Source organism: Bradyrhizobium sp. Rc2d, assembly GCF_900099855.1.
In the GTDB taxonomy this organism is placed as follows: Bacteria; Pseudomonadota; Alphaproteobacteria; order Rhizobiales; family Xanthobacteraceae; genus Bradyrhizobium.
The window spans coordinates 1-56,317 of record NZ_FNCU01000015.1; the positions used below are offsets into that span (position 1 = coordinate 1).

At 64.4% G+C, this 56,317-nt stretch carries 50 protein-coding genes and 1 tRNA gene; 14 read left to right on the plus strand and 37 right to left on the minus strand.

The annotated features are described in order from the left end of the window. Positions 1–310 precede the first annotated feature (310 nt). From BLV07_RS19410 to BLV07_RS19475, 14 genes are all read right to left on the minus strand, one after another. Positions 311–613: a nucleoside triphosphate pyrophosphohydrolase family protein gene (locus BLV07_RS19410; protein ID WP_176945636.1), complete on the minus strand. Its 303-nt coding sequence runs from the start codon at positions 611–613 to the stop codon at positions 311–313. 27 nt (positions 614–640) lie between these two features. After that, on the minus strand, positions 641–1,168 hold the full coding sequence (locus BLV07_RS19415) for a carboxymuconolactone decarboxylase family protein (protein WP_091888497.1): 528 nt from the start codon (positions 1,166–1,168) through the stop codon (positions 641–643). A 622-nt stretch (positions 1,169–1,790) separates the two neighbouring features. Then, positions 1,791–2,150 carry a Zn-ribbon domain-containing OB-fold protein gene (locus BLV07_RS19420; protein ID WP_091888499.1) on the minus strand — a complete coding sequence of 120 codons (360 nt, stop codon included), beginning with the start codon at positions 2,148–2,150 and terminating at the stop codon, positions 1,791–1,793. Next, a complete protein-coding gene (locus BLV07_RS19425) occupies positions 2,147–3,283 on the minus strand; it encodes a thiolase family protein (protein WP_091888501.1) in 1,137 nt (378 codons plus the stop codon). Before BLV07_RS19425 ends, BLV07_RS19420 begins: the two co-directional genes overlap by 4 nt. A gap of 8 nt (positions 3,284–3,291) precedes the next feature. Then, the gene (locus BLV07_RS19430; RefSeq protein ID WP_091888503.1) at positions 3,292–4,491 is read right to left on the minus strand and encodes a CaiB/BaiF CoA transferase family protein; all 1,200 of its coding nucleotides are present in this window, start codon (positions 4,489–4,491) and stop codon (positions 3,292–3,294) included. 123 nt (positions 4,492–4,614) lie between these two features. Continuing rightward, the gene (locus BLV07_RS19435) at positions 4,615–4,821 is read right to left on the minus strand and encodes a hypothetical protein (protein WP_091888505.1); all 207 of its coding nucleotides are present in this window, start codon (positions 4,819–4,821) and stop codon (positions 4,615–4,617) included. 127 nt (positions 4,822–4,948) lie between these two features. Next, positions 4,949–6,118 (minus strand): acetyl-CoA acetyltransferase, encoded by a 1,170-nt coding sequence (locus tag BLV07_RS19440; protein WP_091888507.1) that lies wholly within the window; start codon positions 6,116–6,118, stop codon positions 4,949–4,951. A 59-nt stretch (positions 6,119–6,177) separates the two neighbouring features. After that, the gene (gene eda / locus BLV07_RS19445) at positions 6,178–6,828 is read right to left on the minus strand and encodes a bifunctional 4-hydroxy-2-oxoglutarate aldolase/2-dehydro-3-deoxy-phosphogluconate aldolase (RefSeq protein ID WP_176945637.1); all 651 of its coding nucleotides are present in this window, start codon (positions 6,826–6,828) and stop codon (positions 6,178–6,180) included. A gap of 16 nt (positions 6,829–6,844) precedes the next feature. Continuing rightward, entirely contained in the window at positions 6,845–7,831 is a 987-nt protein-coding gene (locus BLV07_RS19450) for a sugar kinase (protein ID WP_091888808.1), read from the minus strand. Positions 7,832–7,854: 23 nt separating this feature from the next. Next, entirely contained in the window at positions 7,855–8,841 is a 987-nt protein-coding gene (denD, locus tag BLV07_RS19455; RefSeq protein WP_091888511.1) for a D-erythronate dehydrogenase, read from the minus strand. 64 nt (positions 8,842–8,905) lie between these two features. Further along, positions 8,906–9,832, minus strand: coding sequence for a carbohydrate ABC transporter permease (locus tag BLV07_RS19460; protein WP_091888513.1), 927 nt, complete (start codon positions 9,830–9,832; stop codon positions 8,906–8,908). Then, the gene (locus BLV07_RS19465; protein WP_176945653.1) at positions 9,825–10,742 is read right to left on the minus strand and encodes a carbohydrate ABC transporter permease; all 918 of its coding nucleotides are present in this window, start codon (positions 10,740–10,742) and stop codon (positions 9,825–9,827) included. The genes BLV07_RS19460 and BLV07_RS19465 overlap by 8 nt, the downstream gene beginning before the upstream one ends. A gap of 100 nt (positions 10,743–10,842) precedes the next feature. Next, entirely contained in the window at positions 10,843–12,162 is a 1,320-nt protein-coding gene (locus tag BLV07_RS19470; protein ID WP_091888517.1) for an ABC transporter substrate-binding protein, read from the minus strand. 42 nt (positions 12,163–12,204) lie between these two features. After that, the gene (locus BLV07_RS19475) at positions 12,205–13,272 is read right to left on the minus strand and encodes an ABC transporter ATP-binding protein (RefSeq protein ID WP_091888519.1); all 1,068 of its coding nucleotides are present in this window, start codon (positions 13,270–13,272) and stop codon (positions 12,205–12,207) included. Positions 13,273–13,474: 202 nt separating this feature from the next. Between BLV07_RS19475 and gntR the strand changes: the two genes are divergently transcribed. From gntR to BLV07_RS19510, 7 genes are all read left to right on the plus strand, one after another. After that, positions 13,475–14,575, plus strand: a complete 1,101-nt coding sequence (gntR, locus tag BLV07_RS19480) for an HTH-type transcriptional regulator GntR (protein ID WP_091888521.1) — start codon at positions 13,475–13,477, stop codon at positions 14,573–14,575. A 122-nt stretch (positions 14,576–14,697) separates the two neighbouring features. Then, complete coding sequence (locus BLV07_RS19485; RefSeq protein ID WP_091888523.1) at positions 14,698–16,524, plus strand: IlvD/Edd family dehydratase; 1,827 nt, start codon at positions 14,698–14,700, stop codon at positions 16,522–16,524. A gap of 200 nt (positions 16,525–16,724) precedes the next feature. Continuing rightward, positions 16,725–17,456, plus strand: coding sequence for an SDR family oxidoreductase (locus BLV07_RS19490; RefSeq protein ID WP_091888525.1), 732 nt, complete (start codon positions 16,725–16,727; stop codon positions 17,454–17,456). Between the two features lie 123 nt (positions 17,457–17,579). Next, complete coding sequence (locus BLV07_RS19495; RefSeq protein ID WP_091888527.1) at positions 17,580–18,326, plus strand: SDR family NAD(P)-dependent oxidoreductase; 747 nt, start codon at positions 17,580–17,582, stop codon at positions 18,324–18,326. Positions 18,327–18,333: 7 nt separating this feature from the next. Further along, on the plus strand, positions 18,334–18,723 hold the full coding sequence (locus BLV07_RS19500) for a GFA family protein (protein ID WP_091888529.1): 390 nt from the start codon (positions 18,334–18,336) through the stop codon (positions 18,721–18,723). A gap of 145 nt (positions 18,724–18,868) precedes the next feature. After that, the gene (locus tag BLV07_RS19505) at positions 18,869–19,549 is read left to right on the plus strand and encodes a site-2 protease family protein (protein WP_091888810.1); all 681 of its coding nucleotides are present in this window, start codon (positions 18,869–18,871) and stop codon (positions 19,547–19,549) included. A 64-nt stretch (positions 19,550–19,613) separates the two neighbouring features. Further along, on the plus strand, positions 19,614–20,036 hold the full coding sequence (locus tag BLV07_RS19510; RefSeq protein ID WP_091888812.1) for a type 2 periplasmic-binding domain-containing protein: 423 nt from the start codon (positions 19,614–19,616) through the stop codon (positions 20,034–20,036). Here BLV07_RS19510 and BLV07_RS19515 read toward each other — a convergent pair. From BLV07_RS19515 to BLV07_RS19540, 6 genes are all read right to left on the minus strand, one after another. Continuing rightward, on the minus strand, positions 20,024–20,839 hold the full coding sequence (locus BLV07_RS19515) for an energy transducer TonB (protein ID WP_091888531.1): 816 nt from the start codon (positions 20,837–20,839) through the stop codon (positions 20,024–20,026). The two genes, BLV07_RS19510 and BLV07_RS19515, sit on opposite strands and share 13 nt — an antisense overlap. 9 nt (positions 20,840–20,848) lie before the next feature. Then, positions 20,849–21,307: a TonB system transport protein ExbD gene (exbD, locus tag BLV07_RS19520; RefSeq protein WP_091888533.1), complete on the minus strand. Its 459-nt coding sequence runs from the start codon at positions 21,305–21,307 to the stop codon at positions 20,849–20,851. Between the two features lie 3 nt (positions 21,308–21,310). Next, positions 21,311–22,279 (minus strand): tonB-system energizer ExbB, encoded by a 969-nt coding sequence (exbB, locus tag BLV07_RS19525; protein WP_091888535.1) that lies wholly within the window; start codon positions 22,277–22,279, stop codon positions 21,311–21,313. Continuing rightward, the gene (locus tag BLV07_RS19530; RefSeq protein WP_091888537.1) at positions 22,276–22,965 is read right to left on the minus strand and encodes a Fe2+-dependent dioxygenase; all 690 of its coding nucleotides are present in this window, start codon (positions 22,963–22,965) and stop codon (positions 22,276–22,278) included. The genes exbB and BLV07_RS19530 overlap by 4 nt, the downstream gene beginning before the upstream one ends. Before the next feature lie 19 nt (positions 22,966–22,984). After that, positions 22,985–25,531, minus strand: a complete 2,547-nt coding sequence (locus tag BLV07_RS19535; protein WP_091888539.1) for a TonB-dependent receptor — start codon at positions 25,529–25,531, stop codon at positions 22,985–22,987. 432 nt (positions 25,532–25,963) lie between these two features. After that, complete coding sequence (locus tag BLV07_RS19540; RefSeq protein WP_025035676.1) at positions 25,964–26,203, minus strand: hypothetical protein; 240 nt, start codon at positions 26,201–26,203, stop codon at positions 25,964–25,966. A 373-nt stretch (positions 26,204–26,576) separates the two neighbouring features. On the opposite strand from BLV07_RS19540, the gene BLV07_RS19545 reads away from it, so the two are divergent. From BLV07_RS19545 to BLV07_RS19555, 3 genes are all read left to right on the plus strand, one after another. Further along, positions 26,577–27,749 carry an efflux RND transporter periplasmic adaptor subunit gene (locus BLV07_RS19545; RefSeq protein ID WP_091888541.1) on the plus strand — a complete coding sequence of 391 codons (1,173 nt, stop codon included), beginning with the start codon at positions 26,577–26,579 and terminating at the stop codon, positions 27,747–27,749. Next, the gene (locus BLV07_RS19550; protein ID WP_091888543.1) at positions 27,746–30,892 is read left to right on the plus strand and encodes a multidrug efflux RND transporter permease subunit; all 3,147 of its coding nucleotides are present in this window, start codon (positions 27,746–27,748) and stop codon (positions 30,890–30,892) included. The genes BLV07_RS19545 and BLV07_RS19550 overlap by 4 nt, the downstream gene beginning before the upstream one ends. Before the next feature lie 63 nt (positions 30,893–30,955). Next, positions 30,956–31,525: an invasion associated locus B family protein gene (locus tag BLV07_RS19555; protein ID WP_176945638.1), complete on the plus strand. Its 570-nt coding sequence runs from the start codon at positions 30,956–30,958 to the stop codon at positions 31,523–31,525. 9 nt (positions 31,526–31,534) lie between these two features. On the opposite strand, the gene BLV07_RS19560 is transcribed toward BLV07_RS19555, so the two are convergent. The 8 genes from BLV07_RS19560 to BLV07_RS19595 form a co-directional block, all read right to left on the minus strand. Next, positions 31,535–31,897, minus strand: a complete 363-nt coding sequence (locus tag BLV07_RS19560; RefSeq protein WP_176945639.1) for a DUF1428 domain-containing protein — start codon at positions 31,895–31,897, stop codon at positions 31,535–31,537. A 168-nt stretch (positions 31,898–32,065) separates the two neighbouring features. After that, positions 32,066–32,139, minus strand: a tRNA-Gln gene (locus tag BLV07_RS19565). A gap of 279 nt (positions 32,140–32,418) precedes the next feature. Beyond that, on the minus strand, positions 32,419–33,390 hold the full coding sequence (locus BLV07_RS19570; protein WP_176945640.1) for a Bug family tripartite tricarboxylate transporter substrate binding protein: 972 nt from the start codon (positions 33,388–33,390) through the stop codon (positions 32,419–32,421). Between the two features lie 136 nt (positions 33,391–33,526). Then, a complete protein-coding gene (locus tag BLV07_RS19575; protein WP_210187809.1) occupies positions 33,527–34,657 on the minus strand; it encodes an iron-containing alcohol dehydrogenase in 1,131 nt (376 codons plus the stop codon). Positions 34,658–34,670: 13 nt separating this feature from the next. Further along, positions 34,671–35,708 carry a 4-hydroxythreonine-4-phosphate dehydrogenase PdxA gene (pdxA, locus tag BLV07_RS19580; protein ID WP_091888551.1) on the minus strand — a complete coding sequence of 346 codons (1,038 nt, stop codon included), beginning with the start codon at positions 35,706–35,708 and terminating at the stop codon, positions 34,671–34,673. Beyond that, positions 35,705–36,811 (minus strand): four-carbon acid sugar kinase family protein, encoded by a 1,107-nt coding sequence (locus BLV07_RS19585; protein WP_091888552.1) that lies wholly within the window; start codon positions 36,809–36,811, stop codon positions 35,705–35,707. The genes pdxA and BLV07_RS19585 overlap by 4 nt, the downstream gene beginning before the upstream one ends. Next, positions 36,808–38,253 (minus strand): FAD-binding oxidoreductase, encoded by a 1,446-nt coding sequence (locus tag BLV07_RS19590; RefSeq protein WP_091888554.1) that lies wholly within the window; start codon positions 38,251–38,253, stop codon positions 36,808–36,810. Before BLV07_RS19590 ends, BLV07_RS19585 begins: the two co-directional genes overlap by 4 nt. A gap of 27 nt (positions 38,254–38,280) precedes the next feature. Beyond that, a complete protein-coding gene (locus BLV07_RS19595; protein WP_176945641.1) occupies positions 38,281–39,201 on the minus strand; it encodes a dihydrodipicolinate synthase family protein in 921 nt (306 codons plus the stop codon). Between the two features lie 102 nt (positions 39,202–39,303). Here BLV07_RS19595 and BLV07_RS19600 point away from each other — a divergent pair, with 102 nt between their 5' ends. Then, positions 39,304–40,155 (plus strand): IclR family transcriptional regulator, encoded by an 852-nt coding sequence (locus tag BLV07_RS19600; RefSeq protein WP_244551149.1) that lies wholly within the window; start codon positions 39,304–39,306, stop codon positions 40,153–40,155. A 14-nt stretch (positions 40,156–40,169) separates the two neighbouring features. On the opposite strand, the gene rnz is transcribed toward BLV07_RS19600, so the two are convergent. From rnz to BLV07_RS19620, 4 genes are read right to left on the minus strand one after another with little or no spacing between them, the layout of a single operon-like run. Continuing rightward, positions 40,170–41,072, minus strand: a complete 903-nt coding sequence (gene rnz, locus BLV07_RS19605; protein ID WP_091888818.1) for a ribonuclease Z — start codon at positions 41,070–41,072, stop codon at positions 40,170–40,172. Between the two features lie 29 nt (positions 41,073–41,101). Beyond that, the gene (locus BLV07_RS19610; protein ID WP_091888558.1) at positions 41,102–42,085 is read right to left on the minus strand and encodes an antibiotic biosynthesis monooxygenase; all 984 of its coding nucleotides are present in this window, start codon (positions 42,083–42,085) and stop codon (positions 41,102–41,104) included. Positions 42,086–42,100: 15 nt separating this feature from the next. Further along, positions 42,101–43,498: a guanine deaminase gene (gene guaD, locus BLV07_RS19615; protein WP_091888560.1), complete on the minus strand. Its 1,398-nt coding sequence runs from the start codon at positions 43,496–43,498 to the stop codon at positions 42,101–42,103. A gap of 15 nt (positions 43,499–43,513) precedes the next feature. Further along, positions 43,514–44,728, minus strand: a complete 1,215-nt coding sequence (locus BLV07_RS19620) for a multidrug effflux MFS transporter (protein WP_091888562.1) — start codon at positions 44,726–44,728, stop codon at positions 43,514–43,516. A 522-nt stretch (positions 44,729–45,250) separates the two neighbouring features. Here BLV07_RS19620 and BLV07_RS19625 point away from each other — a divergent pair. Continuing rightward, positions 45,251–46,759, plus strand: coding sequence for an amidase (locus BLV07_RS19625; RefSeq protein ID WP_244551150.1), 1,509 nt, complete (start codon positions 45,251–45,253; stop codon positions 46,757–46,759). 9 nt (positions 46,760–46,768) lie between these two features. Here the strand turns inward: BLV07_RS19625 and BLV07_RS19630 are convergent, their stop codons facing one another. Then, positions 46,769–47,374, minus strand: coding sequence for a TetR/AcrR family transcriptional regulator (locus BLV07_RS19630; protein WP_091888566.1), 606 nt, complete (start codon positions 47,372–47,374; stop codon positions 46,769–46,771). A 201-nt stretch (positions 47,375–47,575) separates the two neighbouring features. Between BLV07_RS19630 and BLV07_RS19635 the strand changes: the two genes are divergently transcribed. Together BLV07_RS19635 and BLV07_RS19640 are read left to right on the plus strand one after the other, a co-directional pair. Further along, a complete protein-coding gene (locus tag BLV07_RS19635; RefSeq protein WP_091888568.1) occupies positions 47,576–48,817 on the plus strand; it encodes an efflux RND transporter periplasmic adaptor subunit in 1,242 nt (413 codons plus the stop codon). Positions 48,818–48,992: 175 nt separating this feature from the next. Continuing rightward, a complete protein-coding gene (locus BLV07_RS19640; protein ID WP_091888570.1) occupies positions 48,993–52,181 on the plus strand; it encodes an efflux RND transporter permease subunit in 3,189 nt (1,062 codons plus the stop codon). Positions 52,182–52,748: 567 nt separating this feature from the next. Here BLV07_RS19640 and BLV07_RS19645 read toward each other — a convergent pair. From BLV07_RS19645 to BLV07_RS19660, 4 genes are all read right to left on the minus strand, one after another. Further along, a complete protein-coding gene (locus BLV07_RS19645) occupies positions 52,749–53,171 on the minus strand; it encodes a hypothetical protein (RefSeq protein WP_091888572.1) in 423 nt (140 codons plus the stop codon). A gap of 12 nt (positions 53,172–53,183) precedes the next feature. Then, the gene (locus tag BLV07_RS19650) at positions 53,184–53,405 is read right to left on the minus strand and encodes a hypothetical protein (protein WP_091888574.1); all 222 of its coding nucleotides are present in this window, start codon (positions 53,403–53,405) and stop codon (positions 53,184–53,186) included. Between the two features lie 110 nt (positions 53,406–53,515). Further along, on the minus strand, positions 53,516–54,334 hold the full coding sequence (locus BLV07_RS19655; protein ID WP_091888576.1) for a lytic murein transglycosylase: 819 nt from the start codon (positions 54,332–54,334) through the stop codon (positions 53,516–53,518). A 39-nt stretch (positions 54,335–54,373) separates the two neighbouring features. Further along, a complete protein-coding gene (locus tag BLV07_RS19660; protein ID WP_091888578.1) occupies positions 54,374–56,227 on the minus strand; it encodes a flavin-containing monooxygenase in 1,854 nt (617 codons plus the stop codon). Positions 56,228–56,317 lie beyond the last annotated feature (90 nt).

The window sequence follows — 56,317 nt, forward strand, 5'->3', positions numbered from 1 at the left end:
ATGCCGCTTAGCCTCAGCCTGAGGAGACCGCCACCGGGTCCGCGCAAAGCGCGGCCCGATGACAGGCTCCGCGGTCGTCTCGAAGGACGAGGCGCGCGCTCAGGCCCCCCAAGTGCCATATGCGATTGCCCTGCCCCGACGGGGAGAGGTCGGATTGCGCTCGGTGATGCGAAGCATCGTCCGGAGCAATCCGGGTGAGGGGCCGCAGCATTTGGTGAGAGCGTAAGCCCTCACCCGGATCGCATCTTTGATGCGATCCGACCTCTCCCTACGGGAGAGGTGAACCGGGGCCTCCGGCTCGCATCCCGCGTCAGCGGCTCGCGGCCTCGCTCAGCCGCCGGTTGATCCTGGCTGCGCTGGTCTTGAGCACTTCGGACGGCTGCTGGCCGGTGGCCGCGCACAGGCACGCCCAGTAGTAGACGACGTCGCCGAGCTCATTGACGAGACCCGCCTGATCCAGCCAGCCGTCGCGGAGCAGCTTCTTGATATGATCGGCGACCTCGCCGGCTTCGCCGGCAAGACCGAGACCGAGATAGGACAGCCGCTCGTTGGACGGATGCTCTTCGACTTTCGCAATGGTCGCGGCCCAGGCCGCATATTCATCGATCGTCATCGGCATCCCTCGCCGCTTCTAATCGGATCAGCCCACTACTTCCGTCACCGGCTGCAGGTCGATCTCGAACGTCTCCAAGAATTTCGAGGTCATGACGTAGAAGCCGACCGAGAGCTGGAGTTCGACCAGCGCGGCTGGCGTCAGCTTCGATGCGATCGCTTTGAAGGTCGCATCCGTCGGCTTGTTCAGTTTCACGATCTCGTCGGTGAAGGCCAGAGCGGCGCGCTGCACCTCGTTGAAGCAGCTCGCCGCCTGCCAGTTTGCGATCGCCTCGTTCTGCTCGTCGGTGACACCGACATTCTTGCCGATGCGCTTGTGCGCGACGATCTCGTAAGGTGCCTCACATAGGATGCCGGTGCGCGTGATCGCAAGCTCGCGTACCACCGGATCGAGCTCGCCCTTGTGGCGGATGGCGCCGCCAAGGCGGCAGTACTGCTCGAAATAGCTCGGCGAGTGCGCCATCATGCGAAAAATATTGGCGTTGCGGTTCTTGTCGAGGATTTCGCGGGTGCGGTCGGAGGCCTTGGACGGGTCGCTGTACTGAATGCGGGCCATGATTTTCCTGAAGTTTTCCCTGAAGTTTGTCTCTAAAGTTTTCTTGGGCTTTTGATGCTTTTTGTCGTTGCCGGTGAGAGTTCCCCGAAACTCTATTCTTGCGCCGACGCAGGAGCAACATCATCGAGTCAAATTGCCGCCGCATTGCTGATCGACCCTGACACAGTCGATATTCGCCGCGTGGGGACAAATTGCGGTGGGTACTCGTGAGTGGGGTGTTCCGAGTAAAACAATTGGCCGTCTTTGCGCTCACCACGCAACGATGAGTCACGCCCAAGTCTAGGGAGAACAAGGCATGAAGGAAGCCACCAAGGGGGCGGCCTCGGGAGCGCTCGCGCATATGCTGGCGGTGACGGCGATGCTCGTCATCGCCAGCATCTTGTTCTACGGGCGTTAGAGCATGATCCGGAAAAGTGTGTAGCGGTTTTCCGAAAAGATCATGCTCAAACAATAACCTAAAGCGCGATGACGATTCATCCTGATCTCGTCGCGCTTGAGTTGGAGTTCTAGAGTTTTCGTCATTCCGGGGTGGCCCTCGCACAGGCCAGGCCCAGAATCCCGTTCCAGGCTCGGTCCTTTGGACCGCCCCCGAATGACGAATCCCTCTCTTCGCCCTTGGCTGCTATTTCTCTTTGGTGAAGAACGGCACGAGCTTGCCGGCAAAGGGTTTGAAGCTCGCGGTGACCGAATCGCCGATGGTAAGCCCGTTCTCGCCATGTGCCATCATGCGAAAACCCTCGGCGCAATCGACCAGCAGGATGTTGTAGGGCACGTGGGCGCGCGTCTCGGGCGTCGCGGCGCGGCAGACCAGCGAGGTCGCATACACCCTGCCTTTGCCGCTGGCGCGCGCTTCCTGCGGATCGGACACGCCGCAGGCGGCGCAGAAGGCGCGGTGGAAATACTGCACATGGCCGCATGCGGCGCAGGTCTGGTAGGTGATGGCCTGCTCGCCCTTGGTCCAGTCGGCCAGACGCTCGCTCATCGCACCCGCTCCAGGAACATGCTGACATGGGACGACAGCACGCCGCCATCGCCGTGCAGGAGCGCGACCGAGGCATCGCGCACCTGCCGATTCGCTGCCCGTCCCGTCATCTGCAAATGCGCCTCGACCAGATGCGCCATGGCGCCGCCGACGCCGCAATGGCCGTAGCTGAGCAGGCCGCCATGGGTGTTCAGCGGCATCGCGCCGTCACGGTTGAAATGGCCTGATCGTATGCGGGCTGCCGCCTCGCCGCGGCCGGCGAGACCGAGGTCCTCCAGCAGCATCGCGAGCGTGATCGTGAAACTGTCGTAGATCGCGGCGTAGCGCACGTCGGAGATCGCAAGGCCCGTGGCCTCCTTGGCGCGCGCGATCGAGATTTCGGCACCGAGTTCGCTGAGGCGGGGTGCGGCCGTGACATGCTGATGGGTATGGGCCTGCGCGCAGCCACGAATGAGCACGCCCGCCTCCCCGGTCCGTTCGCGGCTGACGATGAACGCAGCACCGCCGTCGGACACTGGGCAGCAATCCAGCAGCTTCAGCGGCATCGCCACCGGCTTGGAGGCCATGACGTCGGCAACCGTGATGGGATCGTGGAATTGCGCGCCGGGATGAGTGCAGGCGTGCTTGCGCATCAGCACCGCGAACTCGGCGAGGTCCTCTTCGGTCACACCGTATTCGTGCATGTAGCGGGTGGCGACAAGGCCGTAATAGGCGGGAATGGTCGGGCCGAGCGGCACCTCGTAATCGGGATGGCCGACCTGCGCCAGCGCCTGGATCGAGGCATCGCGGCTCTGGCCCGTCAGGCGGTTCTCGCCGGCAACGACGAGCACGTGACGCGCGACGCCTGCCTCGACGAGATGATGTGCGAGCATCGTCATCGCGAGCCCCGTGGCGCCGCCGACCTGGACGGCGTGGGCGTAAGCAGGGCGGATGCCAAAGTGCTCGGCGAAAACGGTCGCCAGCATGATGTGCGGCGAGACGGTGGAGTAGCCGCAGAGGATGCCGTCGATTTCAGTGCGCTTCAGCCCGGCATCGTCGAGCGCGGCTTGCGCGGCCTTGCTCATCAGGTCGAGCGAGGATGAGCCTTCGTGCTTGCCGTAAGGCGTGAGGCCGACGCCGGTGATGAAGCTCATAATGCCCCCTACTCCGGCGCGGGTCGCGTCACGCCATCGCGGATCATGGTTGCGATCTCGTCGGCGGAATAGCCGATCTCGCCCAGGATCTCCGCGCCATGCTCGTTGAGCCGCGGCGCGAGCCGATCCGGCGCGGCGTCCGTCTCCGACCAGCTCGCGGTCACCTTCATGCTGCGGATCGGGCCTTCCGTCGGATGCTCCACGACCGGGAAGAAATTCGTCGCCTCCAGATGCGGATCGTGCAGGATCGAGGCGAGGTCGTGCATCGGCATGACCGGCACGTCGGCCTTGGTCAAAAGCTCGATCCACCCGGCGGTGGTGCGCGTCTCAAAAATGCGCGCGAGCTCGGCATAGACGACGTCGATATTGGCGGCGCGGCCGGCGAAGGTTGCGAATTTGGGATCGGCGCGCAGATCGTCGCGCCCCGTCGCCTCAAAGAAATTCTCCCATTGCTTGTCGTTGTAGACGATGACGCTGAGATGGCCGTCCGAGGTCTTGTAAGGCCTGCGGTCGCGCGAGAGGTGGCGGGCGTAGCCGCCCTTGTCGAGCGGCGGCTCGTAGGTGAGCCCGCCCATGTGATCGCCCATGACGAAGCCGGCCATGGTCTCGAACATCGGGATGTCGACGCGCTGGCCGCGGCCGGTGCGGTCGCGATGCACGAGGCTGGCGCAAATCGCGCCGACCGCGGTGAGGCCGACGATGCGGTCGACCAGCGCGTTCGGCACATAGCGCGGTACGCCATCGCCGGTCTGCGCCATCAGCGCCGGCAGCGCGGTTGCTCCTTGGATCAGATCGTCATAGGCGGGTTTTGCGGCATAGGGCCCGTCCTGCCCGAAGCCGAACACGCCAGCATAGACGAGACGTGGATTGATCGCGGAAACGACGTCGTAGCCGAGCTGAAGCCGCGCCATCGCCTGCGGACGGACGTTGTAGACGAGCACGTCGGCGTCCCTGAGCAACCGCAGCACGGCATCGCGCCCAGCGGGCTTCTTCAGGTCGAGACAGATCGAGCGCTTGCTGCGGTTGGTGTTGAGGAACACCGGGCCCATGCCGGCGTGCCGCGTCGGGCCGATCAAGCGGGTGACGTCGCCGTCGAGCGATTCCACCTTGATGACGTCGGCGCCGTAATCGCCGAGCATCTGGGTCGCATAAGGCCCCATCAGCACGGTGGTCATGTCGATGACCTTGATGCCCTTCAGCGGCCCCATCGTTCGCTCCCGATTGCGCAGGGCTCAAGCGCCCAGCGATTTCGGTCCAGCTAACGGCAGTGCCGCTGGTCGCGCAAGGGCGACTGGCGTATGGCGGCATGCATCGCGCGGCGATATCGCCCGCTATTTCTTCTGGCGGGATTCGCGGATCTTGATGAGACGGTCGAGCTCGTCGTTCTGCTGATTGATGCGGTCGGCGATCCGCGACTCGTTCTGCTCACCCGAGGCGGCAGCGGCCTGCTCGATGAGCTGGCGGATGTTGTCCTCGAGGATCGCGATGCGATCGTTGAGGGCATCCATCGACAGTGAAGTTTCGTAGTCCTTGCTCATGATGCTTTTCCCGCAAACCAATCAGGAGCCCTAGGGTGGGCAAAGCGAAGCGTGCTCACCATGATCTAGCGCAAGAAAGAAGGTGGGCACAGCACATGGCGCCTTTGCCCACCCTACAGGACCGAGCTTACTTCAACGGCTCCAGCACGGAAACGTAATTGGCGACCGCCGCACCGCCCATGTTGAAGATGCCGCCGAGTTTTGCGTTCTTGAGCTGCATACCCTCGGGCGCCTGTCCGGCGAGCTGCATCGCGGTCATCACATGCATGGAGACGCCGGTGGCGCCGATCGGATGGCCCTTGGCCTTGAGGCCGCCGGACGGATTGACCGGCAGCTTGCCGTCCTTCAGCGTCCAGCCCTCCTTGATGGCGCGGGCACCCTGCCCCCTCGGCGTCAGGCCCATGGCTTCGTACTCGATCAGCTCGGCGACGGTGAAGCAATCATGGGTCTCGACGAAGGAGAGATCGGAGAGCGTCACGCCCGCCTGCTCCAGCGCGCGCTGCCAGGCGACGGTGCAGCCCTCGAACTGGAGGATGTCGCGCTTGCTCATCGGCAGGAAGTCCTGGGCGTGGGCGGTGGCGCGGAAGCCGATCGACTTGCTCATGCCCTTGGCGGTCTCGGCGTCGGCCAGCACCAGCGCGGCGGCTCCGTCAGAGACCAGCGAGCAATCGGTCCGCTTCAAGGGACCGGCGACATACGGGTTCTTCTCACTCTCGGCCCGGCAGAAGTCGAAGCCAAAATCCTTGCGCATCTGGGCGAAGGGATTGGCGACGCCGTTCTTGTGGTTCTTGGCCGCGATCAGCGCAAGCGCATCGGACTGGTCGCCGTATTTCTGGAAATAGGAGCTGGCGATCTTGCCGAACACGCCGGCGAAGCCGCCGACGGTGTCACCGTCCTCGGGCAGGTAAGACGCCTTGAGCAGGTTCTTGCCGATCTCCGGCCCCGGCGTCCGGGTCATCTGCTCGACGCCGACGACCAGGACGATCTTGGCCGCACCTGCGGCAATCGCGCGCAGGCCCTGATGCACGGCGGCCGAGCCGGTGGCGCAGGCGTTCTCGACCCGGGTCGCCGGCTTGAAGCGCAGCTTGGGGTCGGCCTGGAGCACCAGCGAGGCGGTAAAATCCTGCGGCGAGAAGCCGGCGTTGAAATGGCCGAGCACGATCTCGTCGACATCACTGGCCGAAATGCCGGCATCCGCCATCGCCTCGTTGGCCACGCGGGTGACGAGGCTTTCGACGGTTTCGGTGTCGAACTTGCCGAACGGCGTATGCGCCCATCCGACGATGCTGGCGGTCATGGTCATTTCTCCCTGGGGTCTCTTCCTGAGTTAAGTCTTAGCCCAGGGATGGCAAGACTTCACGCGGCTTTCAGAACTTTGAGGGTGCGCTGGCAGATGGCAGTTATGCCGGCCCAGTTCCCGGCCCTGATCTCGGCCGTCGGGCACAGCCAGGAACCGCCGACCGCGACCACGTTGGGCTCGGCGAGCCAGCTCGCCGCATTGGCCTCGCCGACCCCGCCGGTCGGGCAGAACCGCACGTTCGGGAACGGGCCGCCGAGGGCGCGAAGGCCCTTGATGCCGCCGGCCTGCTCCGCCGGGAAGAATTTTGCGACGTCGAACCCCTGCGCCAGCGCCATCATCAGCTCGGAGGCGGTCGCAATGCCCGGCGCGAACGGCAAGGCGCTGTCAGCAGCGGCCTTGAGGAGATCGGGGGTCAGGCCCGGGCTGATGCCGAACTTGACGCCAAGCTTCTCGACGCGGGTGAAGTCGGCCGGACTGAGAATCGTGCCGATGCCGACGACCGCCTCGGGCACTTCGGCCATCATCGCCCTCGCCGCCTCGATCGCAACGGGGGTGCGCAGGGTCACCTCCAGGGTGCGGACGCCGCCGGCGACCAGCGCACGTGCCAGCGGCACCGCATCCTGGATACGCTCGATGGTGAGGACGGGAATGACGGTCGCCGCCTTGAACAGCGCGACGAGGTGATTCTGTTGGGCACTCGTGGTCATCGTTGTTGTCGCTTCTTCACTTGGTCGCCTGGCGTGAGGCCGCCGGCCGATGCCGCTTCTTCGGCGGCATGGCATAGCCCGGAATGATGGCGCCGGGATAGCAGATCACGAGGCTGGCGAGGCGATGCCCGGCCTGGGCGGCCTCCACCGGCTCGGAGCCGGCGAGCCGGGCGGCGATATAAGCTGCGGCAAAGCTGTCGCCGGCGGCCGTGGTGTCCACCACCGGCTTGGTCATGGGCTCGGCGCGGACCTCGTGGGTAGCCCCCGGAACGCGCAACAGGCTCACCGGCTCGGCGAGCCGGAACACCAGCTCGGGAGAAGGGATGCGGGCCATCAGCTGCTCGTGGCTCTCGCCGGGATAGAGCGCGAGCAGATCCTCGGTCGAGGTCAGCACGATGTCGGCGGCCGCGAAGGCGGCGGCAAACACCTCGCGCGCGACATCGCGGTCCGGCCAGCCGCGCGCGCGAAAATTGGTGTCGAACACGAAGCGGGTGCCGAGCAGGCGCGCGCGCTTGATCGCCGCGAACAGGCGCTCGCGCCCGGGCGCGTCGTAGATCGAGAGCGTGATCGCGGAGAGATAGACGATGTCGTAGCTCATCAGCGAGTTCAGGAGCTCGTCCGTCTCCGGCAGGCTCATCAGCTGGCGCGCCGCCGCGCTGTCGCGCCAGTGGAAGAACTGGCGCTCGCCCTTTGTATCGAGCTGGATCATGTAGAGGCCGGGCAGCTTGCCCGGCAGCCGCACGACGCGCCTCGTGCCGACGCCCTCGGCATTCCAGGCCGCGATCATCTCATCACTCAGGGCGTCATCACCGAGCGCGGTGAGATAGTCGACCTTGACCTCGAGCCGCGCCAGGTACACCGCCGTGTTGAGCGTGTCGCCGCCGAAGCCGCGCGAGTAAAGGCCGCCGCCCTGCCCTTGCGCCGCGGACGATCCGGTGGAATGTCCGCCCTGGGCCTGCCGGAGCTCGACCATGCATTCGCCGATGCAAGCAACGCTCGCCATCATGTGACCCGCTCAGTGCGCGATCAGGCGACGAAATTGCCGCCGAGCTCGTCTTCGATGTGAATGCGGATGATGTCGTCGAAATTCTTCTCGGCGGTGGTGAAGCCGAGCTCGCGCGACCGCTTCGCGTCGAAATTGCGCGGCCAGCCGCCGACGATGCCGACGATGAACGGATCCGGCTCGCGCTTGATGCGCGCGGCGACTTTCTCGCCCGCAACGCGCTTCAAGGCCGCGATCTGCTCGCCCACGGTTGCGGACAGGCCCGGCATGGTGAGGTTGCGGCGCGGACCGACGGTCGCAAGGTCCATGGTGCCGGCGTGGAGCAGGAAGCCGACCGCGGAGCGCGGCGTCGCGTGCCAGTGGCGGACATCCTCGGACACCGGGAGGATCGCTTCCTTGCCGGCCAGTGGCTCGCGCAGGATGTTGGAGAAGAAGCCCGATGCTGCCTTGTTCGGCAGGCCCGGGCGGATGCAGATAGTCGGCAGGCGGATGCCGATGCCGTCGAGGAAACCGCGGCGCGAATAGTCGGCGAGCAGGAGTTCGCCGATTGCCTTCTGGGCGCCGTAGCTGAGCAGCGGGGTATGGAAGAACTCGTCGCCGATCGCATCGGGGAACGGCGCGCCGAACACCGCGATCGACGAGGTGAAGACCACGCGCGGCTTGTAGCCACCGCCGACGAGCCTGATCGCATCGAGCAGCATCCGCGTGCCATCGAGGTTGATGCGATAGCCCTTGTCGAAATCGAGCTCGGCTTCGCCGGAGACGATCGCAGCAAGATGGAAGATCACGTCGGGGCGGCCGGCGATCAGCTTTTCGGCCGCGCCCGGCACCGCGAAATCGCCCGAGACGGTCTCGACGGGGAAGCCGGCTTTTTCCGGCTTCTTGGGCTCGACTACGTCATGCATGGTCAGCCTGGTGATGTCGCTCTTGCCGAGCCGGCCGTCGCGCAACAGCCGTTCACAGAGTTTGCGGCCGACCATGCCGGCGGCGCCCAGAACCAGAATGTGCAAGAGCCTACTCCTTCTTATTGGCCGGAGCGCGCCGCTCCTGACGCGCCCTCGGCAAGCCCCGCGATCATTCCTTCACGGCGCCGGTCATCGCCGACACATAATGCTCCACGAAGAAGGCGTAAAGGATGACGAGCGGCAGCGAGCCGGCCAGCGCTCCCGCCATCAGCGAACCCCAACGGTAGATGTCACCATCCACGAACTCGTTGACGATCGCGACCGGCACCGTCTTGTTGCTGGTCGACTGCAGGAAGGTCAGGGCGTAGATGAACTCATTCCAGCACAGCGTGAAACAGAAGATGAAGGCCGAGATCAGGCCGGGGATTGCGAGCGGCACGACGATCTTGATCAGGATCTGCCAGCGGCTCGCTCCGTCGATCAGCGCGCATTCCTCGAGCTCGAACGGGATGGTCTTGAAATAGCCCATCAACAGCCAGGTCGAGAACGGGATCAGGATCGTCGGATAGGTCAGAATCAGCGCCATCGGCGAGTCGAAAAGACCGTACTGATACACGACGGTGGCGAGCGGAATGAACAGGATCGACGGCGGCACGAGATAGGCGAGGAAGATCAGCCCGCCGACGAGATTGGCGCCCTTGTAACGCAACCGCACGATAGCGTAGGCCGCGAACACCGATGCGATGATCGAGAGCACCGTGGCGCAGATCGCCACGTACATCGTGTTCCAGAGCCAGTACGGATAGTAGCTCTCGAACAGCAGCTTGTGGAAGTGCTTGAAGGTCGGATTCCAGGTCCAGAACGGATTGTACTTGTCGAGATCGAGCAGCTGCTCGTCGGGCTTCACCGACGTCAGCGCCATCCAATAGAACGGGAACAGCAGGATGAAGACGATGATCGCCAGCGGCAGGTAGAGCGTCACGATCCTGCGTGGCACCGACTGCAGATAGCTCATGCCCTCGCTGTGATCGGCCGTAGGCGCCGAGCCCGACAGCACGTTCTTGAGATCGATGGATCTGGTGGGCAGGTCAGTCATTGCTCTCTCCCTGCTGCCATTTCCGGCGCTGCAGGCCGAACCAGGAAACCATGATCGCAGCGAGCAGGAATGGAATCATGGCGCTGGAGATCGCGGCCCCCTCGCCCAGCTGCCCGGCGATGATCGCGCGCTGGTAGGACAGGGTTGCCATCAGGTGGGTGGCGTTGACCGGGCCGCCACGGGTCATCGCCCAGATCAGCTGGAAGTCGGTGAAGGTGAAGAGCACAGAGAAGGTCATCACGACAGCGATGATCGGCGTCAGCAGCGGATAGGTGATGTACCGGAAATTCTGCCAACGCGTGGCGCCGTCGAGTGTTGCTGCTTCATAGAGCGACGGCGAGACGGTCTGCAGGCCTGCGAGCAGCGTGATCGCCACGAACGGCACACCGCGCCAGATATTGGCGAAGATCACGCAAATGCGCGCCCAGGTCGTGTCGCCGAGGAAGTTGATGTTCTGGCTGATCAGGCCGAGATGCCTCAGCGACCAGGAGATGATCGAGAATTGCGAGTCGAAGATCCACCAGAAGGCGAGTGCCGAGAGCACGGTCGGAACGATGAAGGGGATGAGCACCATCGCGCGCAGCATCGCCTTGAAAGGCATGTGCTCGTTGAGCAGCAGCGCGAGATAGAGCCCGATCGCGAATTTGAGAGCGCTGGCGACAAAGGTGTAGAGCAGCGTATTGAACACCGACAGCCAGAAGATGGAGTCGTCCCAGAGCCACTCGTAATTCTCGGTGGCGATGAAGTGCCCGACCCTGCCGATGCGCGTGTCCGTGAAGGACAGCCAGATGCCGAGCCCGAGCGGATAGGCCAGGAAGAAGATCAGGAACGCCATGGCCGGCACCATGAACCAGAAGCCGAGCCAGTTACGATTGTGTTTGAGCTGGGTCCAGGCGCTCGCCTCGCTCATCTGAGGCTTGGCCCGGGGAATTGCGACATCAGCCATGCCCGATATCCCTGATCGAAATGTTGACGAGCGGGCGGCCGGACGGCCGCCCGCCCCGTGACCGTCAGCGATAGATGCGCTTCAGCTGGCGCTCGGCTTCCGCCATCGCGCCCTTCGCATCCTTGGCGCCGGTGCAGTAGTTGGCGAACATGTCGACGACGATGAAATCGGCGATTGCAGTTGCCGCCTTTTCGCCGACCGTGCCGATACCGGATGCCGGCAGAGTGCGCTTGGAGGCCTGCGAGAACACGGCATTCTTGGGATCAGCCGTCCAGATCGGTGCCGACTCATAGGCATTCAAGGTCTGCGTCAGATAGCCTTGCGCGCCATCCAGCCACTTCTCGTAGTTCTCCTTCTCCAGCATGAAGGCGACGAAGGCCTTCGCCGCGTTCGGATATTTGGTGAAGTTGAAGGCGAGGATCGGCAGCGCAAGCTGCAGCTCGGTCGGCTTGCCGACCGGACCAACCGGCCAGAGCGCGTGATAGGTGTCCGCGGTAAGCTCCTTCTTGGACGGATCGGTCTTGGCGGCCACGTAGATCGAGATGCCGTTCGCCGTGCAATAGAGCTCGCCGGCGAGGAACGCCTTGTTGTTGGAGGAATCGTTCCAGGACGCGGTACCCGGGATGAAGCTCTCGTACAGCGCCTTGCAATATTCCAGCGCCTTCGCCGTCTCCGGCGAATTGATGATGATCTTGTCGTTCTGATCGACCGTGTAGGCGCCGTGCCCCCACAGCACCCAGTGCAGCCACGAATTGCCGTCGCCCGAGGCATGCCCGAGAGCGAAGCCGGCCGGCGTGTTGTTCGCCTTCAGCGCCTTGCACATTTCGAGGAAGCCGGGGAAGTCCTTCGGGAACTCCTTGAAGCCGGCCTTGTCGAGCGCCGACTTGCGATAGGTCATGTAACCGCCATTGGTCGCCACGGGGATGCCGAGCCAATCGTTGCCGAGCTTGCAGGTTTTGGCGGCCGCATCGGTCCAGCCGCCATATTTCTTGCCGAGATAATCGGCGACGTCGTTCATCTTCAGCACTTTGGTCGGGAACAGCTGCGGCAGCGTGTGCAAGCCCCAGGCGAGATCGAGGCCGGAGCCAGTATTGGCCGCGACCGATGCCTTCGGCTGCACGTCCTCGAAGGATTCGCTGAACACGTTCATCTCCGTGCCGGTCGCGGCCTTGAACGCCGCAACCATCGCGTTGAACGCATCGTCCTCCGCCGGCACGAACCGCTTCCACCGCATCACAGTCAGCTTGGCGCCGGGCTCGGCCTTCCAGGGCGCGCTCTGCGCCCAGGCCTTCGCAAACTCGAACAGTGCCGGCCCGGTCAGCATGCCGGTTGCAGCCAGAGCCGTTCCGCCCTGAAGCAGAGTCCGGCGGGTAAAGTCTTGCATATCGTCCTCCCTGTGATGCTTTTTCTTGTCTTACGTCTTGTGCTAGGCGTTGAGGCGTTTGCCTGTCGCCTCGTCGAACAAATGCACCAGCGACGGGTCGGGCTTCAGCCGCACCTTGTCGCCGGGATTGAACTGGTGGCGCTCGCGGAACACCGCGACGACCTGCTCGCCGCCGACATTGGCGAACACCTGCGTCTCCGAGCCCGTCGGCTCGACCACGATGATCTCGGCCTCGGCGCCGTCATCGGCGATGGTGAAATGCTCAGGCCGCACGCCGTAGACGGCAGGACGGCCGTCGGACGCCGTCGGCGCATTCTTGAGCGGCAGCTTGACGCCGTTCGGTCCCTCGAAGGTGGCAACGCCGTTGGCGCGCACATGGCCCTTCAGGAAGTTCATGGCGGGCGAGCCGATGAAGCCGGCGACGAACTGGTTATCGGGCTTGTCGTAGAGCTCGAGCGGCGTGCCCATCTGTTCGACGATGCCGTCATGCATGACGACAATCTTGTCGGCCATGGTCATGGCTTCGATCTGGTCGTGGGTGACGTAGACGGTCGTCGTCTTCAGCCGCTGATGCAGCTCCTTGATCTCGGTGCGCATGGCGACGCGCAGCTTGGCATCCAGGTTCGACAAGGGCTCGTCGAACAGGAAGACCTGCGGATCGCGCACGATGGCGCGGCCCATGGCGACGCGCTGGCGCTGGCCGCCCGAGAGCTGGCGCGGATAGCGATCGAGCAACGGCGACAGCGCCAGGATCTCGGCGGCGCGCTTGACGCGCTTGTTGATCTCGTCGGAACCGGCATTCCGCAGCTTCAGCGAGAAGCCCATGTTGTCGGCCACCGTCATATGCGGATAGAGCGCGTAATTCTGGAACACCATCGCAATGTCCCGCTCCTTGGGCTGGACATTGTTGACGACGCGGTCGCCGATCGAGATCGTGCCGGAGGTGATGTTCTCGAGACCGGCGAGCATGCGCAGAAGCGTCGACTTGCCGCAGCCGGAGGGGCCGACCAGAACGACGAACTGGCCGTCCTCGATCGGAATCGTCACGCCGTGCAGGACTTCAAAGTTGCCGAACGATTTCCGCACATCGCGGATTTGCACAGACGACATCTAGCTCCCTCCTCGAAAGTCCACGGCGCCTCTCGCGCCGCGACCGTCTTGTTTTTCAGACTTCACCGAACGAAGCCCGATCAATAGCGGGCGACATTGTCGGCAGTTTGTGCGGTTTTGGCAATTTGTCTTTGGTTAGTCGTTGCTGGTAGCGCTGTCAACGTTCCTTTGTTTGCGACCGTGACTGTGTTAAGAGCAACAAATGGGTCGAAAACGCACCAAGTCAGGCAAAATCCGGCTGGCGGAAGTCGCCGAGCTTGCCGGCGTCAGCCCGATCACGGCGTCCCGCTTCTTCCGCAATCCGGAAGCGCTGTCGGTTGCCAAGCGGACGCGGGTCGAGAGCGCCGCCAAGGAGCTTGGCTATGTGCCGAACCTTGCGGCCCGCGCGCTGGCCTCGCAACGCACCGAGGTGATCGGTGTATTGATCCCATCGCTCACTAATAACGTGTTCTCGGACGTGCTGCGCGGCATCTATGACGCCTCCGAAGGCGGCCGTTATTCGATCCAGCTGTCCAACACGCGCTACAGCATCCTGCAGGAGGAGAAGCTGCTGCGCCTCTTTCTGGCGCAGAAGCCGGCCGGGCTGATCGTCACCGGCATCGACCAGACCGCGGAATCGCGCGCGATGCTGGAGGCCGCCGATTGCCCGATCGTGCAGATCATGGAGATCGGCCCCAATCCGGTCGACATGATGATCGGCTTTTCGCACTATGATGCAGCGCGCGGGGCCGTTGCCCACCTGTTCGCGCAGGGTCACCGCAAGATCGGCTTCGTCGGCGCGCGGATGGATCCGCGGGTGCAGCGGCGGCTGGACGGATATGTCTCGGCCATGAAGGACGCCACGCTGTTCGAGCCGCGCCTCGTGGTCACGACGGCGACCCCGACATCGGTGACGCTCGGCGGCGCCCTCTTCACTGACCTCCTCGCGCGGGATCCCGATCTCGATGCGGTGTTCTGCGCCAATGACGACCTCGCGCTCGGCGTGCTGTTCGAATGCCGGCGCCGGGAGATCGCGGTCCCCGAGCAGATCGCGATCGTCGGATTCAACGACCTCGAATTCATGGCCTCCGCCGTCCCCACCCTCACCAGCGTGCGCACCAACCGCTACGAGATGGGAAAAACCGCCGCGACCATGCTGATTGACGCGATCGACGGACGGCGGCCGGAGCAGCCGGTGCTCGATCTCGGCTTCAAGGTGATCGAGCGGCAAAGCTCGTCGTCGCGGCGTTCGGACAATAGGTCGGCCGCTTCCGGTGCCGGCGCCGCGAACAAAATGGTAGCGTTACCAAGTAGCCATGACTAGTATCGCATTTGTGAGGAAATGACCCGCCAGCCGGCCGGCCGACCATCGCTCGCGCCGCTGGGCATCGCACCAGCCGACACATCGAGACGGACGCCAGTGCGTTTGCATTGCAGGAGAGACCAATGACAAAAAAGCCAACCAATGGGCATGCTGCCGGCAACGGCGCTCGCCGCCACCTTCGCTCGCAGGACTGGTTCAACAACCCGCATAATCCGGGCATGACCGCGCTCTATATGGAGCGCTATCTGAACTACGGCCTCACCCGCGCCGAGCTTCAATCCGGCAAGCCGATCATCGGCATTGCGCAAACCGGTAACGACCTCTCGCCCTGCAACCGCCACCATATCGAGCTCGCGCACCGCGTCCGCGAAGGCATCCGCGAGGCCGGCGGCATCGCGATGGAATTTCCGACCCATCCGATCCAGGAGACCGGCAAGCGCCCAACCGCGGCGCTCGACCGCAACCTCGCCTATCTCGGCCTGGTCGAGATCCTCTACGGCTATCCGCTCGACGGCGTGGTGCTGACCACCGGCTGCGACAAGACCACGCCGGCCTGCATGATGGCCGCGGCGACCGTGAACCTGCCCGCGATCGTGCTGTCGGGCGGCCCGATGCTGAACGGCTGGCATGCTGGCGAGCGCACCGGCTCCGGCACGATTGTCTGGAAGTCGCGTGAGCGGCTCGCCGCCGGCGAGATCGACTATGAAGAGTTCATGGAGATCGTGGCGTCCTCGGCGCCCTCGGTCGGCCATTGCAACACCATGGGCACCGCCTCGACCATGAACGGGCTTGCCGAAGCGCTCGGCTTCTCGCTGCCGGGCTGCGCGGCGATCCCCGCCCCCTATCGCGAGCGCGGCCAGATCGCCTATGAGACCGGCAAGCGCATCGTCGAGATGGTCTGGGAGGATCTGAAACCCTCGGACATCCTGACCCGCAAGGCGTTCGAGAACTGCATCGTGATCAATTCGGCGATCGGCGGCTCGACCAACGCGCCGATCCACATCAACGCCCTCGCCCGCCACATCGGCGTCGAGCTCTCGATCGACGACTGGCAGAAATTTGGCCACGACGTACCGCTGCTGGTCAACATGCAGCCGGCCGGCTTCTATCTCGGCGAGGAATTCCACCGCGCCGGCGGCGTGCCGGCCGTGGTGCGCGAGCTGATGAAGCACAAGCGCATCCATGAGGATGCGGTCACCGTGAACGGCCGTGGCATCGGCGAGAACTGCAAGAATGCGCCCGCGCCCGACAATGACGTGATCTGGGCCTACGACAAGCCGCTGGTGAAGGACGCCGGCTTCCTGGTGCTGAAGGGCAATCTGTTCGATTCAGCGATCATGAAGACCAGCGTGATCTCCAAGGAGTTTCGCGACCGCTATCTCAGCAACCCGAAGGACCTCAACGCCTTCGAGGGCCGCGCGGTCGTGTTCGAGGGCCCCGAGGATTATCACGAGCGAATCGACGATCCCTCGCTCGACATCGACGAGCGCTGCGTGCTGTTCATCCGCGGCACCGGGCCGATCGGCTACCCCGGCGGCGCCGAGGTCGTGAACATGCAGCCGCCGGCAGCCCTGATCAAACGCGGCATCCTGTCCCTGCCCTGCATCGGCGACGGCCGCCAGTCCGGCACCTCGGGCTCGCCCTCGATCCTGAACGCCTCGCCGGAAGCTGCCGCCAATGGCGGTCTTGCGATCCTCAAGACCGGCGACAAAGTGCGCATCGACCTCAACAAGGGCAGCGCCAACATCCTGATCTCGGACGAGGAGCTGAAGAAGCGCCATGCCGAGCTCAAGGCCAATGGCGGCTTCAAGCACCCGCCGAACCAGACGCCGTGGCAGGAGATCTACCGCAACACCGTCGGCCAGCAGTCCACCGGAGCCTGCATGGAACTCGCCACGCGCTACCAGAACGTCGCCGGCACCTTTGGCGTGGCGCGGGATAATCACTAGCAGCCACACCGTCATTGCGAGCCACCGGGTCCGCCGAACAGCCGCCCGATGACAGGCTCCGCGAAGCAATCCAGAGATATCTCCATGGAGACAGTCTGGATTGCTTCGTCGCACCAGCGCAAAATTGCTCCGCAATTTTGTCGCCGGCTCCTCGCAATGACGCTGGGTTGGGATTGGAACACATAAAGGAGAACAAGAAAATGGCAGACCGCCTTAAGGGAAAGCGCGCCGTCGTCACGGCTGCGGCAGCAGGAATCGGGCGCGCATGCGCCATCGCATTCGCGCGTGAGGGCGCAACCGTCATCGCCACCGACATCAACGAAGCCGGTATCGCGAGCCTCGCCAAGGAAGGCATCGCCGAAGTCGCAAAACTCGACGTCCGCAACACCGCCGACGTCAACGCCTTTGCCAAGCGCGTCGGCAAGATCGACATCCTGCTCAACGCGGCGGGATTCGTGCATCACGGCACCATCCTGGAGTGCTCGGAAGAGGATTTCGACTTCTCGTTCGACCTCAACGTCAAGTCCATGCACCGGACCATCAGGGCCTTCCTGCCTGAGATGCTAGCAGGCGGCGGCGGCAGCATCGTCAACATCTCCTCATGCGCGGCACTGCGGCCGCCGGCCAACCGTTACGTCTACAGCGCGTCGAAGGCGGCGGTGTCGCTTCTGACGCGCGCGGTCGCGCTCGACTTCATCACCAAGGGCATCCGTTGTAACAGCATCTGCCCCGGCACCGTCGAGACGCCCTCGATGCTCGACCGCGCCGCCGCGCAGGGGCCGCAGGGCAAGGAGATGTTCATCTCCCGCCAGAAGATGGGCCGGCTCGGCACCGCCGACGAGATCGCGGCGATGGCGGTCTATCTCGGCAGTGACGAAAGCGCCTTCACCACCGGCGTCGACCTCGTCGTCGACGGCGGCTACATGCTCTGATCACTCCTCATCCCGAGGAGGCGCGGCAGCGCCGTCTCGAGGGATGGGCCACGGGCTCTATGGTTCGAGACGCGCGCCGCGTGCGCGCTCCTCACCATGAGGGATAGAGAAAGGGATTTCTCGATGAACAAGATCGATCTCAACGGCCGCATTGCCGTCGTCACCGGCGGCGCGCAGGGCTTTGGCCGCGCGATCACCGAGCGCTTCGTCGCCTCCGGCGCCAAGGTCGCCATTTGGGATTTCGACGCCGCGCTCGCAGAGAAGACGGCGAAGGAGATCGGCGACAGCGTGCGCGTCTTCAAGGTCGACGTCACCGACAATGCGGCGGTCGAGCAGGCCCGCGATGCCACGCTCGGCGCCTTCGGCAAGATCGATATCCTCGTCAACAATGCCGGCATCGCCGGCGTCAACAAGCCGGTCTGGGAGACCGATCTCGAGGAATGGCGCAAGGTGCTGCGCATCAACCTCGACGGTCCCTTCATCTGCTGCAAGGCGATCGTGCCCGCCATGCTCAAGCAGAAATACGGGCGTATCGTGAACATCGCCTCCATCGCCGGCAAGGAAGGCAATCCGAACGCCTCGCACTATTCGGCGTCCAAGGCTGGCCTGATCGCGCTGACGAAATCGCTCGGCAAGGAACTCGCCTCGCACGACATCCTCGTCAACGCGGTGACGCCGGCGGCAGCCAAGACGGCGATCTTCGACCAGATGACGCAGCAGCATATCGACTTCATGCTGTCGAAGATTCCGAAGGGACGCTTCGTGCTGGTCGAAGAGCTCGCCGCGATGGTGAGCTGGCTGGCATCCGAGGACTGCGCGTTCTCCACCGGCGCTGTCTTCGACATCTCGGGCGGTCGCGCGACCTATTGAGGACATCATGATCCGGGAAGGGGGATGCCTGTGCGGCGCGGTGCGGTTCAAGGCGGAGGGCGAGCCGCTCAATGTCCGCATCTGCCATTGCCGCCTCTGCCAGAAGGCGATGGGCTCGCCCTACTTCGCCCGCGCGCAGTTCGATCAGCGCGCATTGACGGTCGAGGGCGAGACCGCCCGCTACGCCTCCTCCGAGAATATCGACCGCGTGTTCTGCAAGCGCTGTGGCACGCGGCTATTCGCCTGGCGCCGCAACGGTACGCTCGCCGGCGTCGCGCTGGCCACCTTCGATGATCGTAACGCCTTTGCGCCGACCGAGCACATCTGGGTCTCGGAAAAGCTCGCCTGGGTGAAGCTCGACGACGGCTTGACGCAGTATCAGACGACGATTCCATAAGTTGCGCGATGGCACGGCGGCGTACCGCTGGCGGATCATTTGCGGCGTGGCATTTCGGGACCGGTCCCCCTATGTTGAGCTGAAGCGTTGCTGCACCACCGCTGGCTGGGATGGCTGCATGGCCGCAAACCGGGACGGACGAGCCGTGAACATTTCCATTTATGACCTCTCCGTGTGGGTGCTCCCCCTCGTGCTCGCCATCACCTTCCACGAGGCCGCGCACGCCTTCGTCGCGGACCGGCTCGGGGACAACACGGCCTCGCAACTCGGTCGTGTCAGCTTCAATCCGCTCCGCCACATCGACCCGTTCGGGACCCTGATCCTGCCGGCGATGCTGCTGTTCGCGCATTCGCCGTTCCTGTTCGGCTACGCCAAGCCGGTGCCGGTGAATTTCCGCAAGCTCAATAACCCCCGGCTCGACATGGTCTGGGTGGCGCTGGCCGGGCCCGTCACCAACATCCTGCTGGCGCTCGCCGCCGCCCTCGCCTTCCATGCCCTGCCCTTGGTGCCCGCGAGCTCGGCGAAATGGGTTGCGGACAACCTCAAGAATGCCCTCGTGATCAACGCGATCCTGGCGGTCTTCAACATGATGCCGATCCCGCCGCTCGATGGCGGGCGTGTCGCGGTCGGGCTGTTGCCGCGGGCACTCGCCGTGCCGCTGGCCCGGCTCGAGCCGGTCGGGATGCTGATCCTGATCGGCCTCCTGATCCTGCTACCGCTTGCGGGTTCGCAGTTCGGTCTAAATCTTGATGTTATTTCAGCAATACTGCGAACGTTGACCGGTTATGTGATTCAGGCTGTTCTGTTCCTGACCGGCAATGTGTAGTTGAACAGCGACATCCGAACGTAGGCCTGAAGGGCCAGAGGCCGACTTGGTCAAAGCTGCCGATATGCTGATCGCGCGACGCGCCGACACCCGCGCCCGCGCCGATTTTGCCACCTGGAAGATGATGGCGAAGCTCAACGGGGCGTCCGCGCTGCCTCCGGAGGCCCAGGAGTTCCTCGCGAGCTACAAGAACCTGCTGGAGCAGATGAGCGAGGGCGAGGCCACCGAGGCCACCATCGGCGCGATCTACAAGGCCTATTATGCCGAGATGGGCGGCGCGGGAACCCCGCCCGACGTCCGCACCCGTCCGCCTGAAACGTCGGCGGGCAATGTTACCGCCTTCCGCCGCCCCGCCCCCAAGCCGAAGAAATCCGCCTCCTTCGGGACGGCGGCATTCGCCGGAACCCAGAAGCGGCCGCTGCCGGTGGCGCTGATCTTCGCCTGCCTGGTCGTGGTCTATGTCGGGATCAGGCTCTACTGGCGCTGAGCCGTCTTCTTCTTTTTCTTCGCGTCCGGCGGCGTGAAGATGATGTCGACGGTGCGCTCGAACCGGTCGTCAGTCAGCCCGGCCGGCGGCTGCGGAATGGGATCGGACTTGCGGACAATCGAGACCGCGGCCGCATCGTAAGCCGCATCCCCCGACGACTCCACGACGTCGACCGACAGCACGTTTCCCTTGCGGTTGATCGCGAAGCTCACTTTGACCTTCTGGTTATTGGGCTCCTTGCCCTCCGGATTGACCTTGTGGGCCGTCAGATGCGCGCTGATCTTGCGGTTCCAGTCCGCCGTAATCTTCAGGATGTCCTTGCCAAGCCCAAGCACCGGCGCCAGGGCCTTTTCGGCCTCGCGCGCGTCTTCATCGAGTGTCTGCCGTGCCGTCGCAACCGACTTCGGCGATGCCTCGGCAGCGGGAGTTTCGACCGCCGCGATCTTCGGATCTTCGTCCTGAGGCTTCTTCGAGATATTCTCGGTGACGACCCGATCGGGATCGTCGACCTGCTGCGACTGATCCTTTGGCAGCTCGGTTTCCTTGGTCTCGGCCTTTTGCTCGGGAAGCGCCTGCTGCTCCTGCATTGCTTCGCTGTCAGGCCCCGGCGGAAGGTCGGTATCGGGCGCCTTTGGCGAGGCCATCTCGACCGCGAACTCGGCGCCCGCCGCACCCAGACCATCGTCGCCGTCATCGGCTTGCAGGTGTGCCAGCGCGAGCGCGGCGCCACCCAGATGAAGCGCGAGCGCCGCCACCGCGGCCAAGATCCAAAGCTTCCGGGATGGTCTGAGTTCGTCCGACATAGCGGGCCTTTAAGGCTGAGCGGCGCCTGCCGCGGGCGCCCCGGGAGCGCCTTCCAGCGCGACCAGCTTGACCCGCGTATAGCCGCCTGAGCGCAAGAGCTCCATGACACCCATCAACTCGCCATACGGCACCGAGCGATCGGCGCGCAGGAAGACATACTTGTCCTTGCTCATGTCCGACAGGCCGTCGAGGGTGCCGATCAACTCGGCCCGGTGGACCGGGTTCTCTCCGATCGCGAGCGTCAGATCGGGCTTGATGCTGAGATAGGTCGGCTTGTCCGGCTTCTTCTGCGGCGTCGCGCTCGACGTCGGCAGATCGATCGGCAGGTCGACGGTCGAGAGCGGCGCTGCGACCATGAAGATGATCAGCAGCACCAGGATGACGTCGATGAACGGCGTGACGTTGATGTCATGCGTTTCCGAGAAATCGTCGTCTTCGCCGTCGTTGTCTGCGAGCGAAACACCCATGGTTCACTCCGCTGCGCGCGAATGCACGCTGCCGTGGCTGCGATCGAGATCGCGCGAGAGCAGCCGCCCCGCCGCGCCAGAGGCGCGGCTGACGAGCTCGAGATAGCCTTTCGTCACGCGCGCGAAATGGTTGTAGATGATGACGGCGGGGATGGCGGCGACGAGACCGATCGCGGTGGCGAGCAGCGCCTCGGCGATGCCGGGCGCGACCACGGCGAGGTTCGTGGTCTGCGACTTCGAGATGCCGATGAAGCTGTTCATGATGCCCCAGACCGTGCCGAACAGGCCGACGAAGGGCGAGGTGGAGCCGATGGTCGCGAGCACGCCCATGCCGATGCGGATGCGGCGCTGTTCCGCGCGCACGATCTCCGCAAAGCTCGAGGCCGCGCGCTCCTTGATGCCGGCATCGCTGGACAGGCCGGCCGACATCCGCGCCTCACGCAGCGCCGCCACGAGGAAGGACGGCAGGATCCCTTCCTTGGCTCCGAGCGCCATCTGGGCTTCCGCGAGCGAACGTGCCTCTGCGGTCTTCTTCAGCGCCGAACGCAGCTTGGTGCAGGCGACCGACAGTTCGATCGACTTGGCGATGAAGACGGTCCAGGTCACCAGCGAGGCAAAGGCGAGCCCGATCATCACCGCCTTCACGATGACGTCCGCCGACATGAACATCACCCAAGGCGACAATTCCTTCATGGCCGGCGCGACAGAGGTCGCCACATCGGCCTTGGGGGTGGTCGGACCGGCGGCCGCGGGGGGCGCCGCCGGAGCAGCGGGCGCGGTTGCCGTCGAGGCCGAAGGCGCCGGGACGCTAGGCGCGGTGGCCGCTGGCGTCGGACCGGCCGGGGCCGGTTGAGCCACCGATTGCGCCGGGGCCGGCGGGGTTTGTGTCTGGGCGGAAACTGGAGATGCGAGCCAGGCGGCCGCCAGCATGGCGGCGGCGGCAAGGCTGGCTTGGAAGGTCATGCTCTTCATACTTCGGCCCAGTAGCGAATGAGGTTGTGATAGATACCCGTCAATTTGACCGTTTCGGGATCGTCACGCCCGAGCCGTTCCACCAGCGCCTGAATCGCGGTGTCGAGGTCAAAGATCATGCTTCGGGCTTGATCGTCCCGTATCATGCTCTGAAGCCAGAAGAAAGACGCAACCCGCGTTCCCCTCGTCACCGGCGTGACCAGATGGAGGCTGGTCGAGGGATAGAGCACGCAGTCGCCGGCTGGCAACTTGACTTCGTGCGAACCGTAGCTGTCCTCGATCACAAGTTCGCCACCATCGTACTCGTCCGGCTCGGCGAGGAACAGCGTGACCGACAGGTCTGTGCGGATGCGAAGGCCGGTCAGGCGGTCGCCGCGGATCGCATTGTCGACGTGCAGGCCGAAATGGTGGCCGCTGCTCGCCGCATAGCGGTTGAAGAGCGGCGGGAAGATCTGGAGCGGGATCGCCGCCGCGATGAAGCGCGGGTTCGACGTCAGCGCCGAGATGATGCGGTTGCCGAGCTTGCGCGCGACCTCGCTGTCCGGCGGCAATTGCTCGTTGCGCTTGACCATCGCCGACTGCGCGCCGGCGGTGGAGCGGCCGTCCTCCCAGTCGCTGGCGTCCATGATGCGGCGGAAATCCGCCACATCATCCTTGCTGAGAACGTTTTCTATGCATGTCAGCATGAAACTCGTTGTTGCTCCATCAGTAGCGCGCGGAGAGCACCACATAGGCGGCACGGCCCGGTGCCTCTAGCACGAACGGTGCTGCGCTTTGGTACAGCGCGTCGTAGTAGCGCTTGTCGAAGATGTTGTTCACGAACAGCTTGAGCTTCCAGTGCTCATCGAGCTTCGCCTCCGCGAACGCGTCAAAGCGCCAGTAGCTCGGCAGCGACGTGCCCTGATTGGCCGCGAGCAAAGTGCCGCCATAGATCTTGGAGCGGTATACCGCCTGCCCGCCCAGTTCCCAGGTGTCGTTGAGCTGATATTTCGACAGCAGGCTGAACGACTCGTGCGCGATATTGGCGAGCGGACGCCCGACGTTGGTCGGATACAATGTCTTGTTGGCCGACGGCGCCAGCGACTGTGTCACTTCCGACTGCATCAGCACGAGACCGCCGAACACGCTCCACTTGTCAGTGATCTTGCCACCGATGCCGAGATCGATACCGCGGATGCGGTAGGCGGCGCCGGCAGTGATGCAGGATACGCTCGCAACCCCCGCGGGCGGCGAGAATGAACAACCGGCAGGTATCTGGGACGCCGGTGTCGCAGCCGTGATGTTTTGAGACTCTCGCGCGTTCTCCTTCGTGGTCTGGAACAGCGCCGCGGTCAGCAGCAGATGACGATCGAACAGCTCCCATTTGGTGCCGATTTCGATGGCCTTGTTTTTCTCGGGGCCGAATATCTGCGTGTTGCCGCCAGGCAGGGTCGGATTGAGGCCGCCGTACGCTGTGCTGGTACCGTCGAACTCGGCACCGACCGGGTTCGCCGAAGTCGCGTACGCCACATAGACGCTGCCGTTCGGCAACGGCTTGAGCGTAAGGCCGAGATTGAAGTTGGGAATCAGGAACTCCGCCGACTGCTGACCGAACGCCCCGTTCGCGGCATAGCCGGTGGTCTTGATGCTGTAATCGTCGTAACGGAAACCGCCATTGAGGATCAGCAGGTCATGGTAGTTTGCGCTATCCATGACGTAACCGCTGACCGTGTCGATGCCGACCTTGGTCGGCAGCCCCGAAAGCGACGGGATTCCGAAGGGCAGATACGTGTTCTGAGGAAAGAAGACGCTGGTGTTGGTCGGCGAGCCCGATGGGCTCGAAGGAATGCCGGTGGCCTCCGAGGTCAGCCCAAGATACCTGTCGATCGACGATCGCTCACGATCGACCTCAATACCCGCAAGCGCAGTGTGCTTGAACCCTGCCCCGTCCAGGAACTTGTAGGTCGCCTCCGTCTGGTTGGCGAGCACATCGGTGATCTGAAAACGGCTCTGCGGATTGGACGTCAGCGTCGAAGCTGAGAGCGGGTCCTTCAGCGAGGGCGATTCCGGCAGCGTTCCGATGTAATTTTGGGTCGAACGCGACGCGCGGAACTTGTTGCTGATCATGAGATCGGGAGTGATCTGCACTTCCGCGTTGATCGTGCCGATGTCCTGGCCGGTGCGGAAGAAATCGCGATTGACGAAACCGTACCAGTTCTTGCGGCTCGCTCCGAAATCCGGGAACGGACCGCCAGCGGTGGACGCGGTGCTCGGCCGATAATAGGGCACGCCGAAGTCCGGAAGACCGGTCAGTTCGGTGTGGATGTAGTTGCCGGTGACCTTGATCGTGTCGGTCGGCTTCCAGGTCGTGGCGACGAAGGCGCCGTTCCGGTTGTCGGTGACGTAGTCGCGGCCAGCGACATTGGCATCCTGAAACAGACCGCCGACACGAACGGCGAGCGTCGGATCGATCACCTGGTTGACGTCGAGGGTGACACGCTTGGTCTGGTCGGTGCCAAACGTGGTGTCCATGTTGTAGAAGCTCTGTTCCGTCGCCGCCTGCTTGGTGACGATGTTGATCGCACCACCGGCGACACCGCGGCCGGAAAAAGTCGAGCCGGGACCGCGCAGGATCTCGACCTGCTCGGTGAAGAAGTTTTCACGCACGCTGACGCCGGCGTCACGAACACCGTCGATGAAGATGTCGTTGCGCGCATCGAAGCCGCGGATGAAGAAGCGATCGCCGAACGCGTTGCCGCCCTCGCCCGAGCCGAGCGTCACGCCGGCCGTGCTGAGGATCGCCTGCTTAAGCGTCGTGGCGTTCTTGTCCTCGAGGACTTCCTTGCTGAGAACCGTGATCGACTTGGGAGTGTCGACCAGCTTCTCCGGGAATTTGCCGCCGGCCTGCACGTGATCGACCTTGTAGGGCGCAGCCGGATCCGCATACGGATTTGCGTCGGCTGGACCTGACGGTGTGATGGGAGCCGTCTGTTGGGGCTGCTGGCGCTGCGCGGCGCGGCGAAGCGCGTTGCGGGCGCGGACCTGCTCCGGCGAAGGCTTCGAAGCCACCGGACGCGGACGCTGCACCGGAGCATCGACCGTCACCGGCGGCAGGTTCGACTGCTGCGCCTCTGCGCCGCTCGACACCGTCGCGACAGCGATCAGGCTTGCAACGGCGGAAACCGTCTTGCCAGCAGCAGCTTCGAAATTGTTGTCGACCGACTTTCTCAACGCAGCCGAACGCAATGACCGCGGCGACCTAACATTCCCCATTTCACGCCCCACTTCCTCAACGACGATTGGTCGCATTGCGACAACGCGACGCAACGGTGCTAGCGGGAGCATGAATGGGGGTCAACGAGAGCAGAGCAACACTCCGGCTGAATCCGTCCATTTCAAAGCAATTCTAATCTCGTCGAGGCCTGCAGTTTCAAACGGTTCTAAACTTGAAGCGTTCTAATCTGCTTCTTGATTGCTGTGATCGCGCCGCTGCTGCGTCGACACATCATTGATGTGCTTGACGGAGACGGGGATGCGAACAACAGGGCGGTGCTATCGCTCGGGCAAAATCTGGTCAATGCGACTGATCCGTCCGCACATTTGAATTTGTCCAGATCGGACTGCGTGCAGACTTCGATGTTCGAGCATTCGATCTCGCGCAGCCAGCGCATCGCAGAAAACGTGTACGGCCCCGCCGGCACTCACTCAGTCGCTGCTCGGCGGCTTCATCAGCGAGAACAATTCGTCGACGGTTTTCTGCGCGACCGCGCGTACACGATCGGTATTGTCCATCCCGGCAATGTTGACGCCGTTGACGACGGCTTTGATTTCGTCGCGAAAGTCGGTGAGGAAGCGCAAGGGATCGCGCTGCTCGTTGGCGACGCGTGCGATCAGCCCCGTGATCAGAATCTGACACGCGATCAGCTTGCCGTTCAATTCGTCCATCCCTGCGCTCCCGTTGTGGCGGCGCCGATATGACCGATGCTGATTTTCCTGACAACCGAAACGGCCGGTGCGCGATTTAGAACCGTTCTCGTGACGCACCGGCGTGGTGGTCGTCCGCCGCGCCCTCAGCGCGGGACACGGTCTGCGGGCATTGTCCAAGGTTCGCACGCGGATCGTTCAGGCTCCGGAAAATGCAGCCTTGCACACTGCCGCGCCAGCCTGCTGCATGCGGTGCAAAGCTTTCCAATTGTTTAGGATTCTCGACCGATAGTGCTGTTTACACTGGAACTTGGCGTGTATTATACAAGCGCGCTGGAACCCTATGATTGCCCCATAATTCGTAGCTTGGGGGCACGAGCGCCGCCGAGCCGATATGAAAAAAACACGGCCGATCCTCTGGATTCTGATCATCGCGGCCGTGGCCCCCGCGAGTTACTTTGGCTGGCAGAAATTTGGCTCGCCAGGGGCCGGAAAAACCCAGACGACACAAAAAGCAGCGCCTCGCCAGCAGGCCGTTCCCGTCAGCGTTGCGCCGGTTCAGAAGACCGACTTCCCAGTGTATCTGACCGGTCTCGGCACGGTGCAGGGCTTCAACACCGTCCAAGTCCGCAGCCGAGTGGATGGTCAGATCGACAAGCTCGCCTTCCGCGAAGGCCAGATCGTCCAGCAGGGCGAGCTTCTGGTCTCGATCGATCCCCGCCCCTATCAAGCCGCGCTCGATCAGGCCAAAGCCAAGAAAGCGCAGGACGAGGCGAACCTCGCCAACGCCAATCTCGAACTGCAGCGCGCTATGAGGCTCGGCGAATTCGCGACCGCGCAGCGGGTCGATACCCAGCGCTCCACTGTCGCCCAGCTCACCGCCCAGATCGCGGCCGACGAAGCGGCGATCGCCAACGCCCAGACCCAACTCGACTACACGCAGATCAAGGCGCCGATCACGGGCGTCGCAGGGCTGCGTCAAGTCGACATCGGCAACATCGTCAACGCCTCGACGCAGACCGGCATCGTCACGATCTCTCAGGTCGAGCCGATCGCCGTGATCTTCACGGCACCGGAAGACCAGCTCCCCTACATCACCGAAGGCCAGCAGGCCGGCGCGCTCAAGGTGATCGCCTTCACCACCGACGGCAAGAAGACGCTGGCCGAAGGCAAGCTCGCGGTCATCAACAATCAGGTCGACACGACCAGCGGGACTATTCGGCTCAAGGCGGTGTTCGACAACAAGGACCACACGCTGTGGCCGGGCCAGTCGGTTTCGACGCGTCTTCTGGTACGGACGCTGAAGGATGCGACCGTGGTTCCCGATGATGCGGTCCAGCATTCGACCAACGGCCTGTACGCCTATACCGTCAATCAGGACAACAAGGCCGAAGTGCACAAGATCAAGGTCAGCTATGGCATCGATGGACGTTCGGTCATCGATGAAGGCCTCACGCCCGGGCAGCAGGTCATCACCGGCGGTCAGTTCAAGGTGCAGCCTGGAAGCCTCGTCTCGACAGCGGTGGCGAGCTCGGATCCGGCCCAGAACAAGGTTCGACACGAATGATCGCGGGCGGGATTTCGGCACCCTTCATCCGTTATCCCATCGGCACCTCGCTGCTGATGGCCGGCATCCTCTTCGTCGGCCTCGTCGCCTACCCCCTGCTGCCGGTCGCGCCGCTGCCGCAGGTGGACTTCCCGACCATCCAGATCACCGCCAACCTGCCGGGCGGCAGCCCCGAGACGATGGCCTCGTCGGTGGCGCAGCCGCTCGAGCGGCAATTCGCCCAGATCCCCGGCATCGCCCAGATGACCTCGACCAGCTATCTGGGCACGGCGTCGATCACCATCCAATTCGACCTCAATCGCAGCATCGACGGCGCGGCCAACGACGTTCAGGGTGCCATCAACGCCGCCAGCGGCCAGCTGCCGAAGAACCTGCCTTCGCCGCCGACCTACCGCAAGGTCAACCCGGCGGACGCCCCGATCCTGTTGCTGTCGGCGACCTCCGATACACTGCCGCTGACCAGCGTCAGCGACGCCGTCGACGCCCAGCTCGCCCAGCAGATCAGCCAGCTCTCCGGAGTCGCGCAGGTCTTCATCGGCGGCCAGCAGAAGCCGTCCATCCGCGTTCAGATCGACCCGGCGAAACTCGTCGCCAAGGGCCTGTCGATGGAGGACGTCCGCAGCCAGATCGCCATCACCACGGTCGACAGCCCCAAAGGCAATATCGACGGGCCCAAGCGCGCCTATACGATCTACGCCAACGACCAGCTCACCCACGCCAAGGACTGGAACGACGTCATCATCGCCTATCGCAATGGCGGCCCCTTGCGAATCCGCGACATCGGCCAGGCGGTCAGCGGCGCTGAAGACGCCAAGCAGGCGGCCTGGGCCAACGGCAAGCGCGGCGTGTTCCTGGTGATCTTCAAGCAACCCGGTGCCAACGTCATCGAGACTGTCGACCGGATCAAGGCCACCCTGCCCCGGCTGGTGGCCGCTATTCCGCCCGCAATCAAGATCGAGCTGATCAGTGACCGCACCACGACAATCCGTGCCGCAGTCGAGGACGTCCAGTTCACGCTGCTGCTGACCATCGCACTCGTGGTCATGGTCATCTTCATCTTCCTGCGCAGCTTCTGGGCGACGGTCATCCCCACGGTCACGGTGCCATTGGCGCTATTGGGCGCGTGCGCCTTGATGTGGGTGGCCGGCTATTCGCTCGACAATCTGTCGCTGATGGCACTCACCATTGCGGTCGGCTTCGTGGTCGACGATGCCATCGTGATGCTCGAGAACATCACCCGCTACATCGAGGAAGGCGAATCCCCGCTCGCGGCCGCCTTCAAGGGCTCCAAGGAAATCGGTTTCACCATCGTCTCGATCAGCATCTCGCTGGTCGCGGTGCTGATCCCCCTGCTGCTGATGGGGGGCATCATCGGGCGCCTGTTCCGCGAATTCGCCGTGGTGCTGGCGATGACGATCTTCGTCTCGATGTTCGTGTCGCTGACGCTGACGCCGATGATGGCCTCTCGCTTCCTGCGCGCGCATGGCGAAGTGACCCACGGCAAGTTCTACCAATGGAGCGAGCGCGCCTTCGACGGGATGCTGCGCGGCTACGAATATGTGCTCGACCACGCCCTGGCGTGGCGCCGCACCACGCTCGCAATCTTCTTCGCCACGCTCGGACTGTCGATCTACCTGTTCGTCCTGATCCCGAAGGGCTTCTTCCCGCAACAGGACGTCGGCCTGATCACGGCCACGTCCGAAGCCTCGCAGGACATTTCGTTCAAGGAAATGGTCAGACGCCAGGAGCAGCTCGGCAAGATCATCCTGGCCGATCCCGATGTTGCCAGCGTTGCCATGGCGATCGGCGGCAGCGGACGTGCCGGCAACAACGGCGCCCTGTACATCACGCTCAAGCCTCGCGACATGCGCGAGGCCTCGGCTCAGCAGATCATCGCGCGCCTGCGCCCGCAGTTCGACAAGGTCGAGGGCGCCCGCCTCTACATGCAGGCGGCCCAGGACGTCCGGCTCGGCGGCCGGCCGACCCGCACGCAGTTCGAGTTCACCCTGCAAGACGCCGACCTCGCCGAGCTCAACGACTGGGCGCCAAAGATCCTCGCCAAAATGCAGACGCTGCCGGAGCTGCGCGACGTCGCGACCGACCAGCAGACGCAGGGCACCACGGTGCAGCTCAAGATCAACCGCGACACCGCCTCGCGCTACGGCATCCAGCCGCAGATGATCGACGACACGCTGTATGACGCTTTCGGCCAGCGGCAGGTCACGCAATATTTCACCCAGCTCAACACCTACAAGGTGATCCTCGAGATCCTGCCGGAGATGCAGGGCGATCTCGATAGCCTGAACAAGCTCTATCTGAAGTCGCCGCTGACCGGCGAACAGGTGCCGCTCTCGACCTTCGCGACCTGGACCACCGATCCGGTCCGCCCGCTCTCGATCAGCCATCAGGGTCAGTTCCCGGCGATCACGATCAGCTTCAACCTCGCGCAAGGCGTCGCGCTCGGCCAGGCCACTGAGGCCGTGCAGCGGGCGATGGCCGAGCTCGGCGCGCCGCCGACGCTGAATTCGAGCTTCCAGGGCACCGCGCAGGCGTTCCAGCAATCGCTCGGCACCGTGCCGCTGTTGATCCTCGCTGCGCTCGTCGTGGTCTACCTGATCCTCGGCATCCTCTACGAGAGCTACATCCATCCGATCACGATCCTGTCGACCCTGCCCTCGGCCGGCGTCGGCGCGCTCGCGATCCTGATGGCGGCCGGCTTCGATTTCAGCCTGATCGCGCTGATCGGCATCATCCTCCTGATCGGCATCGTGAAGAAGAACGGCATCATGATGGTCGACTTCGCGATCGCCGCCGAGCGCGACGAACACAAGACACCGGCGGAATCGATCCGCCAGGCCGCGCTGCTGCGCTTCCGCCCGATCATGATGACGACGATGGCCGCGCTGCTGGGCGGCGTACCGCTGATGCTCGGCCACGGCACCGGCGCCGAGATCCGCCAACCGCTCGGCTACGCCATGGTCGGCGGCCTGATCGTCAGCCAGGCGTTGACGCTATTCACCACGCCGGTGGTTTATCTCTATCTCGACGAGCTCAACAACTGGTTCTCGGGTTGGGGCCGTTCGGGTGACGGCGAAGGCGACGAGGCGGCCGAGCGCCGCACCGTCAAGCAAGCCGCCGAGTAAGCTTGCGCCGCACCTTCCGCGACGCTACAGCGAGACCTCGATTCAAGCTAACGCGGTTTCGCCATGCTCATGCAATCCAGACTTGTCGCCCTCGCCGCCACTGTCCTGTTGTCGACCAGCGCCGCGTATGCCCAGCAGGGCGCCAAGAAGAACGCCGCTTCTCCTGCCCCGGCCACTCAGCCTGCGCCTAGCCCGACGCAAGCACAGGCGGACGGCGCTCCGGGACAGCCCGGCTGGATCGTGCGCTGCACCAGCGCAAGCCGCGAGGCGCCGCTCGAATGCGCGATGGAGCAGAACGCGGTGCTGACCAAGACCGGCCAGACCGTCATCCTGATCAACATCCGCATCGCGCCGGACACCCGCGCACCGGTTGCGCTGCTGCAATTGCCGCTCGGCCTCAACCTGCCCGTCGGCGCCAAGCTCCAGGTCGACGAGGGCAAGGCGTTCGATCTCCAGATCCAGACCTGCGAGAACCGCGGCTGCTACGCCTCGACGCCGGTCGCGCCGGACCTGCTGGCCGCCTTGAGGTCGGGCAAGCAGTTGAAGGTCTCCTTCCAGAACATGGCCAAGGAGACGATCGCGATCCCGATGCCACTCAACGATTTCGCCGCGGCCTACGACAAGATCAAGTAACGGACACCGTCAGGTCGCGATGTCGCCTGCCCGAAGCAGCATCGTGAAGCCGCCATAGATCATGCGCTTGCCATCGAACGGCATGCCGTCCATTTTCAGCCGCGGGTCCGCCATCACCTTCTTGTTGACGGCATCACGGGTCTCCCGGTCGCGGTAGACGATCCAGGAGAAGACCACGATCTCGTCCTCCTTCGCCATCACCGCGCGCGGAAACGGGGTGAGCTCACCATAGGGGACGTCGTCACCGATGCATTCGACATAGTCGAGCGCGCCATGCTCCAGCCAGAGCGCGCAGGCGGTCGTTGCCAGCGTCTTATAGGCCTCGATCTTCTCCTTCGGCACGGCCAGTACGAAACCATCGACATAGGGCATCACGGATCTCCTTGAGTTGTGTAACTCAAGGACGATGGAGTGCGCGGAGATCCGACCCGGAAACGCGATTTTTCAGATGAGGCAAACGGTCGCGAGCGGTGGTGCCGCCAACGAACTGTCGCGGCCGCGCAGATGCCGAGGGTTACGTCTGGAGATGGAGCGCCGGAATGGCTGGGGAACCTGGATTCGAACCAAGACAAACAGAGTCAGAGTCTGTTGTGCTACCGTTACACCATTCCCCAACGGAATAGTCGAACAAATTCAAGGTCTTGTTGATTTGCTCGACTGTGGCCGGAAGCGCGTTTGGCGCAAATCACGGCTCAGGCGTGGCAGCGTTCTACCCGCTCGGCCCAGGGCTGGCAAGCGCTGCGGTGGATGGCTCGTGGCTCGACGGGGGATAGGACGAGAGGTCGGGAGGCCGCGGCGACAAGGCACGGGACCGCGCCCGACCGCATGAAGCGGTCGGGTCACGGTCCGGCCCCGCAGGCGTCTCGAATGTCGCCAAGCAGCGCCCTTGGCGCCTAGTCCAGCTTGATGTTCGCGGCTTCGATCACCTTCTTCCACCGCGCCGTCTCAGCGGCGATGTAGGCCGCAAACGGCTCGGAATCCACTGCGACCGCGGTGGCGCCGAGCTCGGCCAATTTCTGCACCGTGTCCGGCTGCTGCATGAAGGCGCGGATCTCGGCCGAGAGCTTTTCGACGATCGGTTTCGGCGTCCCGGCCGGGACGAAGAAGCCGTGCCAGGCCACGGCCTCGAAACCCGGCAGGAATTCGGCGACGGCGGGAGCTTCGGGATCGAAGGCGGCCCGCTTCGGCGTCGCGGTCGCGAGCAGTGCGAGCTGGCCGGTCTTCACCTGCGGCAGCAGCAGCGGCACGTTGTCGAAGGCGAGATCGATCTGGCCGCTCAACAGGTCCGTCAGCATCTGGCTGGAGCCCTTGTAGGGTACGTGCACCATCTTGGTGCCGGTCATCTGCTGAAACAGCTCGGCGGCCAGATGCTGCGAGGTGCCGACGCCGGCTGAGCCGAACGAGACCTTGTCCGGATTCGCCTTCAGATAAGCGATCAGCTCCGGCACGGTGCGCGCCTTGATCTTGTTGGGGTTCACGACGAGAACGTTGGGCACGACGCTGATCTGGGCAACCGGCACAAGATCCTTGTCCGGCTGGTAGCTGAGCTTCGGACCATAGAGCGAGGGGTTGATCGCGAGCGCGGACGTGCTCGCAAGCCCGAGCGTGATGCCATCCGGCGCCGACTTCGCCAGCCGCGTCACGCCGAGGATCGAGCCGGCGCCGCCGACATTCTCGACCACGAACGGCTTGCCGAGCTTCGCTTGCAAATGGTTGGAGACCATGCGGGCGAAGATGTCGGCGGTACCGCCGGCGGCGAAGGGAACGATCACCGTCACCTGCTTGGACGGATAACCGTCCTGGGCCTTTGCCGGCGATGCCGCCAGCAGCATGAGTGAGGCAAGAACAAGCCACATCGATCTCATCGAAGTTTCCTCTGTTTTCAGTGTTGTTGATTGGGTGCCGCGAACGAGCGGCGGAGATGGCTAAAGCGCGATGCATCGCGCCTTAGCTTATTGTTTGAGCATGACCTTTTCGGAAAACCACTATCCGGATCATGCTCTAGAACGCGACCTCGTACATGTTCAGGATCGCATCCCGGCTAAGGTCGCGCGGATTGTTGTCGAGCAGGCGGCGAATGGCGTGCGCCTCGTCGGCCATGACGCCGAGGTCGTCCCTGGGTACGCCGAGCGCCGACAGCCTCATCTCGATGCCGAGATCGGCGCAGAACTTGTAGGTTGCGTCGAACGCCGGCTTTGCATCGCCCTGCTCCGGCAATCCAAGCGCCTGGAGCACCGCGACGGTCTTCGCCTCCACGGCCGGCATGTTGAAGGCCAGCGTGTGCGGAAAGATCACCGCGCAGGCGAGCCCATGCGCCACATGGTGACGCGTGCCGAGCGGATACGCGACCGCATGGCCGGCGGTCGTGTTCACCGGTCCGAGGCAATAGCCGCCATAGAGCGAGGCCAGCGCCAGGCCCGCACGCGCCTCGCGATCGCTACCATCGACCACCGCCCGCTTGAGATACTGCCCGACCAGCCGCGCGCCTTCGAGCGCATAGAGGTCGATCGTGGGGTGCGCCTTGCGGCTGGTATAGGCCTCGACACAATGCGCCAGCGCGTCGACGCCAGTCGCCGCGGTGACCTCTTTCGGCACCGTCATCGTCAGATCCGGATCGACGATGGCGATGTCAGCCAGCATGAAGCGGCTCTGCACCGCCTGCTTGTTCTGGCTCACAGGGTCGGTGACGAGCGCGCGGGTGCCGGCTTCGCTGCCGGTGCCCGAGGTGGTGGGAATCTGCATCAGCGCCACGCTGCGACCGGCCACCTTCTCCGGCCCAACGATGTCGGCGAAGGCCACGTCGTTCGTGCACATCACCGCCACCAGCTTGGCCAGATCCATCGCGCTGCCGCCGCCGAACCCGACGACGAGATCGGGCTTGGCGTCGCGCGCCATCGCGACCGCCTTCTCGAGATTGGGCAGGTCCGGCTCGGGCTTCACATCGCCGAACAGCTTGACCGCGCCGGGTAGCCCCAGCGTATCGACGCGACGCGCGTTGAATGGGTCCGAGATCACCAGCGGCCGTTTGGCGCCAATCCGTTCGGCGAAACGCGCCGCAGCGGCGATCGTGCCGCAACCGAACTCCAGGATAGTGGGGCGAAGAATCTCGATGGGCGTGAAGGCGTTGGTCATCGTGCGTTGGATCTCATGACTTGGATGCGAAAGTGCCGGCAGAGAGCCGTTCGGCATAGTCGATGGCCTCGATCAGGCTGTGCTCGTTGGCGATGCCCTTGCCGGCGATGTCAAAGGCGGTGCCGTGATCGACGGACGTGCGGATGATCGGCAGGCCCAGCGTGATGTTGACGCCCGAGAGCTCCTGCCAGCGTCCGGTGGCGGGATCGACCTGGAAGCCGAGCAGCTTGACGGGGATGTGGCCCTGGTCGTGATACATCGCGACCGCAGCATCGTACTGGCCGGCGCGCAGCTTGACGAAGATGGTGTCGCCCGGCACGGGGCCGACAATGTCGAGACCGTCAGCGACTGCCTTGGCGATCGTCGGCGCCGAGACATCGATGTCCTGCCGGCCGAACAGGCCGCCCTCGCCGGCATGCGGATTGAGCGCGGCGATCGCGATCTTCGGCTTTTCGATGCCGAGCCTGCGGAGCGCGTCGTTGGTGAGGTCGATCACCATGCGCAGGCGCTCCGGCGTCAGACGCTTCGGCACGTCCTCCAGGGCCACATGGGTCGAGACGTGGCTGACGCGCATGTTGCCATGGGCGAGCAACATCACCGAGCCGCGCACGCCGGTGAGATGCGCGAGCATCTCGGTATGGCCGGGGAAATGATAGCCGGCCTTGTTGAGGGCTTCCTTGTTGAGCGGTGCCGTGACGATGGCCGCGGTGCGGCCCGCCTGCGTCAGGCGCACGCCCTGCTCGATCGCCTTGTAGGCAAAACGGCCGCCGTCAGCGCTGAGCACGCCGGGCCTGATGGGATCGCCCTCGGCGTCGGCCTGGAGGAAGCACAGATTTGGCCAGTCGCGATCCTCGTCGCTCACCTCGGGAATGGCAATGTCCGCGCCGAGCGCGGCCTTTGCGCCATCAAGCGCCGCGCCGCTGCCGATGATCAGCAGGCGCAGATCGCCCTTCGTGATCCGGTCCTTCAGTCCGACGCAAGCCTTGACGATGATCTCCGGTCCGATCCCGGCGGGATCACCCATGGTGATGGCAAGATGACGAGAGGTCATGTCGGACTCCTCATGTTGAGCAAATGATTGTCCCGAAGCAGATCGCGCCAGAGCTCGCTGGGCCCGAATGCACCGGACTTCGAGATCACGTCCACTCCGGCCCACCGGCCGCCCTGCAAGATCGAGCGCGGCAATCCCGGCACGATACGTCCCGTCACCTGGAGCGCATGCGCGCCAAGTGTAACGCACGCCGCCTTCAGGGTCTCGCCGCCAGCAACGATCAGTGTGCTAGGTGGTTCGAGCGCCGCGATCAGTGCCGTCATTTCGCGCGCGATCCGCTGCGCCGCCTCGGCGCGCGTCAGGCCGTCGGCGAGCGAGAATTTGACCAGTGCCACGGCGTCATCGGCCAGCTTGCGCCGGACAGGCGCCGCGCCCTCGCCTTCTGCAAGCGCGATGGTTGCCTCGCCGCACGCAGCCAGCTGAGACGCAGTCGCGGGCTGATCCGAGCCGAACAGCCCCAGCACCGGCAGCTTCAATTGGCTCGGCGCATCGGCGCGATGGCTGCGGGCGAGCGCGCCGGCGAGCCCACCGCTGCCGCACCATAGCACGGGTCCCGGCATGCGCTGCCCCATCTCGACGACCCGATCGAGGTCGATGTCGCTTTCGGCGTCGAAGACCTGAACGCCGCCCTGCGACAGCGTGTCGGCCCCACCCTGCCGCGCCTCGATGCCGTCCTGCCGCAGCTGGGCCAGGAGATTGTCGCCGACGCGGTGCCACTCGCCTTGCACCGTGCGCGCAAATTGCTGGCCACCCGCGGTGCGGCGCCCCTGATAGTCGAAGGCGGGCGCGACCACGCAGGACGCCCAATCGCCGCGGCGCAGGCAGGCGCCGAGCTCGGCCGCCCACGCGCCGCGAAGGAGGCTATCGACCTTCTTGTAGGCGATCGTCGCCCCGCGGAGCTGTGGCGCCAGTCGTCCGACGATCTCGATGCTCTCGGCTTTGGAACGTTCGCGTGTGCCGCTGTCGATCGCCAGGCTTTCAGAGTCCTGCCCCGGAGATGCTTCCGGCCAGGTGACGTCGAACGGTCCGCACAGACCGACGAACTCCGCCGCGGTGTCGAGCGCACCGGTAAGGTCGTCGGCAAGCAGGCGGACGCTCGTCATCGTCGCGCGCCTCCGGCATTAAAGATCTTGCCCGGGTTCATCAGGCCGTTCGGATCGAGCAGTTGCTTGATGTCTCGCATCAGCTCGATGTCGAGGGGATCGGTGACGCGCGCGAGCCGGCCACGATTGGTGATGCCAATGCCGTGCTCGGCACTGATGGCTCCGCCTTGCGCTGCGGTCTCGTCATCGACGATCTCGTTGATCTCAGCGACCAGCGCGGCCGTCGCAGCGGGGTCCTGACAATGTGCGCGGTCGATCAGCGCGATCACGTGGATATTGCCATCGCCGATATGGCCGTGCATCACGACGCGCGCATGCGGCACGGCAGCCTTGATCCGGGCCTCGACATTGGCGACGAAGGCAGCCTGACGCTCGAGCGGCACCACGCTGTCATGCGACACGACATAGCCGCTGCGCTTGTTGCCTTCGGACACGCTGTGCCTGACCCCCCAGATCGCCTTGGCCTGCGCCAGGTTCGACGCCAGGATGACGTCGTCAGTGAGCCCGGCCTCCATCGCCTCCGCGAGCACCATGGCGAGCGGCTCGTTGAGGTCAACGCCTGCGAGCGTGTCGGTCAACTCGACTATCAGATACCACGGCGTCGTCAGCTCGAATGGGATCGTGACATGCGGCACGGTCTCCGCAATCGCCTCGATCTGCGAGCGCGACATGATCTCGAGGCTGCCGAGCCGGTCGCCAACCACACCGCGCAGGCGCTGCATGACCTCGAGCGCCTGCTCAACGCCTTGCAATTTCAGCAGCGCCAGCGCTGAGCTGCGAGGCGGCGCAAACAGTTTCAGAACCGCCGCCGTGACGATGCCGAGCGTGCCCTCTGCGCCGATGAAGAGCTGCTTGAGCGCGTAACCGGTGTTGTCCTTGCGCAGCGCGCGCAGGCCGTTGAAGACGCGCCCGTCGGGCAGCACGACCTCCAACCCGAGCACGAGGTCGCGTGTCGGTCCGTAGCGAAGCACGACCGTGCCGCCGGCATTGGTGGAAATGTTGCCGCCGATCTGGCAGGCCCCCTCGGCACCCAGGCTCAAGGGAAAATAGCGATCGACGCTCCGAGCTGCGTTCTGCACCTCGGCGAGGATGCAGCCGGCTTCCACCGTGATCGTGTTGGCGAGCGGGCTGATGTCGCGCACGGCCCGCATACGGTCGAGCCGGATCACGACATTGCCCGCACGATCGTCCGGCGTCGCGGCCCCGCACATGCCGGTGTTGCCGCCCTGCGGCACGATCGCAAGCTGCCTCGCCGTGCAGTATTTGACGACGGCGGCGACCTCGGCGGTCGAGCCGGGCTTCACCACCGCGACCGCGCGACCGTGATAGCGGCCGCGCCAGTCCACCACATAGGGCTCCTGGTCGGCTCCGGAGGCGATGACGTGCTTGTCGCCGACGATGGCAGCGAGCCCGGACAGCGCATCCTGGAAAGAGTCGGACATCGGATCGCCTCGTCGCCGGCCTCGCGGCTAAATGGCGGCTGCGAATGCAGTGGCATCCGCAAGCAGCTCTTTCACTTGAGCCGATGGCAAGGATTCCAGCGGCGGACGCAGCTGCTGCCATCCGGCATGGCCAGTGCGCTCGGCCACCAGCGCCTTGAGCGAGGCCATCTGCGGGAAGCGCGAGACCAATTCGCGCGCCCGGACGATGCGCGCCTGCGCGGCCTTGAGCGCGGCGTCATCGTCGCTGTCGCCAAAGTGCTTGTAGACGTAGGCAAGGTCGCGCGCCACGAGATTGGACGTCGCAGTGATACAGCCGGCGCCGCCCTTGCGGAGTAGCGGCAGCAGCAAAGGATCGGCGCCGACCAGGACCGAAAAGCCGGGAAAGCGTTCGACCATCGCGGTCATGTTGGCGAAGTCGCCGGAGGAATCCTTGATGCCGGTGAACGTCGCCGGGTAAGCCACGCGCAGCCGCTCGATCAGCGCATGCGAGATCGGCTGCGCCGACATCTGCGGGATGTGATAGAGCACGATTCTGAGCCTGCTATCGCCGATGCGTTGCACGACCTCGCTGTACGACGCGAAAATGCCGTCGTCGCTGACGCCCTTGTAGTAGAACGGCGGCAGCATCACGACGGTGTCGACACCGACCGAGAGCGCGTGACGTGTCAGGGCGATGGTCTCGGTAAGCGCGGCAACGCCAGTGCCCGGCAGAAGCCGTTGCGGCGCGATGCCGGCGGCGACCACCGCTTCGAGCAGCGCGGTGCGCTCAGCGGCCGAGAACGAGTTCGCCTCACCGGTCGTGCCGAGCAGCGCGATGCCGTCGCAGCCTTCGTCGAGCAGATAGCGGCAATGCGCGACGAAGCGCGCATGATCGGGGGCGAGCTCGGCATCGAGCGGAGTCAGTGCGGCGGAGAACACGCCATGCGGGTGCAGCGATGATGTCGACAAACTTCCTCCGATCGTCAAATCGATGTTGTTCGGAATGCGAACATTTGTTATTGGATTGTCCCGTGGTAAAATCAGCTTGCCGCCACGTCAAGGGGACATGTCATGGCGAGACATTCGAGCATGGCCAAGGTCGAAAAGAAGGCCACGAAGCGCGTATCGGACACTGACGCGAAAAATCCAAAGAATTACGTCGCTTCCGTCGGCAAGGCCTTTGCTGTGCTCAAGAGTTTCACCAGCGAGGCCTTCGAGCTGACCCTGAGTGAGATTGCCGCACGGGCCGACCTCGATCGCGGGACGGCGTTCCGCCTCATACAGACGCTGATCGAACTCGGCTACCTCCAGGCCGTTCCGCAGAGTCGCCGGTTCCGCCTCGGCGTTGCCTGCCTTGATCTCGGCTACACCGTGCTGTCGCACGGATCGCTGCGGCCGATCGTCGAGCCGCTGCTGCGCGACCTCGTGCCTGATGTCGGCGATGCGGCTTCGCTCGGCATCCTCGACGGCGGCGACGTGGTCTATCTCGCACGGGTCGGCGCGGGCCTCGACCGCCACAAGATGGATCGCCGGCCGGGCACGCGAATCCCCGCCTATAGTGCCGCGCTTGGCCATGTCATGCTGGCGCATCTGGCGCGGGACGAGCAGATCGCACGGCTGGAGTCGCGACCGCGCGTCAAACTGTCGGAGCGAACGCTTACCGATCTCGACGCCCTGCTCGCCCGGCTCGATCAGGTGAAGAAGAAAGGGCACGCTGTCTCCGACGGCGAGAACGCCTATGGCCTGCGCACGCTGGCAGCGCCGATCTTCGACGCCCAGGGTCTCGTGATCGCCGGATTGAGCGTCACCATCGATGCCGTGCGCATGGACATGCCAGCCTTTCGCGACCAGGCGCTGCCGCGCCTGATGCAGGTGACGCGCCAGGTGCAGGACCTCGCCATCAAGTCCGGATTGACGAGCTGAACGGCCTCTCGAGGCTAGATGGCAATGCGATCGAAGTCGGCAGCGATCCGGGTGTTCGGAAAAATCCTGGCTGCCTCCGCAAGGACCTCATCGTCCTCATAGCGGCCCGACTGATGCGTGAGCACGAGCTGGCCGACGTTGGTCGCGGCCGCAAACGTAGCCGCATCGCGCGCAGTGAGGTGCCCATAGTCCCGCGCGGTCGATGCGTCGCGATCGAGGAACGTTGCCTCGATCACCAGTAGATCGGCGCCAGAAACGTATTTGGAGAGGTCTTCGGTGGTCTCGGTGTCGCCGATCACGACGAGCTTCCTGCCGCCGCTCGGCGGCCCCAGGACGTCTTCCGGATCGATCGTTCGATCGGCGATCACGACTGGTCGTCCCGCGGCCAACTCTCCGCGCATCGGTCCGTCTGGAACGCCCAGTTCGGCAAGGCGCTCCGGCCGAAGGTGGCGGCGGGCGGGACTCTGGAACGCGAAGCCAAAACTGTCGGTGTCGCGATGGCGAATAGGAAAGCAGTCGATGGTGAAGTCGCCGGCGTCCATGACCTGCCCTTCGGTCAGGGCTGAGAACTCCACCGCGATCGGCGCCCTGCCCACGCCCCATAGGCCCGCAAGCATCCGGATGACGAGATCGAGCGTGCCCTGCCCGCCATGAATGGTCATCACGTCGGCGCTCTGCCGTAAGCCCAGCGTCGAAAAGAGACCGGGGATGCCGAGCACGTGATCGAGATGGGCATGCGTCAGCAGGATGCGGTCGAGCCGCCGAAAGCCGGCACCACTGCGCAGCAACTGGCGCTGCGTGCCCTCGCCGCAATCGACCAGAATGCGCTTGCCCGCCGCCTCCACCAGCAGCGCCGGATGGTTGCGCTCCACCGACGGAACGCTGGCCGAGGTTCCGAGAAATGTCAGGGCGAACATGGTCGTCACGTGTCCAGTTGTGGACGGTCTCACCGTCCCCAATGCCACGCGAGCAGCAGCGCGTACAGGCCCATCGACGCGGCATAGAGCGCGGCGAGGAGTGCATAGCCTGCGATCTGGCGGCCGATCTTCGCCTTCGGCGAGATCCACCAATCGAGCGCCCTAAAGGCGGCGGGCACCAGCCACCAGCCGAGCAGCTGCGTGCTGACAAGATTGCCGACGAAGAGCGACAGCCAGACCGGCACGCCGTGGCGGTCGATCAAGGGCGCGCTGATGAAATAGCCCCAGAGGTAGACCACGGGATAGAGCACCAGAAGGACGATGAGGTTGCTCTTCCAGATCAGGCCAGGCCCTTGCTCCGGAGCCTGCGCCTTTCCGGCCGGGAACCAGAAATTGAAGCCGTAGCTCGCCCGCTTCACATTCATGCCGGCGTTGAAGCGCTCGCCTTCCCTCAGCAGCGACTGCCGCAACGGCGAGTCCAGCCATGCATTGAGGTTGGCATCACTGTCGAACGACAGGATGATGATCCATTCGTCGTGCAGGCCTGGAATCGGCCGCTCGATCTTGTGGCGCAAAAATCCCTTGAACTCGGCTTCCGCGGCCTGGATGCGCTGCTGCCATTTGAGGAACGCATCCTCGAGTCCGTCCGGGACTTTGAAGGAGATCACGGCGGAGACTGCGCTGTCGCGCTGCACGCCGGTGTCGGGCAGGATATGGACGTCTTCCGAACCGACGAAGAAGCGCTGCACCTCTGCGATGAGCCGCGCCCGCGCGTCGCTCTGAAGCCAGGCGCGGGCCGCGGCCGGGCTCGCGAAGCGCAGGATCGTCACCCAGTCGACATGGGCCGGCGGCTGGGGCGGCACCACCTCCTGGCTGAGGAAGCCGGGCCAGGCCTTGAGCGCCTCGCCGACCTCGCCGTTCCACCGCGCGAACGCGGCAAAGCCATCGTCAGCGATGCGACGTTGGATGACGAGAGCGACCGGCTGGCCGGCTGTGTCAGAAGATGCGCTCATTGGCAGCGGTCCGCCTCAGTCCTTCTTGTAGAGACGCTTGCCCATCACCCAGGTCTCGTCGACGCAGCGATCGTCGCCGACCATCATCACGGCGAACAGCATGCTCGCTGCCTCGTCCATCGTACGCGGCCCGGCGCCGTCGGCGATCAGCGACTGGTGCCACGCTTGCGCGACTTGCCCGCCGTTCGGATCGAGCGCGACGAAATCAGCCTCCTTGCCGGGTTCGAAATTACCGAGCTTGTCGTCGATGTAGAGACCCTCGGCCCCGCCGAGGGTGATCGACCAGAAGCCGCGATACGGCGAGAGCTTGTTACGCTCGGCCTCGGCGAGATCCTTGCGCGCCGGATCAATGCTGCCGTCGAGCAGCGTGTTGTTGCACATGCCGACCTTGTAGGCGTCGTCGAGCACGGAGATCATCGAGAAGCGGTTGCCGCCGCCGACGTCGGTGCCGAACGACATCTTCACGCGATGCTCCGGATCGGTGGCGCGGCCGAGGCGGAACAGGCCGCTACCGAGGAACAGGTTCGAGCACGGGCAGAACACCACCGCCGCGCCCTTCTTGGACATGCGGCGGAACTCGTTGTTGGAGAGATAGACGCCGTGGCCGCCGGAGAATTTCGGTCCGACCAGATCGAACTTCTCGTAGACGCCGAGATAGTCCTGGCAGTCCGGGTGTTCGACGAGCACGCCACTGCATTCGGCCGGGTTCTCGGAGATGTGGGTGTTGACCCAGCAGTCCGGATGCTCGTGCTTGAGGCGCTGACACGCCCTCAGCAGGTCCGGCGAAGCACCGAAGGCGAAGCGCGGCGTGATGGCGTAGAGGTTGCGGCCCTTGTTGTGGTACTGCGCGATCAGCCGCTTGCTGTCGCGATAGAAATTGTCCGGGGTATCGATGAAATCGGCCGGCGCGTTGCGATCGATGCCGGTGAGGCCCGCGATGACGCGCATGTTGCGGCGGGCCGCTTCCTCGAACAGTTCCTCGGTTGAGACAGGCGAGGAGCTCGTGAACGCCTGGCAGGTAGTGGTGCCGGACGCCAGCAGCGCGTCGAGGAAGCGCTTCACGCCCTCGCGTGCGTAGTTGCGATCCCGGTATTTGAGCTCTTCCGGATAGACCCACTTTTGGAGCCAAGGCAGCAGTTGCTCGCCATAAGCCCCGAGCACGCGGGTCTGCGGCAGATGGATGTGGCCGTCGATGAAGCCCGGGACGATGATGCGGTCTTTGATACGAGTGATCTCAACGCCCGGATGCGCGGCGGCGACCTTGTCATAAGGACCGAACGCCTTGATGACGCCGTCGGTGACAACCATGAGGCCGTCCTGGTGAAAGCGCGCGGCGGCCTGCTCGTTGCCGACGTGCTTCCAGGGATCGTCGACGAAGTCGAAGAACGTGCCGCGAATACCGACGGTGGTCATGATTTGGTTCCTTCCTTAATTCTGTGTGGCGTGGCGTGCCGAGGGGAGCGAGATCGCAAGCAGCGTGCCCGCGATGGCGCAGAGACCGAGATAGAGCCCTCCGATCGGTGCCTGCGTCGCCTCGGGCAACACCGCCGCGATTGCCATGGCACCACTCACGGCGAGGTAGCAGAGCGCGCTGATGAGGCCGCCGATCAGGCCGTGGTCGCGCTCGAACAGGCCGAGCGCCATGCCGTACATCATCGGGCACAGCACGCCGCAGCCGCCGAGCACCAGCGCGCCGCCCATCGTGATCGACGCAAGATCGAGACCAAGGACCATGCCGGTCGCGGTCAGCAGCGCGGCGCCGGCGAGAAACAGCGCGAAGGCGCCGAAGCCGAGCATGCGGGCCGGCATGAAGCGCGCGAAATGTGCGCAGCCGAGTTCGCCGGCGAGATTCACCCCGCCAAGTCCCAGTGCGACGAGTCCATAGATGGCGGCGGAATAACCGAGGCCGGTCTGGTAGAAGAAGGGCGCGACGACGCCGAATGCCAACTGCGCGCTGGCTGCGGCAGCAAACACCAGCACGAAGGCGAGAAAGCCCGGGCGAACGAGAGCCTCGCGCAGAATGCCGGCGGTGCGGCGCGGATCGAACGGCGCTCGCCGCTCCGCCGGCAATGTTTCCGGCAGCAGTAGCATGACGATCGCGGCGACGATTGCCGCGGCGATGGCAATGACGACGAAGACTCCGCGCCACGACGTCAGCTCGACGATGAAGCCGCCTGCTGCAGGCGCCAGCACGGGCGCGAGCCCCCAGGCGGCGCCAAGCAGGCCGGAGATCGCCGTGAGCTCGCGGCCACGAAAACAGTCGGCTCCGACCGCATAGGCAACGACGAGACAGGTGCAGCCGCCGATGCCTTGGAGGAAACGCAGCGCAAGCAGCAGCGATGCGCTGGTGGCCAGCGCGCAGGCAACGCTCATCGCGATGAGCACTGACAGGCCTGCGAGCAGGACGTTGCGGCGACCAAGCGTGTCGGAGGCGATGCCGACCGGCACCAGTGCGAGAGACATGCCGAGCATGTAGGCGGTGACCGTGTTCTGCATCGAAGCCGCATCAGTGGCGAGGTCCACCACCATCTGCGGCAGGCCCGGCGTATACGCGTCGAGCGGAATCTGACTGAACGGCACGACGCACAGCAGGATCGGCACGATCCCCTTCGCGCGACCGGCGTCCGACGCAACTGCAGTCATGGCTTACGCCCCCTCGATGGCCGCGGGCCTGTCTTTTCGTGCGCGCAATGAGATGCGACGATGCAGGTGCGGTCTTGACGCGTGGAGCGTGCCAGAACTGTGTGTAAAAACTCTTAGGCGTTCCCGTATCGGTACCGATTTTGATTGGCCGACGTTGCGATCTTTGCTGCCAGCCGGGCACTCAAACAAAAAACGCGAAAACAACCCCATGCACAGTACAAATCATTGAAGAATTCCGCACCTGGCGGCGCGAGCCCTGCGCGGGGGAACGTTTGACACGTCGGGCAAAACAGGCGCAGAATTGCATGATCGCCGATTGTGAATTCGCAAGTCGAGCCGGCGCCGTTAACCGCTCGGAAAGGCATCGCGGATCGCGACCGCCTCCGCCCCGACCGGCGGGCAGATCTGGTTCCCACTACGGCCGCCTTCCCATCCCGTTCCCGAGATTGCATGTTCGATCCCCCGGACCAGTTTGCGGCCGGAAGAGCCTCGACGCGACGATGAGATACAATGGAGACCGTGATGCAACGAGCGCCGGCTGCAGATGCCGCTGACTTGGACTACGGCTCGATCAGCACACTGCTGAGCGCCCTGCACGCGCGCAAGATCTCCGCGTCAGAGCTGCTCGCCCATACGATTGCGCGCATCGAGGCGTTGGACGGGCAGATCAATGCCGTCATCGTCCGCGATTTCGATCGCGCACGAGACGCCGCACGCGCCGCCGATGCCGCGCTTGGCCGCGGCGAGCGACGGCCGCTCCTCGGCATTCCCGTGACCATGAAAGAACCGTTCAACGTTGCAGGCCTGCCGACGACATGGGGCTTTCCGCATTTCAGGGATTTCCAGCCAGCGGAGGACGCCCTGGTCGTCTCGCGATTGAAGGCGGCGGGCGCCGTCATCATCGGCAAGACCAACATCCCGATCGGCTTACGGGATTTTCAGAGTTACAACGATATCCATGGGACGACGAACAATCCGTGGGACCTCGGCCGGTCGCCCGGCGGCTCCTCAGGCGGATCGGGCGCGGCACTGGCCGCAGGGTTCGGTCCGCTCTCGATCGGCTCGGATATCGGCGGCTCGATCCGGGTGCCCGCGCATTTCTGTGGTGTATTCGGACATAAGCCGAGTCTCGGCCTGGTCCCGCTGCGCGGATACAGCCTGCCGCCGGCACCGCCCGTCCCTAGCCAGGGGGACCTGGCTGTCATTGGGCCGATGACGCGCACTGCCGCGGACCTGGCGCTGGCGCTCGACGTGATTGCCGGCCCCGACGAAATGCGCGACGGGATCGGCTATCGCCTGGCGCTGCCTGCTCCGCGACATGACCAGCTCAGGGATTTCAGGATCCTCGTGATTGATAGCCATCCGCTGATGCCGACGGGCGAGGCCGTGCGTTCAGCCATTGGACGATTGGCCGAGCGGATCGAGCGATCAGGCGCGCAAGTCGCACGTTCAAGTGCGTCGCTGCCCGATCTCGCCCAGTCCGCGCGGCTCTACATGAAGCTGCTGAACGCAGCGCGAAGTCCACGCCTGACACCAGCCGCCCTCGCAGAGGCGCAAGGCCTTGCCGCCGCACTCTCGCCCGACGACCGCAGCCTGGCGGCCGAACGCGCCCGCGGCTGGGCCATGATCCACCGCGAATGGCTGGCGACTGACGCGGCGCGGCTTCAGCTGCAGCAACGCTGGCACGAGCTGTTCCGCGAGTTCGACGCAGTGATCTACCCGGCCGCTGCCGTGCCGGCCTTTCCACACGACCAGTCCGAGCCGTTCGACGCGCGGCAACTCGACATCGATGGGAAGCTCTATCCTTACGCCGATGCGTGCTTCATCTGGGCAGACCCCGCTTCGACCTGCGGACTGCCGGCAACCGCCGTTCCGATCGAGCGCACACCTGCGGGCTTGCCGATTGGCGTGCAGATCATCGGCCCCTATCTCGAGGACCGCACGACGATTGCGCTGGCTGGCCTGCTCGAGCGCGAGTTCGGCGGCTTTGTGCCGCCACCGTCACTGCCTTCAACGCAATTCGCGAAATAACAAAGGCCGTTACGTTTTGTCGGCCGACTGCGCCTCGACCGCCTCTACGGCGACGCTCGCGACCTGCCGCAGCGCCTCGCGATCCGCGCCTGAGGACGCCATCACGCCCATGCCGACCGCGACGGCCGAAACATAGCGCGCGAGTGCGGCGGGATCGGCGCCTTCCCTGAGATCGCCTTCGGCCTTGGCGCGAACAAAGCGGTCGCGGAGCTGGTCCTCGTTCTGGGCGCGGCGGGCGGCGAGCTCGAAGGGGACGTTCTCGGAGCCGGTGCCGCAGGCGATGCCGCCCTGCACGAGCAGGCAGCCGGGCGGGTTGGCGGGATCGGTCTGCTTGTCGGCGATGCCCATCAGCATCCGCTCGGCGACGGCGCGGGCGGTCGGGGCTGCGACCACCTCGTCCATCCAGACGCCCCGCAGCTTAGTGTAGCGGTCGAGCGCGGCCTTCAGCAGGCCTTCCTTGTTGCCGAAGCAGGCGTAGAGACTGGGGGGATTGATGCCCATGGCCTCGGTGAGCTGGGCAATGGTGGCGCCCTCATAGCCGTGGCGCCAAAACACTTCCATCGCCTGGTCCAACGCCACCTCGGCGTCGAATTCGCGGGGGCGTCCCATGCCCATCTGCCTCTCTCCTCCGAATTCGCGTTCTGCTGGAAGCTTAACGCCAAATCCTATCTATTTGTTCTAGCTTTATTTTCTCTGCCGTCTTCCAATTCTTGCGGTATGCAGCTACAATTTTCTTAGCGAACGGTACATAAGTATCTTGCGCTGCGGTATCCAGCTCCACATCTGTAGTGAACACTACATATCTGGAGCGCGCAAATGCACCTCTCCCAAAATACCGCCCGTACCGGCCGTTTTCGCCGCCTTCTCGGTGGCGTGGCCATCGTGGGCGCCCTGGCCGTAGCCGGTTCGATCGCGACCGGTCACTATTTTCGTACGGCCCAGGCGACCGCAACGGCCGCCGCGGCCGAGCAAGCCGTTTCCGTCACCGTCGCGATGATCGAGCCACGCCAGACCGTGCTGTGGGACGATTTCTCCGGCCGGCTCGAGGCCATCAACCGTGTCGAGCTGCGCCCGCGCGTGGCTGGAGCGATCCTGTCGACCAATTTCACTGAAGGCGCGCTGGTGAAGGCCGGCGACGTGCTGTTCAAGATTGATCCCGCGCCCTACGCGGCCGAGGTCGACAAGGCCGCAGCCCAGCTCGAGGCCGCCAAAGCGCGCGTCGTCTTCACCCAGAGCGAGCTCGAGCGCGGCGCGCAGCTGGTCGGCAACGCCGTGGTGACGCGGCGCGATTTCGACCAGCGCGAGAATGCCAATCGTGAAGCAATCGCCAACGTGAAGGCGGCCGAGGCAACGCTCCAAACCGCAAAGCTCAATCTCGACTACACCGAGGTGCGCGCGCCCGTGGACGGTCGCGTCGGCAAGATCGAGGTAACCGTCGGCAATCTCGTCGCCGCCGGCACCGCCTCCCCGGTGCTGACCTCGCTGGTCTCGGTCAATCCGATCTACGCCTCGTTCGATGCGGACGAAGAGGTCGTGCTGCGCGCGCTGAATTCCATTGCAGATGGCTCCGGCCGGCGCGGCAAGCTCGACCAGATCCCCGTGGAGATGACGACCTCCGGCGGCCTTGCGGCCAAGGGCCACATCCAGCTGATCGACAATCAGGTCAACGGCCAGAGCGGCACCATCCGCGTTCGCGCGGTATTCCGCAACGAGGACGGGCGTCTCATCCCCGGCCAGTTCGCCCGTGTGCGCATGGGGCAACCGAAGCAGCAGACGCTGGTGATGATCGACGAACGCGCGATCGGCACCGACCAGGACAAGAAGTTCGTGATGGCGGTCGGTGACGACAGCCGCGCCGTCTACCGGCCGGTCACGCTCGGCGGCGCCGTCGATGGGCTGCGCATCGTCACCGCGGGCCTGAAGTCCGGCGACCGCATCGTGGTCAATGGTTTGCAGCGCGTGCGTCCCGGCGCCCTCCTCAAGACGGAGGTGGCGACGATGGGCGCGCGAGGGCAGCAGGCATCCAACCACAGCAATCAGGACGTGGTGCAACGCTAGTTACGTCGTTCCGGTTCGCGCGGCTTGTCGAGCCGAAGCTCGAAGAGCGAAGGCGGAGCCGCGCCCGGAATGACGAAGTCATAACGACCAAGACATCGCATCTCGATTCCGGGTTCATGGGCGACACCTGCGTCCCGGACAACGGGAGAGTTGTCTCTCGCGCAGGGGCAAAGCCATGAATCTCTCAAAATTCTTCATCGATCGTCCGATTTTTGCCGGCGTGCTGTCGGTCCTGATCTTCCTCGCCGGCCTGATCTCGCTGTTCGCAATGCCGATCTCGGAATATCCCGATGTCGTGCCGCCGTCCGTCGTGGTGCGCGCGACCTATCCCGGCGCCAATCCCAAGGTGATCGCGGAGACGGTGGCGACGCCGATCGAGGAGCAGATCAACGGCGTCGAGAACATGCTCTACATGTCGAGCCAGGCGACCACCGACGGCGCGATGACGCTGACGGTGACGTTCCGCCTCGGCACCGACCCCGACAAGGCGACGCAGCTGGTGCAGAACCGCGTGCAGCAGGCCGAGCCGCGCCTGCCCGCCGTGGTGCGGCAGCTCGGCATCATCACCAAGAAATCGTCGCCCGACCTCACCATGGTCGTGCACCTCTTGTCGCCGAACGGCCGCTACGACATGACGTATCTGCGCAACTACGCCGTGCTCAACGTCAAGGACCGGCTGGCGCGGATCGACGGCGTCGGCGACGTGCAGCTTTATGGTGCAGGCGACTATTCGATGCGGGTCTGGGTCGATCCGCAGAAGGCCGCCGAGCATGGGCTGACCGCGAGCGACATCGTCAAAGCGATCCAGGCGCAGAACGTCGAGGCCGCCGCCGGCGTGGTCGGCTCCTCCCCGAACGTCAGGGGTATCGACCTGCAACTGTCCGTCAATGCCGAAGGGCGCCTCGCGAACGAGGAGCAGTTCGGCGACATCGTGGTCAAGACCGGCGCCCGCGGTGAAGTGGTGCGGTTGCGCGACGTCGCGCGCATCGAGCTTGGCGCCTCCGAATACGGCCTGCGCTCGCTGCTCGACAACAAGCAGGCGGTGGCGATCCCGATCTTCCAGGCGCCGGGCTCCAACGCGCTGCAGATTTCCGACAACGTTCGCGCCACCATGGCCGAGATCAAGAAGAACATGCCGGAGGGCGTGTCCTACCAGATCGTCTACGATCCCACCCAGTTCGTGCGCTCCTCGATCGAGGCTGTCATCCACACGCTGCTGGAGGCCATCGCGCTGGTGGTGCTGGTCGTGATCCTGTTCCTCCAGACCTGGCGCGCCTCGATCATTCCCCTGCTGGCCGTTCCGGTGTCGATCGTCGGCACGTTCGCAGTGATGCACGTGTTCGGCTTCTCCATCAACGCGCTCAGCCTGTTCGGACTCGTGCTCGCGATCGGCATCGTCGTCGACGACGCCATCGTCGTGGTCGAGAACGTCGAGCGCAACATCGAGGCCGGACTGTCGCCGCGCGATGCCACTTATCAGGCGATGCGCGAGGTCTCGGGGCCGATCATCGCGATCGCGATGGTGCTGATCGCGGTGTTCGTGCCGCTCGCCTTCATCTCCGGCCTCACCGGACAGTTCTACAAGCAGTTCGCGCTGACGATCGCGATCTCGACCGTGATCTCGGCCGTCAACTCGCTGACGCTGTCGCCGGCGCTGTCGGCGCTGCTGCTCAAGGGCCACAACGAGCCGAAGGACCGGCTCACGCTCATCATGGAAAAGAGCCTTGGCTGGTTCTTCCGCGGCTTCAACAAGGCCTTCACACGCTCCTCGGAGAACTACAGCGGCAGCGTCACCAGGGTGATCTCGGGCAAGGCGGCGGTGATGGGCCTCTACGCGGTGCTGGTCGGCCTCACCGCCCTCTTGTTCCAGCAGGTGCCGAGCGGCTTCGTGCCGGGCCAGGACAAGCAATATCTGGTCGGCTTCGCCCGCCTGCCCGATGGCGCAACGCTCGATCGCACCGAAGAGGTGATCCGCAAGATGAGCGACATCGCGCTGACCCAGCCCGGTGTCGAGAGTTCGGTCGCCTTCCCGGGCCTGTCGATCTCCGGCTTCACCAACTCCTCCAACGCCGGCATCGTGTTCTCGACGCTCAAGCCGTTCGACGAGCGCAAGGATCCCTCGCTCAGCGGGCCCGCGATCGCGGCCGAACTGAACAAGAAATATGCCGGGATCCAGGAAGCCTTCATCGCCATGTTCCCGCCGCCGCCGGTCAACGGCCTCGGCACCATCGGTGGCTTCAAGCTCCAGATCGAGGATCGTGCCGGTCTCGGCTATGAGGCGCTGAACGAGGCGACCAAGGCGTTCATGGCGGCGATGCAGAAGGCCCCGGAGATCGCCGGCGTGTTCTCGAGCTTCCAGGTCAACGTGCCCCAGCTGTTCGCCGACATCGACCGCACCAAGGCGCTCCAGCTCGGCGTGCCCGTGACGGAGGTGTTCAACACGCTCCAGATTTACCTGGGATCCTACTACGTCAACGACTTCAACAAGTTCGGCCGCACCTATTCCGTCCGTGTGCAGGCTGATGCGCCGTTCCGCGCTCGCGCCGACGACATCAGGCAGCTGAAGGTGCGCTCGTCCTCGGGCGACATGGTGCCATTGTCGGCGCTGCTCAAGATCCGCCAGAGCGCGGGGCCGGAGCGCGCGATCCGCTACAACGGCTTCCTGTCCTCCGACATCAACGCGGCGGCTGCGCCCGGTTTTTCATCGGGCCAGGCGCAGGAAGCGGCAACGCGGATCGCGGCGGAAGTGCTGCCGCCGGGCTTTGCCTTCGAATGGACCGACCTGACCTATCAGGAGTTCATCGCCGGCAATTCCGGCATCTGGGTGTTCCCGCTGGCGATCCTGCTGGTGTTCCTGGTGCTGGCCGCCCTCTATGAGAGCCTGACCTTGCCGCTCTCGATCATCATGATCGTGCCGATGGGCCTCTTGGCAGCGATGTTCGGCGTCTGGATCTCCAAGGGCGATAACAATGTCTTCACCCAGATCGGCTTGATCGTGCTCGTCGGCCTCTCCGCCAAGAACGCGATCCTGATCGTCGAATTCGCGCGCGAGCTCGAATTCGCAGGCCGCACGCCGATCCGCGCCGCGATCGAGGCGAGCCGGCTGCGGCTGCGCCCGATCCTGATGACGTCGATGGCCTTCATCATGGGCGTACTGCCGCTGGTGCTCTCGACCGGCGCGGGCTCGGAGATGCGGCGCGCCATGGGTGTTGCCGTGTTCTCCGGCATGATCGGCGTCACCGTGTTCGGCCTGTTCCTGACGCCGGTGTTCTATGTGCTGCTGCGGACCGTCACCGGCATGAAGCCGCTGACGCATCACGGCAGCGACACCAGCGCGGCGCCGGTCCAGACGGTGGGTCACTAGATCAGGGAAATCCTCAAGAGCAGCAACACACGAGCACGGTCTTGCGAAAGACCGTCTCGTTGACGTGATGAAAGGCGATCACGCCGGCCGCGGAGCCGGCGACCGACGCCATGATTTTGCTTCGCAACATGATGCCACGTCCGCCGGAGGCGCATGGCGAAAGAGGATGGAGAAGAACCAGATGTAGCGGGTCCGCGGAGCACAAAACAGGCCCGGGGGTTCCCGGCGAAACCCCTTTCCCGATGCGACGAAACACGCCTGAAACAGATGGCCGGTTAAGTGGTTGTCAAAATAAATACAGGGACGGCCACCATGCAATTCTTCCTCGACCTGATCTACGAATATTCATGCTGCCAGAATCTCGTCGCCCACCCGCTGCGGGAGGACGTGCTATGATCGAACTGATCTCTGCCCTGCTCGCCCTTTGCAGCATCGGCGTCTTCGCGGCGCATGCGCTGGACGCCTACCGCACCACACACTTCTGACAGACATCGTTGCCGAGTTGGCTCCACCTCTCCCGAAGGAGAGGTGAAGCCTCGTAGCCGGCTCGAATCCATCCTCCCGGCGCTAGAATGGCCGCCGGTAAAAGTGCTCGGAATGCGTTGCAGCAGGAAACCGATTGGCGAGCGCAAGCGCGCCCCTTTCGTCGGTCTCGAGCGCAATCTTCTGCGCCAGCATCACGTCGCCGGGCACGAGGAAGCCTGACGGGACGAAGCACCATCCCATCGTCGCTCGGCCTTCATCGTCGACTTCGTGGACGTTGGCTGCGGTACCGTAGTGAATGCGATAGGTCTTGCCGGTGTCGCAGCCGACGACGTCGAAATACCGATGCTGTTCGAATTGCGCGCGTTGAGCGGACGAGAGCCATTCGGCGAGCAGCCGGCGGCCCCGGGCATCCGGCGTGTTCTCGCCGAAGAAGCGCCGATAGAGTTCGCGCAGCGCGTGCAGACGCGCACGCGCCGGGCCGCGGAGCCAAACTGCCGCGATCATGATCAGCTCAGATCAACCGCCGACCAGGCGCGGATAGAACAGCGTTTCCTCCGCGGTCGGATCGAACGATCTGATACGAGTGACCTCGCCGGGTCCGGTTCGAAGCGCGGCGGTGAAGCCGGCTCCGGTCAGCTCCCGAAAGCGCCGTTCGGCTCGCGCCAGCGCTTCGGCATTGCCAGGATCAAACTCGTGGCGTGTATCGCCGGTCTGGTCCATCACAATCTGGGTTGCCATGTTGAGTCTCCTCATGCCCACCCCTGAACCTGATCAAAGCAAACGTCGTGCCGTCAGTTCCCGATGGCAACAACTTTCTCGCGCCGGCGCATCACGCCTTGCTGAACGACTTAGCGCGAGGCTGCCGCCCCACCTCCTTCGTCGATCTGTCGACCCATCAGCGCGATCGCCTTCTGATAGACCCCGGCCGCATTCCAAGCCTCGATAGCGGCGAAATTCGGCTCGCCGGGCTGGTAACCGGCTCCTGCGCGCCAACCATGGGCTTTGAGGAAATTCGCCGTCGAATTCAGCGCGTTGGCAGCCACATCGAGATTGCCGGTGCCATAGGCCAGGATGTTCTTGGGCATGAACTGGGTCTGGCCGACCTCGCCATGCATGGAGCCGCGGGTCGAACCCGACAGCGTGCCGCGGTCGATCAGCTTCAAGGCGGCATAGAGCTGGTCGGTGAAGAATTCGGGACGGCGGCAGTCATAGGCAAGGGTCGCGATCGACGACAGCATGTTCTGGTTGCCGCGCTGGCTGCCGAAGCCGGTCTCCATGCCCCAGATCGCGATCAGCGGCCCCGGCGGGACCCCGTAGCGCTGCTGGATCGAGGCGAACAAGGCGGCCTGCGACTGCTTGAGCTGCCGTCCCTTGACGACGATGGTGGTGGCGCCGCGCTTGGCAAGGAACTGGTCGAGTGTCAGCGAAAAGCTGCGCTGGCCGCGATCGGCTGCGATGGTTGCGCTGGCATAATTGGCCTGCATCAGGGCCGACAGCGCGGTGGGGCCGATGCCCTTGCCCTGCGCCTCCGCACCGAATTCGCGCTTCCAGGCCTCGAAGCCGGCGGGCGAGCTGCCGCATTGCGCGGCCTCGGCGGCGGGCGCCAGGCAGCCAAGCAGCGCCATCGCGCCAAAAACCGCCCCCGCAACAGCCCTGCCCCTGATCATACCCACTGTCTCCCGTCCTGTACCGATCCGGGCGCGATCTTACCCGCTCGAAAGCGCCGACTCCATGGCGCGATCATAGGACAATTCGAGACCTTCCAGGTTGCCCTCCTTCCGCCATGTATCGAGTAGCCGCAGGAACGCCACCGGCCCGCGCCAATATTGGCTGTTTCTTGCCGCGATCGGATCGAGCACGCCTTCATTGTTGTAATAGCCGGGCGTGCATTCGGCGAGATAGGTCTGGCGGCCGAGCGCGGCCTTGACGACCTCGTCGACCCAGGCCCTCTCGGCCGTGAGCGTCGGCTCCAGGGTCCGCGCTTTGCGCTTGCGCGCTTCTGCGATGACATAGGCAATGTGCTGCGACTGCTCGTCGATGATGTGCGGGAAGTTGGCGCTCTGGCCGGCCTGCACCGTGACGATCAGGAAGCAGTTCGGGAAACCGCGGCTGTAGAAGCCGTGCAGCGTCTTGACGCCGTCGCGCCAGCGCTCGGACAGGCTCCTGCCGTCGCGGCCATAGACCTCAAAGCCCATGCGGCGGGCGTAATCGGTGCCGACCTCGAAGCCGCTGGCATAGATCAGGCAATCGAGCTCATAGGTCTTGCCGTCGACCACAACCGCATTCTCGGTCATGCGCTCGACGCCCTGCCCTTTGGTGTCGACGAGATGCACGTTGGGACGATTGAACGTGTCGAGATATTCGTCGTGGAAGCACGGCCGCTTGCAGAACGCCTTGTACCAGGGCTTGAGCGCCGCCGCGGCCGCCTCGTCCTTAACGATCGCATCGACGCGGGCGCGGATCTCCTCCATCTTGCGATAGTCGGCTTGCTCGATCACCCTGAGCGCCTCTTCCAGCGAGGTCACCGGCTGCGGCTGGCGACGCGGCGCCAGCAGGATCTCGCCGAGCAGACCAGTCCATCCGTCCTGCACCAGATCCCGTTCGAACGGCTCGCCCGAGATCACGGCAGTGAAATTGTCCATGCGCTCGCGCTGCCAGCCTGGCTTGAGGCTTTGTGCCCAGGCTTGGTCCGTCGGTCGGTCGTCGCGCACGCCGATCGCGGACGGGGTGCGCTGGAAGACGTAAAGCGCCTTTGCCGAACGGCCGAGGTGCGGCACGCATTGCACGGCGGTCGCGCCGGTGCCGATGATGCCGACGCGCTTGTCGGCAAGGCCGGTGAGGCCGCCCTCAGCCGTGCCGCCGGTGTAGTCATAGTCCCAACGGCTGGTGTGAAAGTTGTGGCCTTTGAACGTCTCGATGCCGGGAATGCCCGGCAGCTTCGGCCGGCTCAGCGGTCCGCCGGCGAGAATGACGAAGCGCGCGCGGATGCGATCGCCGCGATCAGTCTCGACCAGCCAGCGTGCCTCCTGCTCCTGCCACTCCATCCGTGAGATGATGGTCTGAAACAGCGCACGCGCGTAGAGATCGAAATGACGGCCGATGCGGCGGGAGTGCTCATAGATCTCCGGAGCCCGCGCGTATTTGCGCACCGGCATGTAGCCGGTCTCTTCCAACAGCGGCAGGTAGATGTAGCTCTCGGTGTCGCAGGCAGCTCCAGGGTAACGATTCCAGTACCAGGTGCCGCCGAAATCGGCCGCCTTTTCCACGATCCGGAAATCGTCGATGCCGGCCGCGCGCAGGCGCGCGCCGCACAAGAGGCCGCCGAAGCCGCCACCGACGATGAGCACTTCGGTCTCTTCACTGACAGCTGCGCGTGTGAAGCCGGGATCGGCCCAGGGATCGTCGAGATAGCGAGCGAAATCGCCTGATACCTCGACATACTGTGCCTTGCCTTCGCTGCGCAAACGGCGGTCGCGCTCGTCGCGATAGCGCGCACGAAGGGCGGAGATATCGATCGTAGATTCGCCGGCAGCAGTGGTCTTGTGTTTTTCCGCTGACATTCGTCTCCTCCACGGCAGACACCGCTGCGCCGGCCGTTCGCATGAAGTTAGCCCTGAAAAAGTGCGCCATGCAATCACGCGGCTTCTTTT

What these genes read in the sequence shown, in the direction of transcription:
- BLV07_RS19410 (WP_176945636.1), bottom strand. Translation starts at nt 613, where the DNA reads ATGACGATCGATGAATATGCGGCCTGGGCCGCGACCATTGCGAAAGTC.
- BLV07_RS19415 (WP_091888497.1), bottom strand. Translation starts at nt 1,168, where the DNA reads ATGGCCCGCATTCAGTACAGCGACCCGTCCAAGGCCTCCGACCGCACC.
- BLV07_RS19420 (WP_091888499.1), bottom strand. Translation starts at nt 2,150, where the DNA reads ATGAGCGAGCGTCTGGCCGACTGGACCAAGGGCGAGCAGGCCATCACC.
- BLV07_RS19425 (WP_091888501.1), bottom strand. Translation starts at nt 3,283, where the DNA reads ATGAGCTTCATCACCGGCGTCGGCCTCACGCCTTACGGCAAGCACGAA.
- BLV07_RS19430 (WP_091888503.1), bottom strand. Translation starts at nt 4,491, where the DNA reads ATGGGGCCGCTGAAGGGCATCAAGGTCATCGACATGACCACCGTGCTG.
- BLV07_RS19435 (WP_091888505.1), bottom strand. Translation starts at nt 4,821, where the DNA reads ATGAGCAAGGACTACGAAACTTCACTGTCGATGGATGCCCTCAACGAT.
- BLV07_RS19440 (WP_091888507.1), bottom strand. Translation starts at nt 6,118, where the DNA reads ATGACCGCCAGCATCGTCGGATGGGCGCATACGCCGTTCGGCAAGTTC.
- eda (WP_176945637.1), bottom strand. Translation starts at nt 6,828, where the DNA reads ATGACCACGAGTGCCCAACAGAATCACCTCGTCGCGCTGTTCAAGGCG.
- BLV07_RS19450 (WP_091888808.1), bottom strand. Translation starts at nt 7,831, where the DNA reads ATGGCGAGCGTTGCTTGCATCGGCGAATGCATGGTCGAGCTCCGGCAG.
- BLV07_RS19460 (WP_091888513.1), bottom strand. Translation starts at nt 9,832, where the DNA reads ATGACTGACCTGCCCACCAGATCCATCGATCTCAAGAACGTGCTGTCG.
- BLV07_RS19465 (WP_176945653.1), bottom strand. Translation starts at nt 10,742, where the DNA reads ATGAGCGAGGCGAGCGCCTGGACCCAGCTCAAACACAATCGTAACTGG.
- BLV07_RS19470 (WP_091888517.1), bottom strand. Translation starts at nt 12,162, where the DNA reads ATGCAAGACTTTACCCGCCGGACTCTGCTTCAGGGCGGAACGGCTCTG.
- BLV07_RS19475 (WP_091888519.1), bottom strand. Translation starts at nt 13,272, where the DNA reads ATGTCGTCTGTGCAAATCCGCGATGTGCGGAAATCGTTCGGCAACTTT.
- gntR (WP_091888521.1), top strand. Translation starts at nt 13,475, where the DNA reads ATGGGTCGAAAACGCACCAAGTCAGGCAAAATCCGGCTGGCGGAAGTC.
- BLV07_RS19485 (WP_091888523.1), top strand. Translation starts at nt 14,698, where the DNA reads ATGACAAAAAAGCCAACCAATGGGCATGCTGCCGGCAACGGCGCTCGC.
- BLV07_RS19490 (WP_091888525.1), top strand. Translation starts at nt 16,725, where the DNA reads ATGGCAGACCGCCTTAAGGGAAAGCGCGCCGTCGTCACGGCTGCGGCA.
- BLV07_RS19495 (WP_091888527.1), top strand. Translation starts at nt 17,580, where the DNA reads ATGAACAAGATCGATCTCAACGGCCGCATTGCCGTCGTCACCGGCGGC.
- BLV07_RS19500 (WP_091888529.1), top strand. Translation starts at nt 18,334, where the DNA reads ATGATCCGGGAAGGGGGATGCCTGTGCGGCGCGGTGCGGTTCAAGGCG.
- BLV07_RS19510 (WP_091888812.1), top strand. Translation starts at nt 19,614, where the DNA reads ATGCTGATCGCGCGACGCGCCGACACCCGCGCCCGCGCCGATTTTGCC.
- BLV07_RS19515 (WP_091888531.1), bottom strand. Translation starts at nt 20,839, where the DNA reads ATGTCGGACGAACTCAGACCATCCCGGAAGCTTTGGATCTTGGCCGCG.
- exbD (WP_091888533.1), bottom strand. Translation starts at nt 21,307, where the DNA reads ATGGGTGTTTCGCTCGCAGACAACGACGGCGAAGACGACGATTTCTCG.
- exbB (WP_091888535.1), bottom strand. Translation starts at nt 22,279, where the DNA reads ATGAAGAGCATGACCTTCCAAGCCAGCCTTGCCGCCGCCGCCATGCTG.
- BLV07_RS19530 (WP_091888537.1), bottom strand. Translation starts at nt 22,965, where the DNA reads ATGCTGACATGCATAGAAAACGTTCTCAGCAAGGATGATGTGGCGGAT.
- BLV07_RS19535 (WP_091888539.1), bottom strand. Translation starts at nt 25,531, where the DNA reads ATGGGGAATGTTAGGTCGCCGCGGTCATTGCGTTCGGCTGCGTTGAGA.
- BLV07_RS19540 (WP_025035676.1), bottom strand. Translation starts at nt 26,203, where the DNA reads ATGGACGAATTGAACGGCAAGCTGATCGCGTGTCAGATTCTGATCACG.
- BLV07_RS19545 (WP_091888541.1), top strand. Translation starts at nt 26,577, where the DNA reads ATGAAAAAAACACGGCCGATCCTCTGGATTCTGATCATCGCGGCCGTG.
- BLV07_RS19550 (WP_091888543.1), top strand. Translation starts at nt 27,746, where the DNA reads ATGATCGCGGGCGGGATTTCGGCACCCTTCATCCGTTATCCCATCGGC.
- BLV07_RS19555 (WP_176945638.1), top strand. Translation starts at nt 30,956, where the DNA reads ATGCTCATGCAATCCAGACTTGTCGCCCTCGCCGCCACTGTCCTGTTG.
- BLV07_RS19560 (WP_176945639.1), bottom strand. Translation starts at nt 31,897, where the DNA reads ATGCCCTATGTCGATGGTTTCGTACTGGCCGTGCCGAAGGAGAAGATC.
- BLV07_RS19570 (WP_176945640.1), bottom strand. Translation starts at nt 33,390, where the DNA reads ATGAGATCGATGTGGCTTGTTCTTGCCTCACTCATGCTGCTGGCGGCA.
- BLV07_RS19575 (WP_210187809.1), bottom strand. Translation starts at nt 34,657, where the DNA reads ATGACCAACGCCTTCACGCCCATCGAGATTCTTCGCCCCACTATCCTG.
- pdxA (WP_091888551.1), bottom strand. Translation starts at nt 35,708, where the DNA reads ATGACCTCTCGTCATCTTGCCATCACCATGGGTGATCCCGCCGGGATC.
- BLV07_RS19585 (WP_091888552.1), bottom strand. Translation starts at nt 36,811, where the DNA reads ATGACGAGCGTCCGCCTGCTTGCCGACGACCTTACCGGTGCGCTCGAC.
- BLV07_RS19590 (WP_091888554.1), bottom strand. Translation starts at nt 38,253, where the DNA reads ATGTCCGACTCTTTCCAGGATGCGCTGTCCGGGCTCGCTGCCATCGTC.
- BLV07_RS19600 (WP_244551149.1), top strand. Translation starts at nt 39,304, where the DNA reads ATGGCGAGACATTCGAGCATGGCCAAGGTCGAAAAGAAGGCCACGAAG.
- rnz (WP_091888818.1), bottom strand. Translation starts at nt 41,072, where the DNA reads ATGTTCGCCCTGACATTTCTCGGAACCTCGGCCAGCGTTCCGTCGGTG.
- BLV07_RS19610 (WP_091888558.1), bottom strand. Translation starts at nt 42,085, where the DNA reads ATGAGCGCATCTTCTGACACAGCCGGCCAGCCGGTCGCTCTCGTCATC.
- guaD (WP_091888560.1), bottom strand. Translation starts at nt 43,498, where the DNA reads ATGACCACCGTCGGTATTCGCGGCACGTTCTTCGACTTCGTCGACGAT.
- BLV07_RS19620 (WP_091888562.1), bottom strand. Translation starts at nt 44,728, where the DNA reads ATGACTGCAGTTGCGTCGGACGCCGGTCGCGCGAAGGGGATCGTGCCG.
- BLV07_RS19625 (WP_244551150.1), top strand. Translation starts at nt 45,251, where the DNA reads ATGCAACGAGCGCCGGCTGCAGATGCCGCTGACTTGGACTACGGCTCG.
- BLV07_RS19630 (WP_091888566.1), bottom strand. Translation starts at nt 47,374, where the DNA reads ATGGGCATGGGACGCCCCCGCGAATTCGACGCCGAGGTGGCGTTGGAC.
- BLV07_RS19635 (WP_091888568.1), top strand. Translation starts at nt 47,576, where the DNA reads ATGCACCTCTCCCAAAATACCGCCCGTACCGGCCGTTTTCGCCGCCTT.
- BLV07_RS19640 (WP_091888570.1), top strand. Translation starts at nt 48,993, where the DNA reads ATGAATCTCTCAAAATTCTTCATCGATCGTCCGATTTTTGCCGGCGTG.
- BLV07_RS19645 (WP_091888572.1), bottom strand. Translation starts at nt 53,171, where the DNA reads ATGATCGCGGCAGTTTGGCTCCGCGGCCCGGCGCGTGCGCGTCTGCAC.
- BLV07_RS19650 (WP_091888574.1), bottom strand. Translation starts at nt 53,405, where the DNA reads ATGGCAACCCAGATTGTGATGGACCAGACCGGCGATACACGCCACGAG.
- BLV07_RS19655 (WP_091888576.1), bottom strand. Translation starts at nt 54,334, where the DNA reads ATGATCAGGGGCAGGGCTGTTGCGGGGGCGGTTTTTGGCGCGATGGCG.
- BLV07_RS19660 (WP_091888578.1), bottom strand. Translation starts at nt 56,227, where the DNA reads ATGTCAGCGGAAAAACACAAGACCACTGCTGCCGGCGAATCTACGATC.